54 protein-coding genes (2 of these 54 cut by a window edge) are annotated in these 56423 nt (G+C 70.5%); 41 read left to right on the top strand and 13 right to left on the bottom strand.

Annotated elements, in window-relative coordinates:
* On the top strand, positions 1-872 hold the 3' portion of the coding sequence (locus ACZ6S0_RS27280) for a UDP-N-acetylglucosamine--N-acetylmuramyl-(pentapeptide) pyrophosphoryl-undecaprenol N-acetylglucosamine transferase (RefSeq protein WP_465922160.1). The gene continues 292 nt to the left of window position 1, outside the view; only the last 872 of its 1164 coding nucleotides appear in the window; its start codon lies off the left edge, out of view; the stop codon is at positions 870-872.
* 18 nt (positions 873-890) lie between these two features.
* On the opposite strand, the gene ACZ6S0_RS27275 is transcribed toward ACZ6S0_RS27280, so the two are convergent.
* The 4 genes from ACZ6S0_RS27275 to ACZ6S0_RS27260 are packed head-to-tail and all read right to left on the bottom strand — an operon-like array spanning position 891 to position 4601.
* Positions 891-1883 (bottom strand): amidohydrolase family protein, encoded by a 993-nt coding sequence (locus ACZ6S0_RS27275; RefSeq protein WP_465922159.1) that lies wholly within the window; start codon positions 1881-1883, stop codon positions 891-893.
* A gap of 50 nt (positions 1884-1933) precedes the next feature.
* Entirely contained in the window at positions 1934-2803 is an 870-nt protein-coding gene (locus tag ACZ6S0_RS27270; RefSeq protein WP_465922158.1) for an ABC transporter permease, read from the bottom strand.
* A complete protein-coding gene (locus ACZ6S0_RS27265) occupies positions 2800-3663 on the bottom strand; it encodes an ABC transporter ATP-binding protein (RefSeq protein WP_465922157.1) in 864 nt (287 codons plus the stop codon). Before ACZ6S0_RS27265 ends, ACZ6S0_RS27270 begins: the two co-directional genes overlap by 4 nt.
* Positions 3660-4601 (bottom strand): ABC transporter substrate-binding protein, encoded by a 942-nt coding sequence (locus tag ACZ6S0_RS27260; protein ID WP_465922156.1) that lies wholly within the window; start codon positions 4599-4601, stop codon positions 3660-3662. Before ACZ6S0_RS27260 ends, ACZ6S0_RS27265 begins: the two co-directional genes overlap by 4 nt.
* 769 nt (positions 4602-5370) lie before the next feature.
* On the opposite strand from ACZ6S0_RS27260, the gene ACZ6S0_RS27255 reads away from it, so the two are divergent.
* From ACZ6S0_RS27255 to ACZ6S0_RS27225, 7 genes are all read left to right on the top strand, one after another.
* Positions 5371-6357 (top strand): ABC transporter substrate-binding protein, encoded by a 987-nt coding sequence (locus ACZ6S0_RS27255; protein WP_465922155.1) that lies wholly within the window; start codon positions 5371-5373, stop codon positions 6355-6357.
* A 68-nt stretch (positions 6358-6425) separates the two neighbouring features.
* The gene (locus tag ACZ6S0_RS27250; protein WP_465922154.1) at positions 6426-7667 is read left to right on the top strand and encodes a CaiB/BaiF CoA transferase family protein; all 1242 of its coding nucleotides are present in this window, start codon (positions 6426-6428) and stop codon (positions 7665-7667) included.
* Between the two features lie 34 nt (positions 7668-7701).
* Entirely contained in the window at positions 7702-8676 is a 975-nt protein-coding gene (locus tag ACZ6S0_RS27245) for an HpcH/HpaI aldolase/citrate lyase family protein (protein ID WP_465922153.1), read from the top strand.
* Positions 8660-9496, top strand: coding sequence for an ABC transporter permease (locus tag ACZ6S0_RS27240; protein ID WP_465922152.1), 837 nt, complete (start codon positions 8660-8662; stop codon positions 9494-9496). The genes ACZ6S0_RS27245 and ACZ6S0_RS27240 overlap by 17 nt, the downstream gene beginning before the upstream one ends.
* Positions 9472-10272, top strand: a complete 801-nt coding sequence (locus ACZ6S0_RS27235; protein WP_465922151.1) for an ABC transporter permease — start codon at positions 9472-9474, stop codon at positions 10270-10272. Before ACZ6S0_RS27240 ends, ACZ6S0_RS27235 begins: the two co-directional genes overlap by 25 nt.
* Before the next feature lie 14 nt (positions 10273-10286).
* Entirely contained in the window at positions 10287-11117 is an 831-nt protein-coding gene (locus ACZ6S0_RS27230; RefSeq protein ID WP_465922150.1) for an ABC transporter ATP-binding protein, read from the top strand.
* Positions 11118-11174: 57 nt separating this feature from the next.
* On the top strand, positions 11175-11705 hold the full coding sequence (locus ACZ6S0_RS27225) for a cupin domain-containing protein (protein ID WP_465922149.1): 531 nt from the start codon (positions 11175-11177) through the stop codon (positions 11703-11705).
* Between the two features lie 82 nt (positions 11706-11787).
* Here the strand turns inward: ACZ6S0_RS27225 and ACZ6S0_RS27220 are convergent, their stop codons facing one another.
* Complete coding sequence (locus ACZ6S0_RS27220) at positions 11788-12216, bottom strand: VOC family protein (protein WP_465922148.1); 429 nt, start codon at positions 12214-12216, stop codon at positions 11788-11790.
* Positions 12217-12431: 215 nt separating this feature from the next.
* Here ACZ6S0_RS27220 and ACZ6S0_RS27215 point away from each other — a divergent pair, with 215 nt between their 5' ends.
* The 14 genes from ACZ6S0_RS27215 (at position 12432) to ACZ6S0_RS27150 (ending at position 28985) form a co-directional block, all read left to right on the top strand.
* A complete protein-coding gene (locus ACZ6S0_RS27215; protein ID WP_465922147.1) occupies positions 12432-13094 on the top strand; it encodes a GntR family transcriptional regulator in 663 nt (220 codons plus the stop codon).
* A 58-nt stretch (positions 13095-13152) separates the two neighbouring features.
* Complete coding sequence (locus tag ACZ6S0_RS27210; RefSeq protein ID WP_465922146.1) at positions 13153-13593, top strand: GlcG/HbpS family heme-binding protein; 441 nt, start codon at positions 13153-13155, stop codon at positions 13591-13593.
* 136 nt (positions 13594-13729) lie between these two features.
* Positions 13730-15130, top strand: coding sequence for an LVIVD repeat-containing protein (locus ACZ6S0_RS27205; RefSeq protein WP_465922145.1), 1401 nt, complete (start codon positions 13730-13732; stop codon positions 15128-15130).
* Positions 15131-15188: 58 nt separating this feature from the next.
* On the top strand, positions 15189-15779 hold the full coding sequence (locus tag ACZ6S0_RS27200) for a TetR/AcrR family transcriptional regulator (protein ID WP_465922144.1): 591 nt from the start codon (positions 15189-15191) through the stop codon (positions 15777-15779).
* 120 nt (positions 15780-15899) lie between these two features.
* Positions 15900-16979 carry a hypothetical protein gene (locus ACZ6S0_RS27195; protein WP_465922143.1) on the top strand — a complete coding sequence of 360 codons (1080 nt, stop codon included), beginning with the start codon at positions 15900-15902 and terminating at the stop codon, positions 16977-16979.
* A complete protein-coding gene (locus ACZ6S0_RS27190) occupies positions 16976-18094 on the top strand; it encodes a DUF5624 domain-containing protein (RefSeq protein WP_465922142.1) in 1119 nt (372 codons plus the stop codon). The genes ACZ6S0_RS27195 and ACZ6S0_RS27190 overlap by 4 nt, the downstream gene beginning before the upstream one ends.
* A 9-nt stretch (positions 18095-18103) precedes the next feature.
* The gene (locus ACZ6S0_RS27185; protein WP_465922141.1) at positions 18104-19300 is read left to right on the top strand and encodes an amino acid ABC transporter substrate-binding protein; all 1197 of its coding nucleotides are present in this window, start codon (positions 18104-18106) and stop codon (positions 19298-19300) included.
* On the top strand, positions 19300-20172 hold the full coding sequence (locus tag ACZ6S0_RS27180; protein ID WP_465922140.1) for a branched-chain amino acid ABC transporter permease: 873 nt from the start codon (positions 19300-19302) through the stop codon (positions 20170-20172). The genes ACZ6S0_RS27185 and ACZ6S0_RS27180 overlap by 1 nt, the downstream gene beginning before the upstream one ends.
* Positions 20169-21893 (top strand): branched-chain amino acid ABC transporter ATP-binding protein/permease, encoded by a 1725-nt coding sequence (locus ACZ6S0_RS27175; RefSeq protein WP_465922139.1) that lies wholly within the window; start codon positions 20169-20171, stop codon positions 21891-21893. Before ACZ6S0_RS27180 ends, ACZ6S0_RS27175 begins: the two co-directional genes overlap by 4 nt.
* A complete protein-coding gene (locus ACZ6S0_RS27170; RefSeq protein ID WP_465922138.1) occupies positions 21890-22603 on the top strand; it encodes an ABC transporter ATP-binding protein in 714 nt (237 codons plus the stop codon). The genes ACZ6S0_RS27175 and ACZ6S0_RS27170 overlap by 4 nt, the downstream gene beginning before the upstream one ends.
* On the top strand, positions 22600-23346 hold the full coding sequence (locus ACZ6S0_RS27165) for an HpcH/HpaI aldolase family protein (protein WP_465922137.1): 747 nt from the start codon (positions 22600-22602) through the stop codon (positions 23344-23346). Before ACZ6S0_RS27170 ends, ACZ6S0_RS27165 begins: the two co-directional genes overlap by 4 nt.
* Entirely contained in the window at positions 23343-24188 is an 846-nt protein-coding gene (locus tag ACZ6S0_RS27160) for an amidohydrolase family protein (protein ID WP_465922136.1), read from the top strand. The genes ACZ6S0_RS27165 and ACZ6S0_RS27160 overlap by 4 nt, the downstream gene beginning before the upstream one ends.
* Positions 24189-24313: 125 nt before the next feature.
* Entirely contained in the window at positions 24314-27172 is a 2859-nt protein-coding gene (locus ACZ6S0_RS27155) for an AfsR/SARP family transcriptional regulator (protein ID WP_465922135.1), read from the top strand.
* 178 nt (positions 27173-27350) lie between these two features.
* Positions 27351-28985, top strand: a complete 1635-nt coding sequence (locus ACZ6S0_RS27150) for a hypothetical protein (protein ID WP_465922134.1) — start codon at positions 27351-27353, stop codon at positions 28983-28985.
* A gap of 21 nt (positions 28986-29006) precedes the next feature.
* On the opposite strand, the gene ACZ6S0_RS27145 is transcribed toward ACZ6S0_RS27150, so the two are convergent.
* Both ACZ6S0_RS27145 and ACZ6S0_RS27140 read right to left on the bottom strand, forming a co-directional pair.
* Positions 29007-29768 carry an ABC transporter ATP-binding protein gene (locus ACZ6S0_RS27145; RefSeq protein WP_465922133.1) on the bottom strand — a complete coding sequence of 254 codons (762 nt, stop codon included), beginning with the start codon at positions 29766-29768 and terminating at the stop codon, positions 29007-29009.
* Positions 29765-32266 (bottom strand): FtsX-like permease family protein, encoded by a 2502-nt coding sequence (locus tag ACZ6S0_RS27140; RefSeq protein WP_465922132.1) that lies wholly within the window; start codon positions 32264-32266, stop codon positions 29765-29767. Before ACZ6S0_RS27140 ends, ACZ6S0_RS27145 begins: the two co-directional genes overlap by 4 nt.
* Positions 32267-32599: 333 nt before the next feature.
* Between ACZ6S0_RS27140 and ACZ6S0_RS27135 the strand changes: the two genes are divergently transcribed.
* A complete protein-coding gene (locus ACZ6S0_RS27135) occupies positions 32600-33193 on the top strand; it encodes a TetR/AcrR family transcriptional regulator (protein ID WP_465922131.1) in 594 nt (197 codons plus the stop codon).
* 83 nt (positions 33194-33276) lie between these two features.
* A complete protein-coding gene (locus ACZ6S0_RS27130) occupies positions 33277-34488 on the top strand; it encodes an MFS transporter (protein ID WP_465922130.1) in 1212 nt (403 codons plus the stop codon).
* 21 nt (positions 34489-34509) lie between these two features.
* Here the strand turns inward: ACZ6S0_RS27130 and ACZ6S0_RS27125 are convergent, their stop codons facing one another.
* Entirely contained in the window at positions 34510-35742 is a 1233-nt protein-coding gene (locus ACZ6S0_RS27125) for an FAD-dependent monooxygenase (protein WP_465922129.1), read from the bottom strand.
* 113 nt (positions 35743-35855) lie between these two features.
* On the opposite strand from ACZ6S0_RS27125, the gene ACZ6S0_RS27120 reads away from it, so the two are divergent.
* The 3 genes from ACZ6S0_RS27120 to ACZ6S0_RS27110 all read left to right on the top strand — a co-directional run bounded on the left by ACZ6S0_RS27120 (position 35856) and on the right by ACZ6S0_RS27110 (position 38391).
* Entirely contained in the window at positions 35856-36545 is a 690-nt protein-coding gene (locus ACZ6S0_RS27120; RefSeq protein ID WP_465922128.1) for a TetR/AcrR family transcriptional regulator, read from the top strand.
* 236 nt (positions 36546-36781) lie between these two features.
* Positions 36782-37594 carry an RHS repeat domain-containing protein gene (locus ACZ6S0_RS27115; RefSeq protein ID WP_465922127.1) on the top strand — a complete coding sequence of 271 codons (813 nt, stop codon included), beginning with the start codon at positions 36782-36784 and terminating at the stop codon, positions 37592-37594.
* 215 nt (positions 37595-37809) lie between these two features.
* Positions 37810-38391 carry a hypothetical protein gene (locus ACZ6S0_RS27110; protein WP_465922126.1) on the top strand — a complete coding sequence of 194 codons (582 nt, stop codon included), beginning with the start codon at positions 37810-37812 and terminating at the stop codon, positions 38389-38391.
* Positions 38392-38880: 489 nt separating this feature from the next.
* Here the strand turns inward: ACZ6S0_RS27110 and ACZ6S0_RS27105 are convergent, their stop codons facing one another.
* The gene (locus ACZ6S0_RS27105) at positions 38881-39522 is read right to left on the bottom strand and encodes a response regulator transcription factor (RefSeq protein ID WP_465922125.1); all 642 of its coding nucleotides are present in this window, start codon (positions 39520-39522) and stop codon (positions 38881-38883) included.
* A gap of 255 nt (positions 39523-39777) precedes the next feature.
* Here ACZ6S0_RS27105 and ACZ6S0_RS27100 point away from each other — a divergent pair, with 255 nt between their 5' ends.
* The 3 genes from ACZ6S0_RS27100 (at position 39778) to ACZ6S0_RS27090 (ending at position 42651) form a co-directional block, all read left to right on the top strand.
* Positions 39778-41445, top strand: coding sequence for a sensor histidine kinase (locus ACZ6S0_RS27100; protein WP_465922373.1), 1668 nt, complete (start codon positions 39778-39780; stop codon positions 41443-41445).
* Between the two features lie 128 nt (positions 41446-41573).
* Entirely contained in the window at positions 41574-42098 is a 525-nt protein-coding gene (locus ACZ6S0_RS27095) for a hypothetical protein (RefSeq protein WP_465922124.1), read from the top strand.
* A 223-nt stretch (positions 42099-42321) separates the two neighbouring features.
* Entirely contained in the window at positions 42322-42651 is a 330-nt protein-coding gene (locus ACZ6S0_RS27090; protein WP_465922123.1) for an STAS domain-containing protein, read from the top strand.
* A gap of 302 nt (positions 42652-42953) precedes the next feature.
* Here the strand turns inward: ACZ6S0_RS27090 and ACZ6S0_RS27085 are convergent, their stop codons facing one another.
* Positions 42954-43361, bottom strand: coding sequence for a pyridoxamine 5'-phosphate oxidase family protein (locus ACZ6S0_RS27085; RefSeq protein WP_465922122.1), 408 nt, complete (start codon positions 43359-43361; stop codon positions 42954-42956).
* Positions 43362-43561: 200 nt separating this feature from the next.
* Here ACZ6S0_RS27085 and ACZ6S0_RS27080 point away from each other — a divergent pair, with 200 nt between their 5' ends.
* The gene (locus tag ACZ6S0_RS27080) at positions 43562-44539 is read left to right on the top strand and encodes an Acg family FMN-binding oxidoreductase (protein ID WP_465922121.1); all 978 of its coding nucleotides are present in this window, start codon (positions 43562-43564) and stop codon (positions 44537-44539) included.
* 22 nt (positions 44540-44561) lie between these two features.
* Here the strand turns inward: ACZ6S0_RS27080 and ACZ6S0_RS27075 are convergent, their stop codons facing one another.
* Together ACZ6S0_RS27075 and ACZ6S0_RS27070 are read right to left on the bottom strand one after the other, a co-directional pair.
* Positions 44562-45677: a sensor histidine kinase gene (locus ACZ6S0_RS27075; protein WP_465922120.1), complete on the bottom strand. Its 1116-nt coding sequence runs from the start codon at positions 45675-45677 to the stop codon at positions 44562-44564.
* Positions 45674-46336: a response regulator transcription factor gene (locus ACZ6S0_RS27070; RefSeq protein WP_465922119.1), complete on the bottom strand. Its 663-nt coding sequence runs from the start codon at positions 46334-46336 to the stop codon at positions 45674-45676. Before ACZ6S0_RS27070 ends, ACZ6S0_RS27075 begins: the two co-directional genes overlap by 4 nt.
* Positions 46337-46488: 152 nt before the next feature.
* Here ACZ6S0_RS27070 and ACZ6S0_RS27065 point away from each other — a divergent pair, with 152 nt between their 5' ends.
* From ACZ6S0_RS27065 to ACZ6S0_RS27045, 5 genes are all read left to right on the top strand, one after another.
* Entirely contained in the window at positions 46489-48027 is a 1539-nt protein-coding gene (locus ACZ6S0_RS27065) for a DUF1349 domain-containing protein (RefSeq protein ID WP_465922118.1), read from the top strand.
* A gap of 170 nt (positions 48028-48197) precedes the next feature.
* Complete coding sequence (locus tag ACZ6S0_RS27060) at positions 48198-49244, top strand: hypothetical protein (protein ID WP_465922117.1); 1047 nt, start codon at positions 48198-48200, stop codon at positions 49242-49244.
* Between the two features lie 135 nt (positions 49245-49379).
* A complete protein-coding gene (locus tag ACZ6S0_RS27055) occupies positions 49380-49952 on the top strand; it encodes an RNA polymerase sigma factor (protein WP_465922116.1) in 573 nt (190 codons plus the stop codon).
* Positions 49945-50703, top strand: a complete 759-nt coding sequence (locus tag ACZ6S0_RS27050) for a hypothetical protein (RefSeq protein WP_465922115.1) — start codon at positions 49945-49947, stop codon at positions 50701-50703. The genes ACZ6S0_RS27055 and ACZ6S0_RS27050 overlap by 8 nt, the downstream gene beginning before the upstream one ends.
* 72 nt (positions 50704-50775) lie before the next feature.
* The gene (locus tag ACZ6S0_RS27045; protein ID WP_465922114.1) at positions 50776-52344 is read left to right on the top strand and encodes a heparinase II/III domain-containing protein; all 1569 of its coding nucleotides are present in this window, start codon (positions 50776-50778) and stop codon (positions 52342-52344) included.
* 28 nt (positions 52345-52372) lie between these two features.
* On the opposite strand, the gene ACZ6S0_RS27040 is transcribed toward ACZ6S0_RS27045, so the two are convergent.
* On the bottom strand, positions 52373-52636 hold the full coding sequence (locus tag ACZ6S0_RS27040; RefSeq protein ID WP_465922113.1) for a winged helix-turn-helix domain-containing protein: 264 nt from the start codon (positions 52634-52636) through the stop codon (positions 52373-52375).
* A gap of 226 nt (positions 52637-52862) precedes the next feature.
* On the opposite strand from ACZ6S0_RS27040, the gene ACZ6S0_RS27035 reads away from it, so the two are divergent.
* The 5 genes in view from ACZ6S0_RS27035 to ACZ6S0_RS27015 are tightly spaced (at most 3 nt apart) and all read left to right on the top strand, a layout consistent with a single transcriptional unit that may run on beyond the window.
* Positions 52863-53801 carry a thioesterase domain-containing protein gene (locus ACZ6S0_RS27035; RefSeq protein WP_465922112.1) on the top strand — a complete coding sequence of 313 codons (939 nt, stop codon included), beginning with the start codon at positions 52863-52865 and terminating at the stop codon, positions 53799-53801.
* 3 nt (positions 53802-53804) lie between these two features.
* Complete coding sequence (locus ACZ6S0_RS27030) at positions 53805-54017, top strand: acyl carrier protein (protein ID WP_465922111.1); 213 nt, start codon at positions 53805-53807, stop codon at positions 54015-54017.
* A complete protein-coding gene (locus ACZ6S0_RS27025) occupies positions 54014-55354 on the top strand; it encodes a class I adenylate-forming enzyme family protein (protein ID WP_465922110.1) in 1341 nt (446 codons plus the stop codon). Before ACZ6S0_RS27030 ends, ACZ6S0_RS27025 begins: the two co-directional genes overlap by 4 nt.
* Positions 55330-55818 (top strand): phosphopantetheine-binding protein, encoded by a 489-nt coding sequence (locus tag ACZ6S0_RS27020; protein ID WP_465922109.1) that lies wholly within the window; start codon positions 55330-55332, stop codon positions 55816-55818. The genes ACZ6S0_RS27025 and ACZ6S0_RS27020 overlap by 25 nt, the downstream gene beginning before the upstream one ends.
* Positions 55808-56423, top strand: the 5' portion of a protein-coding gene (locus tag ACZ6S0_RS27015) for a phosphotransferase (protein ID WP_465922108.1). It continues 146 nt past the right edge of the window; only the first 616 of its 762 coding nucleotides appear in the window; its start codon is at positions 55808-55810; its stop codon lies off the right edge, out of view. Before ACZ6S0_RS27020 ends, ACZ6S0_RS27015 begins: the two co-directional genes overlap by 11 nt.

Genomic DNA, 56423 nt, shown 5'->3' with positions numbered 1-56423 from the left:
GCTACCTGCCCGACGTGGTGCTGTCGACAGGAGGCTACGTCGCGGTCCCCATCGGCGTGGCCGCCAAACTCATCCGCCGCCCCCTGGTCATGCACGAACAGACCACCGTCGTCGGCCTGGCCAACCGCATCCTGGCCCGCCTGGCCACCCGCATCGCCCTGTCCCACGAGTCCTCCCTGCAGTACCTGCCCGCCTCCGCCCGCCCCAAAGCCGTCATCACCGGCAACCCCATCCGCCCCGAACTCCTGCAGGGCAACCGCGCAGCCGCCTACGACCTGTTCGGACTGACCTTCGAAGTACCCCTCATCTACGTCACCGGCGGCGCCCAAGGCAGCAAACAGATCAACACCCTCATCGCCGAAACCCTGCCACGACTGCTCCCCCACGCACAGATCGTCCACCAGTGCGGCCCCGCCTGGATCGACGACATGCGCGCCGTCCCCCTGCCCCCCGACCTGGCCGACCGCTACCACCCCGTGCCCTACGTCGGCACCGAACTCGCCGACCTGTTCGCCGCGGCCGACGTGGTCATCTCCCGCAGCGGAGCCGGCACCGTCTCAGAACTCACCGCCATCGGCAAACCCTCCGTCCTGATCCCCCTCATCCCCACCGGCGGCGACGAACAACGCAAGAACGCCGCCTACCTCACCTCGGCAGGCGCCGCACGCGCCCTCCTCGAACCACACCCGACCGGCGACCTCCTCCTGGCCGAACTCATGCCACTCCTCGCCGACCCCGGACTCCGCCAGACCATGGGCCAGGCAGCCGCCCGACTCGGCCGGATCGACGCCGCCGACGCCCTGTGCGACCTCCTCCTCGAGACCGCCGGCCACGAATCCCCGAACCAGGGGCGGCCCACGCTGACGGCGTGAGCCGGCCGGTGGGGGGCGTCATCCTGCGGGCGTGGCGGTGGCGTCGAGGCCCAGCAGGCGTCCGGCGGTCGCGCTGAGCAGGTCCTCCGACAGGCCCGCCCGCGCGATGCGGTCGTAGAGCCCCGGGTCGCCCATCGCGTACGGGTCGTCGCTGCCGATGACCAGATGGTCGGCGCCCAACACGGCGATGGCCAGCTCCAGCGCCCGGTCGTCGTGCACGATGGTGTCGGCGTAGATCTGGTCGAGGTAGGCGTCGGGCGACCGGGTGATCCGGCCGACGCCCAGCGCCTCGGCCCCGTGCACCCAGCGTCCGATCAGGAACGGCAGGGCCCCGCCCCCGTGGACCAGGCAGACGCGCAGCTCCGGCAGGCGCTCGAGCACGCCGCCGAAGATGAGCTGCGCCACGGCGACCGTCGTGTCGACCGGGTTGCCGACCAGGTTCGCCAGCCGGTGACGGGCCAGCCGCTCGTCGCCGAGGCGCTCGTTGGGGTGCAGGACGAGCGGCAGGCCGAGTTCGCTCACCCGGGTGAAGAAGGGGAACAGCTCGTCGGCGTCGAACTGGAACCGGGCCAGGTTCGTCCCGAGCAGCACCGCGCGGGCGCCGAGACGCCGCGCCGCGTACGTGACCTCCTCGACCGCCGCGTCCGGATCCTGCAGCGGCGCGGTGCAACTGGGCAGGAAGCGGCCCGCGGAATGGCGGGCGAGGTCGGAGACCGTCTCGTTGAACAGCCGGGCCGCGGCCCGGCCCGCCGCGGCCGGCAGGGCGTAGTCGGCCAGCGGGGTGGGCGGCAGCAGGAGCTGGCTGTCCACCCCGCCGGCCCGCAGGGCGGCCGCGCGTGACCCGGCGTCGCGCAGGTCGGGCGGGACCGGCCAGCGCGCGACCTCCGACGACTCGACCCAGACGGTGCCGTCGGGGTCGTCCACCACCCGTGGCCACGTTCCCGGCCTGGCCCGGCGATAGGTGTCGAGCCACTCCTCAGGGACGAGGTGCCCGTGGACGTCGATGCGCATGTGCGGTTCCCGGGTGATCGGGGCAGCGTCGGGAGCTGCCGGTCTGTGGGTCATGGCCTGGTCGGACGTTCCCGCTGCCAGAAGAGGACCCGTCGCCGGACGAGCACGACCAGCCCGTGGAAGAGGACGCTGACGATGCACAGTTGGAGGATGATGGCGAACGCCTGGGAGAGGTTCAGCGACTCCTGCGCGACGACGATGAGGTAGCCCAGCCCGTCGCTGCCGCCGGTGAACTCGCCGACGACCACGCCCGTGACCGTCAGGACGATCCCCGTCTCCAGGCCCGCGAAGATGTACGGGAGCGCCATGGACACCCGTACCTTGCGGAACGCCTGGACCCTGGTCGCCCGGTAGGCGCTCATCAGCCGTTCGAGCTGGTGGCCGGTCGCGCCCATCCCGGCCACGGTGCCGATCAGGATGGGGAACGTGCCGCTCGCGATTCCCATGGCCACCTTCGAGCCCATGTCGAAGCCGAACCACACCAGGAAGATCGGCGCGAAGGCGACACCCGGCGCGGCGTTGAACGCCACGACGTACGGCATCGCGTACCGCCTGACCCACCTGAACTCGCTGATGAGAGCCCCGACGCCGACTCCCAGGGCCGTGGACGCGGCGAAGGCGACCACGACCTCCTGGATCGTGGTGACGAAGTGGCCGAGCACGTACCCGCCGGTCGCGATGCTGTGCAGGGCGGCGCCGAACTCGGCGGCGATCTGCACCGGGGTGGGCATGATGCTCTCCGGGAGCAGGCCCACCTCGACCAGGAGCTGCCAGACCACCAGCACTCCGGCCAGGACCGCGAGGTGGCCGAGTCCGCCCGGCAGGCCGGACAGGAGCCGACCCGCCGCCCCGCCCTTCTTGCGGGCCGCGCCCGCCGTGCCGGACGCGGTCCCGGTCCGCGAACTCTCGATGCCGGTCATCGCTGATCCTCCTCCCACACCGTGGTCAGCGCGTCGCGAACCCGACGAACCTCCGCCGCGAACGCCTCGGAACCGATGAGATCCCGTGACCGGGCCCGGGGGAGCCGCATCGTCAGGTCCGCCACCACCTTTCCCGGACGAGGGGTCATGACGAGGATCCGGTCGGCCAGGAAGACGGCCTCGAAGATGTTGTGGGTGACGAACAGCACCGTCAGCGCGCGTTCGTCCTTGATCCGCAGCAGTTCGAGGTGCATCTGCTCGCGGGTGAACTCGTCGAGCGCGCTGAACGGCTCGTCCATCAGCAGCACCGGGCTGTGTGGGAGGAGAGCGCGGGCGATGGCGACGCGCTGCTGCATCCCGCCGGAGAGTTCGTCGGGCAGGCGGTCGGTGAAGTCGCCGAGTCCCACCAGCCGCAGCAGTTCGCGGGCGTCCGCCTCGATCGCCCGGTCGGTCCGCCGGGGAGCCTTGGGGCCGAGTTCGGCGGGGAGGAGGACGTTCTGCAGCGCGGTCCGCCACGGCAACAGCACCGGATTCTGGAACACCAGGCCGGGCGCGGTCGGCGCGTCCGCCACCGGCACCCCGCCCACCAGGACCGAGCCCTGGGTGGGGGAGGTGAGACCGGCGATGACGTCGAGCAGGGTGGTCTTGCCACAGCCGCTCGGCCCGAGCAGGGTGACGAACTCCCCGGAGGCGATCGACGTGGTGACCTCGTCCAGCGCCAGGACCGGCGCGCTGGAGTGGGCGACGTAGGTCTTGGCGACGCGATCGATCAGCACCGTTCCGCCCTGGTCCCCGCCCTGGTCCCGGCTCTGGTTCCGGCTCTGGTTCCGGCCCTGGCCCTGGTCGGTGGTCGCGTTCACGAGCGGTCGTTTCCGCGCGCGGCGGCCGTCACGGCGGCCACGTCGAAGTTCCAGATGTCGTCCAGGAGGTCGTTGGTCACGATCGAGTCGGGGGAGAGCGCCTGGTCGATGACCCCCGCCTCGGTGAGGCCGGTGATCATCGTCTGCCAGACCGCTGGATCGGTGCGCAGCCGGGCGTCGAAGAGCGGCCTGTTGATGGCGTTGGACGCCTTGAGCAGAGCGAGGGTGCCCGCACGGTCCTGTACCTGCTCGGGTACGGCCTCCGCCAGGATGTCGATGGTCGCCTCGGGGTTCTCGTGCTCCCAGATCATCGCCTTGGCGATGGCGCGGCCGTACCGGACGGCCAGGTCCCTGCGCGTCTCGAGGGTTTCCGTGCTGGCGGCGATGCCGCTGTTGTAGAACTCCTTGGTGTCGCCGATCTCGATCTCCCGGACCTGCACACCGGAGCGCACGATCGCGTCCTGGTCGACGTAACTTCCCATGTAGGCGTCGACCCGGTTGCTCTGCAGCGCCACGCCGGCGGTGGCCCGGCCGCCCACGGCGAGCGTCTTGTACTGGTCGCGTTTGATGCCTTCGCTGTTCAGCATGACGGCCAGGTTGTCCTCGTCGCCTCCGGCCTCGTTGATCCCGATGGTCTTGCCGACGAGGTCGCGCGCCGTACGGACGGGCGAGTTCGCCGCCACCATGACGCGGAAGACGAACTTCGACTCCGGGGCGAAGATCTTGATGACGTCCTTGCCCTTGTCCGCGCGGAACGGGATCAGGCGGGACTGGTTCACTCCGCCGAAGTCCAGATCGCCGAGCATGAGCGCGTTCTCGACAGCTCCGCCGGACAGGTTCGACACGATCTCGACATCGAGATTCTCCTCCTTGTAGTACCCGAGCTCCTCGGCGAGCCAGACGTGGGCCCAGAGCGCCGACGGAGAGACCGGAGCCACTCGGATCCTGTCGCCCGACGATTCCTCCGCGCCGCCGGATCCACAGGCGGAGACCAGGGCGAGGACTGCTCCACAGATCAACAGCCTGGCCCCGGCCAGGCGTCGACGGCGGGTTCGCGAGCGGGACCGGGGGTGGGAAAGACGCATCGGTCGGCCTCCTAAGGCATGGTCGGCACCGGACGGTGCCGCGGTGCGACCCGATGACACGGGCGCCGGCGTCGGGGGCGCAGGTCGTGGTTCCGCACGGAACGGAGCGCCCACCTGTTGAGTTCGACCGCCGCGGTTGTCACCGACGATGCCGGCCGGCTTGATGAGTAGTTGGTTAACCGTTGACCGTCACCAAAGTAGTAGGGAGTATGGTCGACGTCACAGAAGCCGTCAAGGGTCTCGATCTCGGACAGGCCCGGATCCGCCTTCGCCCCAGGTCAACTCGCTGAACGCGGCACACCGCTCCTCGCTCGGAGCCGGAGATCGGGCTCGGGTGCGCGCATGCGACGCCAGGCCCTGGGTGGCGAGGTCGGGGGAGCGGCCGACCCTTGACAGCGCCGCGATTCTGCTGTCTGATGACGGTCAACGGTTAACCAAGAGGCTACAAGGGTGAAACCGGGATGCAACGTCCGCAGGGGCGACAGTCGGCCCCCCTCGATCCTCGCCGGAGATTCAGCAGGTTGACGAACTATCGAGACTTCGCTCTCTTCTCGGGACCCGACTGAAGCAGGCGCGCCGATCCGTACTGAAGCACGCGCGAACCGATACGTAGGAGATAGCAATGAGGCGCTCTGCGGTAGTGACCGGCCTCGCCGCGTCCATGGCACTGCTCCTGACGGCGTGCGGGATGGGAACGAGCACGACCTCCACCCCCAACTCCACGTCGAACAACGCGGGCACCACCCAACTGAGCGTGGGAACCTCGCCCGCCATCCTGAACGCCTCGCTGTACCACGGAGAGCAGAGCGGGATCTTCGCCCAGCACAACCTGAAGGTGACCCCGAAGATCGTCGCGTCCGGTGCGGAGGCGATCCCGCTGCTGCTGAACGGCCAGATCCAGTTCGCCGCGTCCGACCCGGTCGCGGTGATCACCTCGCTCTCGAAGAACATCCCCCTGACCTTCGTCGCACCGGCCGGCGGCCCACAGGCCGACACGACGCAGGACTTCTCCGCCGTGCTGGCGAACCCGTCCATCACCAGTGCCGCGGACCTCAACGGCAAGACGGTCGCGGTCAACGCCATCGGCGGCATCCTCCAGGTCGCCGCGAAGGCGTCGATCGACCTCGCGGGCGGCGACTCCGGCTCGGTCAAGTTCGTGACGATGTCGATCTCGCAGATGGCGGCGGCGGTGAAGGGCGGCCAGGTGGACGCCGCCGTGGTGTCGGAACCGTTCCTTGCGCTGGGCGTGGGCGACGGCCTCAAGAACCTGCTGCCGGTGGTGTCGAAGGCCGCTCCCAATGTGCCGACGGTCGTCTACGTGACGAGCAAGTCGTACGCCGACGGCAACCCCGAGGTCGTCAAGGACTTCGCCGCGGCGCTGCTCGCCTCGAACGCCGACCTGGACAAGGATCCGGCCAAGATCCGTTCCGTCGCGGTGGGGTCCACGCAGAGCACCCCCGAGGTCATGGCGAAGGTCAACCTGCCCGAGTTCATGACCGAGCCGTTGTCGCTGGACGCGCTCAACGAGCTGCAGGATCTGATGATCAAGTACCAGGTCGTGTCCCAGGAGGTCGACCTGTCCACGCACCTCTACACACCTGGAAGCTGACGGCCCGCGGAGCCCTGACAGCGGTTCATCCCGTCAGCGGCGAGCAGTACGAAGGGAAATAGGTCAACATGTCTTCCGGATTGCCACTGGTCGGCATTCGGGTCCTGGAGTTCGGCACTTTCATCACCGGGCCGTACGCGGCCGGGATGCTCGGCGACATGGGCGCGGAGGTCATCAAGGTGGAACGGCCGCCCGGCGGGGACCCGATGCGGTCCTGGGACGGCGCCGACTACAGCCCGTACTTTCAGGCGTACAACAAGAGCAAGCGGTCGTTGACCCTCGACCTCCGCAGCGCCCAGGGCCTGGAAGCCTGCCACCGGCTGGTGGAGAACGCCGACGTCCTCCTGCACAACTTCCGGCCAGGAGTCGCGGACCGCGTCGGCATCGGCGCGGACGACATGCGCAGGCTGAACCCCGCCCTCGTCTACTGCCAGATCTCCGGGTTCGGCGCGGAGGGGCCCTATTCGGGACGGCCCAGCTACAACCAGGTGGTCCAGTCCATCAGCGGCCTGGACAGCCTCCTCATCGACAAGGCCGACCCCAGCCCGGTCGGGCCGAACTTCGCCGACACGCTGACCGCGCTCTTCGCCTGTTACGGGATCCTGAGCGCCTTGGTACGACGCGAACGCACCGGTGAGGGCTCGCTGGTCGACGCCACGATGCTCGGCTCCACGCTGGCGTTCCTGTCGGCCGATGTCCAGGACCACCTCGTGAACGGCACGGTTCCCGGGCCGAAGTCGCGGCCGCGGTTCTCGCAGTCCTACACCGTCGCCACCCGCGACGACCGTTTCCTGACCATCCACCTGTCCTCACCCGCCAAGTTCTGGAAGGGCCTGCTCCGCGTCGTCCAGCGGGAGGACCTCGCCGAGGACCTCAGGTTCGCCGAGTGGTCCGACAGGGTCGAAAACTACGACCTCCTCCGGGCCGAACTGGCCGCCGCGTTCGCGTCGAGGACCCGTGAGGAGTGGCTCGAACTGCTGGAGGCCGAGGACGTGCCGGCCGCCCCGGTGCTGGACATGGCGGAAGCGTTGAACGACCCGCAGACGAAGGTCATGGGGCTGGTGGCGGAGGTGGCGGCCGGTCGGCTGGGAGTCGCCTGCCCGATCTCCATCGATCGGGAGCGGATCGTGGGGTCGGCGGCGCCGCGGATCGGCGAGCACACCGCCGAGATCCTGGCAGGACTGGGCTACAGCTCCGCGGACATCGAGCAGATGTCCGCTTCGACCCGGCCCGCATCGACCCGATCGACGACCCAACCGACCCCGGCCGAGCCGACTCCGGAAGCGACCTCGAAGCGGGCGGCCGAGTGAGCCGTGCGGCCAATGTGCGAAGGAGCACCGTGAGATGAGATCGGGGCACTGGCGTAGCCTCCTGTTCTGCCCGGGGGACCGGCCCGATCGCATCGCGAAGGCCATCGCGGCGAAGCCCGGGGCCGTGATCGTGGACCTGGAGGACTCGGTCCATCCGTCCCACCGCGCAGCAGCGCGGCGGCAGGCGGTGGCGGCCCTGACGGCCGCGGACGATCCGGAGGTCACCAGGATCGTCCGCGTGAACGCGGCAGCCAGCGGCGAGATCTTCGACGATCTCGCCACGGTGGTGGGGCCCTGGCTCGACGCCGTCATGTTGCCCAAGGCCCGTGGCCCGGAAGAGGTCGGCGACCTGGACGGCCCGATGCGGGAGCTGGAACGGGCCGGCGGGATCGCCCCCGGATCGATCGGCATCGTGCCGGTGATCGAGGACTGCGCGGCCCTGCGCACGGCGTACGAGACGGCGGCCGCCTCCAGCCGGGTGATCGCGATGGCCTTCGCCGGCGCCGAGGAGGGCGACTTCATGGCGGACCTCGGCGGACGGTGGACGCCCGAGGGAACGGCACTCCACTACGCCAAGAGCCGGTTCCTCTGCGAGGTGCGCGCGGCGGGCGACCTCCCCGCTCTCGACGGACCGAGCATGCATCTCGACGATCCGGCCATCTGGGAGAGCGAGTGCGCGCTGTCCAGGACGTTGGGCTTCGACGGGAAGGTGGCGATCCACCCGCGGCAGCTCGACCCGATTCACCGGGCGTTCACGCCGTCCCCTGAGGAGGTCGACGAGGCCCGTCAACTGGTGGCGGCGCTCGACGCCGCCGCGGCGGACGGCGCCGGCGTGGCCAGGCACCGCGGGAAGATGATCGATTCGGCCAACGGGCGAGCGGCCCGACGGATCCTCAGCCGGGCGGGTCTGACGAGCGGCCCCGCGCGGACGTGGCGGGCCGAGGGCGCGGACACAGGGAAAGCGCATGGCACACGAAGCGGTGACGGACCGCGTGAGCTCGGCAACTGACCTGGCGAAGGCGCCCGCGCGGCGTGATCGGCGACGGGCGGCCCGCCCACCGGCCCGGCGACGCTCCGCCGTGCTGGCGCTCAGGGCCGCCTTCGTGCTGGCCGCCCTCGGTGCGTGGCAGCTCGTCGTCGTGACCGGGACGATCTCGGACGACGCCGTGGCCGCGCCGACGTCGGTGGCCCGGGAGCTTCCCGCCATCCTCTCGGACCTGGCCTTCTGGTCGGCGGCCTGGGACACGGTGCGCACCTGGGGCATCGGCCTGCTCGTGTCGATGGCACTCGCGATCCCGGTCGGGCTCGTGCTCGGCAGCAGCGACCTGGCCTACCGGATGAGCCGCTTCACGATCGACTTCCTGCGGACCATCCCTCCCGTGGCGCTCATCCCGCTGGCGTTGCTGCTCTACGGGGCGACGTTGCAGATGGCCCTGCTGCTCGTCGTCTTCGGGTCGACCGGGCCACTGCTGCTCCAGAGCATGTACGGCGCACAGCAGGTCGATCCGCAGCTCCGTGACGTCGTACGCGGGTATCTGCTGCGCCGCCGGGACGTGGCGCTGCGACTGGTGCTGCCCACCGCGGCGCCGTTCATCGCGACCGGCGTGCGGATCTCCGCGACGATCAGCCTGCTGCTCGCCGTCGGAGCCGAGTACATCGGCAGCGCCCCCGGCCTCGGAGCGACCATCAGGGTGTACGAGCAGACGAGCAACATCCCCCAGATGTACGCCTACATCGTGGTGTGCGCGGGACTCGGCGCCCTGCTGAACCTGACCATGATGAGACTGGAAAGAAGGATCATGGCATGGGCACCCAGCCACCGCTCATGAGGACCCGGCTGACCAGGCACGCTCGAAACCTCGCCCTGGAGCTGGTGCTTCCGCTGGTCCTGCTCGTGCTGTGGTGGTTCCTCAGCGCCCGCAGCACCTCGCCGTACTTTCCGCCCCTGGCCACGATCCTGTCGCAGTTCCAGCAGACCTGGCTGTTCTCCCATTTCCTGTCGGACGCGGTCCCCACCCTCCAGCATCTGGCGGTCGGATTCGGCGTGGCGGTCGTCGTCGGGGTGGCCGCCGGCATCGTCCTGGGTTCGGTGCCGCTGCTCGCCGAGGCCGCCGCGCCCGTGCTGGAGTTCGTGCGTTCCGTGCCCATCGCCGCCCTGCTGCCCGCCGGGCTGCTTCTGCTCGGCATCGGCCCGGCGTTCCAGATCGCGGTCATCGCCTTCGGCGCGACCTGGCCCATTTTGCTGAACACGCTGGACGGGGTGCGCGGGATCGACTCGACCGTGCTGGATTTCGCCCGGAGTTACCGCGTCCCGATGCTCGTGCGGTTGTTCCGGATCACGATACCGGCGGCCGGCCCGAATATCGTCGCGGGAATGCGGGTCGCCGTTTCGCTCGCCGTCAGCGTGGTCATCTTCAGCGAGCTGATCGGCGCCACCGACGGCATCGGCTATCAGATTTTGCAGGCCCAGTTCTCCTTCGCGGTGGCCGATGTGTGGGCCGGAATAATCCTGCTCGGCATTCTCGGATATCTGATCAACATTGTCTTTCGTGGTTTCGAACTTCTCGCGCTACGACAGCACCGCAGTATGCGGAAGCCGTCGTGATAGGTGGTCACCAGATGCCGTCAACCCCCGCTGCGCCCGGCGTCCCGCCGGAGCAGCCCCCGCTCATCTCCGTGCGCGGCCTCGTCAAGCGGTACGGGACGAAGGACACCGACAGGCTGGTCCTGGACGGCGTCGACCTGGACGTGCACAAGGGGCAGCTCGTCTGCATCGTCGGCCCCTCGGGCGCGGGAAAGACGACGCTGCTGCGCTGCATGTCAGGGCTGCTGCCGCCGACCGCCGGCGAGACCGTGCTGGAGGGCGTCACCGTCACCGCGCCGCCACCGGCGCTGGCACTCGTCTTCCAGGACTACAGCCGTTCCCTCATGCCGTGGATGTCGGTCAGGAAGAACGTCGAACTGCCGCTGCTCGGCAAGCAGATCTCGAAGAACGAGCGGCGTCGGCGCGCGGACGAGGCGCTGGCCGCGGTCGGGCTCACGGCGAGCCGCGGCCAGTACCCGTGGCAGCTCTCGGGCGGCATGCAGCAGCGGGTCGCCATCGCGCGCGCACTGGCCTACCGCCCGCACGCGCTGATCATGGACGAGCCGTTCGCGTCGGTCGACGCGCAGACCCGGGCGGACCTGGAGGACCTGACGCTCCAGGTGCGCGAGATGTACGAGATGACGGTGATCCTCGTCACCCACGACATCGACGAGGCCGTGTACCTCGGGGACGAGGTGGTGGTGCTGTCGGGCTCGCCCACGCGGGTGCGGGAACGGATCACCATCGACCTGGGCCGGTCGCGTGACCAGCTCACCACGAAGTCCACGCCCGAGTTCGTCGCCCTGCGCGGTCAGGTGCTCCAACTGATCCGGCGTGACCGGTACGCCACGCGAACCGCGGACTAGCCACGAGCCGCGACTCCGTGTCACCGATCGAAATCGAGATGGAAAGGATGATGCCGCATGCCCGGGATCAATAGATACGTCATCGGCCTGAACAGCGAGGGCCGATCGGCGGTGCTCGGCTCCGAGATCACGAACTCCCAGTCCAAGGAGGGCTACTACTGGCGGTCCACGTTGTGGGCGACCACCGCGTTCCCCCCGGACAACCTGACCGACGACGACGTCTCGGCCGAGGTGATCACGCGGGAGCCCGGTCCTGGCGGGGTCATCTTCAGAGCCCTGGAGATCGCTCCCGACGACCGGGATCCGGACCGGCACCGGCAGGTCATGGCCGAGCTGCACCAGGCCGTGGAGCAGCAGGTGACGCCGTCGGAGGCGGACCTCGCCAGGCATCCCAACATGCACCGCACCGGCACGCTGGACTTCGCCACCTGTGTCAGGGGCGAGATCCACCTCATGACGGACGTCGACGAGGTCCTGCTGACCCCCGGCGACACCGTCGTCATCCGCGGCGCCAACCACGCCTGGAGCAACCGCTCCGACGAGCCGTGCCTGGTGGTCCTGACCATGGTGGACGCCCAGCCGAAGTAGTCCCTGCCTCCACCGGCCCCGCTTGGCCGGGTCCCGGACCAGGCCCCGCTCGGCCCCGGCCCGGGACGCCCCGGCATTTGCTCTACTCGACGAACTCGGCGTCGTCGTAGCCGCTCACCGGCAAGGTGTAGAGACGCAGCCTCGTCCCGTCGGGCGAGGTGAAGTCGACGGCTTCGCCGATGCGGGCCTTCTTTATCCCTGAATGCCGGACCCCGCACTCGTCCAGGTGCGTTGCCCACCGTTCGAGCGCGGCACGGTCGGTCACGCCGAATGTGACGGGCTCGTACCCCGCGATCACCGGGGCCATTGTGGTTGATTCGCGGAGTTGTACCGGAAAACCGAGACCGGGCATTCGCATGATGACCGCGTATCGCCGGTTGTCCGCGTCGTGGTGGTCGAATTCCGGCTGATACCTGGCGCCGAACACCGCGCTGAACCACGCCAGGCTCTCCGCCAGATCGGTGACCAGAAACTGGATGTGGTGTATTCCCGAGACTTCTGGTCCGTTCACGTGTCCCCTAGCCCTTCCGAGTCCCAGAGAATCAAGTCGACGGCGACGGTGACGGTGACATTCGCGTCACGCGGAGGTGTGGTGCGGGCGGCCGTGAGCGGCGCCGCGGTCTCTGAGTATACTGTTAACCGATACCGGTCATCAGATAACAGTGCTCGGCTCACTGTCAAGTGCTACTGTCACGACGGCGTACATCGAAACCGGAGGTGCGGCGCATGGAAGAACTTGGTCGTTCGGCATCCGACGAACTGGCCGATCGGCTCGCCGCCTCCATCATCAACGGCGAGTTGAAGCCAGGAGAGCGGCTGGTCGAGGCCGACCTCGCGGCACAGTTCGACGTCAGTCGCGGGCCCGTTCGCTCGGCACTGTCCACCCTGAGGCGGCTCGGCCTCGTCGAGCTTCCCTCGAAGCGGGGCATGGTCGTCGTCACCCTCACCCCGTCGGCCGTGCGTGATCTCTACGAGGTACGCATCGCGCTCGAACGGGCCGCGGTCGAGCGGCTGACCCGTACCCCGCACGTCGAGTGGTCCTCGTTGCGCGAGCGCCTCAAGGAGCTGGAGGACGCCGACCGCAGCGGCAGCAGCGTCAACGCCGCCCACTCGAGCCTCGGCTTCCACCGCAACCTGTGCGCGCTGGCCGGCAACGACCGGCTCCTGCGCGCGTGGGAGGCGCACTCCGCGCTGATCAAGCTGGCGATCCGGATGCGGCAGGCCGCGGAGGAGACGACCGCGGTCGACCCGCGGCTGCACGATCACCGGGCCCTGCTGGACACGTTGATGTCCAAGGACCCGACGCCGGCGGTCGCGATGATGGTGTCGCATCTGGAGGAGATCAGAGACGATCTCGTGCGGATCCTCGAAGCCAGTGCCGAACGGTGAGGCCGGACACCAGGTCGTCCCGGCCGTCGGAGGTACGGAAGATTCGGAGGTGCGGGAGATGAGTCGCGACATGCTCCGGTTGGCGGAGGCGAGGACCATCGTCGACCACGCTCTTCGGCACGCGCGCGATCACGGCTCCCCGCCGATGACGGTCGCGGTGCTGGACGGAGGGGGCCAACTGATCGCCTTCGCCCGCGAAGACGAGTCGAGCCTGCTCCGCGAGAAGATCGCCCGCGCGAAGGCCATGAGCGCACTGAACATGGGCACCGGCACGCGCACCCTGGCGCAGCGCGCCGAGCACCATCCGCACTTCATCAACGCCATCACGACGCTCGCCGAGGGCGAGATCATCCCGGTTCCCGGCGGCGTCCTGGTCCGAGACCCGGAGTCCGGCAAGGTGATCGGCGCGGTCGGCGTGAGCGGTCACCGGCCGGACGAGGACGAAGCCTGCGCGGTGCACGGGATCCGCGCCGCCGAGCTGGCCGCCGACACCGGCTGACGGACCCGTCCCGGCATCGCCGGGCGCCCTCACGGCGGCACGGAAAGTTCCGCGACAAATGATCTTTCGCTCGCCTTCACAGGCCAGTTGGTTTGGTGATCGCGAACGCGTACGTGATCGTTGAGTGAGGAGCGAAGTGGCAGCCGAGCGAATGAACCCCGAGGTGTCGCGGCGACATGTGATGCGGGCCTCGCTGACCGCGGCCTCGGTCCTGGCGATGAGCCAGGCGGGCGCGACACCGGCCCGAGCGGGCACGGACCCCGAGGCCGGTGCGGTGGTCGCCGGTCCAGGGGGCCAGTTCGCCCGCAACGTGGAGCTGGTCGGCTACACCGACATGGACCACCGGCCCGCCTTCAAGATGGCCGTCCGCAACGTCAGGGATCGCTGGTACCTGTACACGGGCCACTTCTGGGACTCCGGCTGGAGCGTCGTGGACGTCACCGATCCACGGCGGCCGGAGGTGGTGGCGTTCGTGCCGGGCCCGAAGGACACCTGGACGCTGCAGGTCGATCTGCACGGCGACATCATGGTGACCGCGCTGGAGCAGATCTTCCCCAACTTCGGCGGGGATCCGCAGGCCCCCTTCGAGGAAGGGATCTACCTCTGGGACATCAAGAATCCGGTGAAGCCCCGTCGCATCGGTCACTACACGACCGGCGGCACCGGCACGCACCGCAACCTCTATCCGGGCGGGCGGTACGTGCACGTGGCGGCCGGCGCGAAGGGGTTCAGGGGCAACATCTACACGATCGTGGACATCGCCGACCCGGCCCGGCCCGCGGAGGTGGGGCGCTGGTGGGTGCCGGGGCAGCGCGACGGCGAGGACGGCGCGCCGGAGCCCGAACCGCTCCACACGCATGGCTTCTGCTGCGCGAACGGCGCCGACGTGTCGTTGCACGGGCCGCCGTACGTGGTGGGCGACCTGGCGTACCTGCCCTACGGCGCGGCCGGGCTGATCGTGCTGGACATCTCCGACGTCACCGCGCCCACGCCGGTCGGCGGCCTGAACTTCAGCCCGCCCTTCCACTCCCGCTTCGGCGTGCACGGCGTGCTGCCGATCCCGGACAGGAAGATCGCCTTCGCCAACTCCGAGGACGTCTCCTACGGCAAGGGCGCCGCACCCCACGCCTCGATCGTGGACATCTCCGACCCGGCCGATCCCTGGCTGCTGTCGCTGCTGCCGACGCCGGAGCCGCCGCCGGGCGCGCCGTACGCGGACTTCTCCAGCAGGGGCGGCTGGAGCGGCCCGCACAACATCAACCACCATCAGCACCACCCGGACGTGCAGAAACAGGGCGACCTGCTGTACGTCGCGCACTTCAACGCCGGCCTGCGCATCTACGACGTCTCGAACGTCCGCCTGCCGCGTGAGGTCGGCTACTTCGTGCCGTCCGATCCCTCCCGCAGGTACGGCCCGATGCCGGAGGACCGGCTCGTGGCCCAGACGGAGGACGTGGTCGTGGACCGGCGCGGCTACATCTACATCTCCGACAAGAACCAGGGTGTGCACATCCTGCGGTACACCGGCCGGGTTTGACGGGATCATCGGCTGGAATGAAGATGGATTCATCTTCATTTCTTGTGGCTGCGGGGGCATGGTGGCAGAGACGGCGAGGGCGCGGCACACGGCGGCGGAGCTGAAGGCGGCCGCCCGCCGGCTCCTGGTGCGCAAAGGGTACGCCGACACCAAGGTCACCGACATCACCGCCGAGGCCGGCAAGGCGGTGGGCGTGTTCTACCGCTACTTCTCCGACAAGGACGCGCTGCTTCGCTCGCTGGCCGAGGACTTCGAGGAGGCGCTGCACGCGGAGGTGGTCGAGCACCTGGGTGACGACCACGGCCTGGAGACGGCGCAGGACGTGCGGCGGCACGTCGAGGCGTTCTGGGCGACCTACGAGCGGCACCTGCCCGAGCGGGTCGGCGTGATGCAGGCGTCGATGCTCAGCTCCGAGTTCCGGCGGATCCACCACGATCTGCGGGAGCGCCAGGTCGAGATCTGGGCCGGGCACATCCTCACGCTCGACGGCGGCTCCGACGAGCAGGCCAGGGTGACCGCGCTCGCGGTCGTGTGCATGCTGGAGTATTTCTGCTACTGCCAGTTCACGGATGGCGCCCCGGTCGACCCGGATCTCGCGATCGGAGCCCTGACCTCGTTGATCGCGTCAGGGCTCCACGGGGTCGGCTAGGCGGGCGCGGGGCCTCCCTCCGCGAAGATGAATTCAGATTCATGTGCCCTCACGGGTTGTCATTGCGCCCTGTGACCCTCAAGATGAATCTGAATTCAGATTCGCTGTGAGGGAGGTCACATGCACCTCGTGGAGTGGTGTCGCATTCCCACCTCGGGTGCCCGGGCGGTGGAGCCCTTCGAGCAGGACGGGCTGTCCTTGCTGGCGATCCCGCAACTGGCCGTCGACGTGCCGGGACAACCGGCCCAGATGAACGGCGGCGACAGTGACACCGAGCTGGTGGTGCTCCGCCGTACCGCCGAGGGGTTCGAGCCCTTCCAGAGCCTGCCGGTGCCGGGCGGCGAGGACGCGGAGTTCTTCCGGATCGGCGAGCGGGCGTTCCTGGCGACCGCGAGCATCCGCCAAGGTCGCGGGCCCTACGACTTCGGCGTGGACTCGCAGGTGTACGAGTGGGACGGCGCCCGCTTCGTACCCTTCCAGAGCGTGCCCGGGTTCGCGGCCAAGCAGTGGCGGCACTTCGCGCTGGGCGATCAGCACTTCCTGGCCCTGGCGCAGGGCGTCCCGCAGCCCGGCAACCAGCCGTCGCGGATCTACCGGTGGGACGGCCGCGCCTTCGAGCCGTTCCAGGAGATCCACTCCGAGCAGGGCTACAACTGGCACGCCTTCCGCGTGGCGGGACACGACTTCCTCGCCCATGCCGACCACCTCGCGCCGTCGGTCCTGTACCGCTGGGACGGGACCCGCTTCGCGATCCACCAGAAGCTGGCAGACCTGCACGGGCGGGCCTTCGCCCCCTTCAGCGCGGACGGCGAGCACTACCTGCTGGTCGGCTGCATCCTCAGCCCGTCGCGACTGCTGCGCTGGGACGGCGAGACCTTCGTCGAGCACGCCACGCTCGACGGGCTCGGCACCCGCGAGTTCGCGGTCCTGCCCGCCGAGAGCGGCCTGTACGTGCTGCGCGTCAACTTCATCCACGGCACTCCCGCCGCGCCGACGACCGCGCTGACCTCCCAGCTCTACCGCTGGCAGGACGGCGGGCTGCGCGTCGTCGAGGAGTTCCCCACCACCGGGGGCACGGACGTCGCCGTCTTCGCCGACGAGCGGGGGCCGCTGGTGGCGGTCTCCAACGGGCTCGCCGCCGACGTGCGGTTCGCCGCCGAGAGCGTCGTCTACCGGTTCGTCGAGGGGGAGGATCGGTGACCGAGGAGTTCGCCGGGCTGTTCACCGCCTACACCGCCGATCGGGACAGCATCGGCAGGAAGCTGGGCCGCGCCGTCGCCGAGCGCTCCCGCCACGACCCGCTGATCGCCGCCACGGCCACCGACATCGCGCTCTACCCGGGAGACGGCAGGCCGCCCACCGTCGAGGGGTTCCGGATCTCGACCAGGGGATTCAAGGAGCTGACGGCGATCTCCCACCTGGGCCCCGCCGTGGCCTCGCTGGTCAGGCTCCGCGCCCTGGGCGACGAGTCCTGGCGGGAGTCCGCCGAGCGCCTGCTCGTCGAGACCAAGGCCGCCCGCGCCGCCAACAGCCCCGAGCTGTGGCGCGTACGGATCGCGGTCGAGGCCCACCGGGGCCGGGAACACGAGATCGCCGACCTGGTCGACCGGGCGTGCGCGGCGACCGCCCGCTACCTCACCGCCGCGCTCGACGACGAGGAACGCCTCACCCCCGAGACGCTTCGCCGCGAGTACCTCGACGACGGCATCAACTCGATGATGGTGGCCACGTTCTTCCTGGTCAGCCTCGACATCAGCTACCGCGTCACGCGCTGGTTCACCGAGCAGGACCTGGACTGGGAGCGGGCCATGGTGGTGATCGCGGGCAGGCAGGGCCGCCCCACCGCGGGCGTCACCTGGAACACCAGCAGCGTGGCCACGATGATCCTCGCCGCCTCCGGCGGCCGCCTCCCGCTGGATCGCGTGTACGTGGCCCCGCACGCGCCCACCTTCCCCTCCCCGGCCGACGGCGACCTCACCGAGGTGATCGCGCTGGAAGAGGAGCTGCGCACCCTCTGGTGCGGCACCAGGGCCACGGTCGAGCTGGGCGAGGTGATGTTCGACGGCTACCCGAGATACGTGCCCGGCGGCCTCACGCTCCCCGACGTCGGCGACCCCCGCGTCACCGAGGTCAGCGAGATGCCCGCCATCCGCTCGGCCGACGACATGCGGGCGCTGGTGACCAGGCTCCGCATCGTGCTGGAGGACCCGAGGCAGCTCCTGTCGAGCTGCGTCACCGACTTCGCCGCCGCCTCCCTGGCGGCGGCGGGCAACGATCCCACCCAGGTCGTGGTGCCTGGGCTGACCGACCTCTGAGAGCGAACCATGACCATCGACCGGCGCTCGTTCCTCATCGGCGCATCACTGCTGTCGCTGACCACCGCATGCGGTTCGTCAGGCTCCTCCTCGAGCTCACTCAAGATCGGCGCATCGCTGCCGCTCACCGGCCCGGCCGCGGACGTCGCCGACCCCGGCTACAAGGGCTACCAGGTCTGGCAGAGCCAGATCAACGCGCGCGGCGGGCTCCTGGGCCGCAAGGTGGAGTTCGTCATCCACGACGACGGCTTCGACCAGAACACCGTGGTCTCCAACTACAACCGGCTGATCACCCAGGATCGGGTGGACCTGCTGATCGGGACGTTCTCCTCGTTCCTCAACCTGGCGGCCTCGACCGTCGCCGACCGCAACCGCATGCTCTACATCGAGCCGTCGGGCGGCGCGGCGGAGATCTTCTCGCGCGGCCACACCAGGCTGTTCTTCAGCCAGCCGGGCACGACCGACAGCGCGCACCGCCCGTTCGCCGGCTACGTCGAGGGGCTGGCGGACAAGCCCGCCTCCGCGGCCTACCTCTACCAGGACGACCCCAGCACCGACATGCCCATACAGAACCTCCAGAAGGTCCTGGAAGGGCTCGGCGTCAAGACCGTCTACCAGCAGAAGTATCCGCCGGACACCAAGAACTTCGACGCGATCGCCAACGCGATCCGGCAGGCGGGACCCGTCCTCCTGGCCCACGGCGCCCTGGAGGTCGACGGCGTGGCGGTGGTCCAGGCCCTGCAACGGGTCGGCTTCACCCCGCGGTACCTCTACCAGACCAGGGCGCCCTCCAGCGTCAACACCTACCCGAAGGCCATCGGCGAGACCAATACCGAGGCCGTCTTCACCGTCGGTAGCTGGCACCCGGCCGCGAAGTACCCGGGCAACGCCGAGTTCGTCGCGGACTACCGCAAGCAGTTCAACCAGGAACCGAGCGAGGACGCCGCCAACTCCTACACCGCGGTGCAGGTGCTCCAGGCCGGGGTCCAGGCCGTCGGCAAGCTCGACCAGGACGCGATCGCCGCCTGGCTGCACGCCAACACGGTGAACACCATCGTCGGCCCGCTCAAGTGGGACGCGCGCGGGGTGCCCGACGGCAGCCTGCTGCTGATGCAGTGGCAGCGCGGCAAGCTGGAGGTCGTCGCCCCGGCCTCGGCCGCGACCGTCACCTCCGCGATCGCCGCCAAGCCGAGCTGGGCCGCCTGATGCAGGCGGTGCTCTTCGGCCTGCTCGTCGGCGGTGTGTACGCCCTGGCCAGCAGCGGCCTGACGCTGATCTTCGGTGTGATGCGCATCGTCAACCTGACCCACGGCGCGGTCCTCGTCGCCGGGGCCTTCCTCACCTACACCATCTGCACGGCGACCGGCCTCGACCCCTTCGTGACGATCCCCGTCGTCGGGGCGGTGCTGTTCTGCCTGGGCTGGCTCATCCACCGGCTCGTCGTCCAACGGGCCGAGCACGGAGGCGAGGGCACGGTCATCCTCTCCACGCTCGCGCTCGCCATGGTCCTGGAGGGAGTCACCATCCTCATCTGGGGCCAGGAGCCGCACACGGTCGCCACCTCCTACTCCCGCACCTCCTTCCGGCTCGGCGACCTGGTCTTCCCCACGACCCAGGTGTACGGCTCCGCGTGCGCGCTGGTCCTGCTGGCCGTGCTGTACGTGCTGCTCAACCGCACGTGGCTGGGCAGAGCCGTACGCGCGGCCACGGCCAACCCGCAGGGCGCCGAACTCGTCGGCATCCGGGTGGAGCGGGTCAACGTCGCCGCCTTCTCCCTCGGCGTCGCGCTGACCGGCGCGGCGGGCGCCATCCTCGCGGTCCTGTCGCCCTTCACCCCGGACTCCGGGGAGCAGTGGATCGGCCTGGGGCTGGCCATCGTGGTGCTCGGCGGCATGGGCAGCCTCGGCGGCGCGCTGATCGGCGCCCTGGTCCTCGGCGTGGCCGAGACCCTGACGGCCACCTACGGATCGCCCGGCTGGGCCACCGCCATGCCCTTCGCCGTCATCGTGCTGACCCTCCTGCTGCGCCCGCAGGGGATCTTCGGCATTCGAGTCCGAGAGGACGTGGTCAGCGCATGAAGATCCTGATCGCCGTGGCCGGAGCGGCCCTCGTCGCGCTTCCCGCGCTGTGGGGCGACGCCTACTACCTCAACATGCTCATCCTGATCTTCCTGCTGGCGATCATGGCCGGCTCCTGGAACATCATGGGCGGGTACACCGGCTACATCTCACTCGGGCAGAGCGCCTTCCTCGGCGTCGGCGCGTACGCGACCGCCATCGCGGCGGACGCCTGGTCGATCTCCCCGTTCCTGGCCGCTCCCCTGGGCGGCCTCGCCGCGGCGGCGCTGGCCGCCGTCCTCGGCCTGGTGACCTTCCGGGCGCGGGGCAACGCGTTCATCATGATCACGTTCGCGATGCTCTACCTGCTCGGGGTCGTGGCGCTGAACTGGACATCGGTCACGAACGGCAATGACGGCATGATCCTGCCCGCGCCCACGTGGAGCAGGGACTACGCCCTCTGGCCCTTCTACTACGCCCTGCTCGGGCTGCTGGTCCTGACGCTGCTGATGTCGAAGGCGATCGCCTCCTCCCGCTTCGGCCTCGGGCTGATGGCCATCCGCGAGGACGAGGGGAAGGCCGCGGGCATCGGCGTCAACACCTCGGCGGCCAAGCTCGCCGCCTTCGTGGCCAGTAGCGTGCCGATCGGCGTGGCGGGCGGTGTCTACGGCTACTACCTGGGGTTCCTCGACTCCAGGGCCATGTTCAGCATCGTCACCAGCATCATGATCGTGCTCGCCGCCCTGCTCGGCGGATCGGGCACGCTGTGGGGCCCGGTGCTGGGGGCCTTCCTGCTGGAGCCGTTCTCCCAGCTCACCAACCAGCTCTTCACCGGCCCGACCGCGGGCGCCTGGCGGTTGATCGTCTTCGGCGGGTTGCTCCTGGCCGTCCTGCTCTTCCTGCCGAAGGGCATCATTCCCGGCGTACGGCAGGCGCTGGACAGACGGCGACCGGCCGCCGTGGGCAGACGCCTGGCCCTCGCCGACGTGCCCGCCTGGCTCGCGGTCGGCGACGGCGCGCGGCTGGAAGTGCGCGACGTGCGCAAACGCTTCGGCGGGCACACCGTGCTCGACGGCCTGGACCTCACCGTCGAGCCCGGCTCGATCACCGGGCTGATCGGGCCCAACGGCTCCGGCAAGACCACCCTGTTCAACCTGATCGACGGGGCGATGCGGCCGGACCAGGGCACGATCCTCCTCGACGGCCGGCCGATCGAGACCGCCGGCCGGTGGGCGCGCAGTCGCGCGGGGATCGGGCGTACCCACCAGATCACCAGGTTGTTCCCCCGCCTGTCGGTGCTGCGGAACGTGGTCGCCGGCTCCGACGGGTCGTGGACGGCTCCGGCGATCACCGGGGCGCAGGCGGCCAGGGGCGCCGAGCTGCTCCAGCTCGTCGGGCTCGCCGACTACCGCGACCTGCCCGCCGCCGAACTGTCCTACGGCCAGCAGAAGCTCATCGAACTGGTCCAGATCCTCATGCTCCAGCCACGCCTGGTGCTCCTCGACGAGCCCGCCGGCGGCATCAACCCGACGCAGATCGAGCAGATGGGCGCCCTGATCCGGGAGCTGAACAGGACCGGGACCACCTTCCTGGTCGTGGAGCACAACATGCCCTTCGTGCTCGGGCTCTGCGACACCGTTCACGTCCTGGCGGGGGGCCGCCGCCTCGCCTCCGGCACACCCCAGGAAGTACGCGAGGACCCGCTGGTGCTGGACGCCTACCTGACGGGAGCGAGCCGATGATCTCGATGACCGGCGTCCACGCCGGATACGGCGGCGGCGACGTGCTGCGGGGGCTCGACCTGAAGGTCGCCCCCGGCGCGGTGACCTGCATCGTCGGCCCCAACGGCGCGGGCAAGTCCACCGTGCTGCGGACCATCAGCGGCCAGCTCGCGCCGCGGCTGGGCGAGATCCGCTTCGGCGATCGCGACGTCGCCGGGCGGCACCCCGCCGAGCTGATCAAGGTGGGGATCGTCCAGGTGCCGCAGTCGCACGGCCTGTTCCCAGCGATGACCGTCGCCGAGAACGTGCTGCTCGGCGGCTACCTGCGCCGCCGCGAGAAGGACTACCTGCGGCGGCGGTTCGCCCAGCTCGCCGAGCGGTTCCCGATCATCGGCGAGCGGGGCGGCGAGCCGGCGGGGAACCTGTCCGGCGGGCAGCGGCGCACCGTCGAGTTCGCCAGGGCGCTCATGCTGGAACCGCGGATGGTGCTGCTCGACGAGCCGTCCCTGGGGCTCGACCCGCGCTCGCTCGGCCTGGTCGAGCAGGCCGTGGACGGCATGCGGGAGAGCGGCGTCACCGTGCTGCTCGTCGAGCAGAACGTCCGCTTCGGACTCGGGATCGCCGACCACGGCGTCGTCATGGAGAGCGGCGGCGTGCTCAAGGCCGACTCCGCCCAGGCGATACTCGACGACCCGGAGATGGGCGCGCTCTTCCTGGGCGGCGCCCCATGAGCGCCTTCCTGGACCGGCTGCGGCAGGGGGTGCCGACGCTCATGCTCGGCATCCGCAGCAGCCGTACGATCGAGGTCGTCAGGATGGCCCACGCGACCGGCCACCACGCGATCCTGGTCGACCTGGAGCATTCGACCATGTCCACCGACGTGGCCGCGCAGCTCTGCTCGGCCGCCGACGGCCTCGGCCTGACGCCGCTGGTCCGGGTGCCGGAACGCGAGTACGGCATGATCGGCCGGTTGCTGGACGGCGGCGCGCACGGCATCGTCGCGCCGAGGGTCGAGACGGCGGAGGAGGCGCGGCAGGTCGCCCGCGCCTGCCGCTTCCCGCCGCGCGGACAGCGCTCGCAGATCGCCCAGGTGCCGCAGTACGGCATGCGGCCGCTGCCCGCCAGGGAGCTGAACCCGGCGCTCGACGCGGCGGCGGTCGTGCAGATCCTCGTCGAGACTCCGGCCGGCGTGGCCAACGCCCACGACATCGCCCAGGTGGACGGCGTGGACATGCTCGCGATCGGGGTCAACGACCTCACCGCGGAACTCGGCGTGCCCGGCTCCTACGACGATCCGCGCGTGCTCGACGCCATCGCCACCGCCGCCGCGGCCTGTCGTACGCACGGGAAGCTGCTGGCGGTGGGCGGCATGCCGCCCACCGGCCTCTCCGGGGTCTGCCCGCTCCGCATCACCGGGATGGACTCCGCCCTGCTCTACCAAGCCATCGGTTCCGCCGCGAAGGACGCGTCATGACACCCCTTCCGACCACGCCCATGCGGGCCACGACGAGCAACACCCGGCCGCGCTTCACCATGCCGCCGTTGAGCTGCGACAGCCATTTCCACGTGTTCGAGCCCGGTTACCCCCATGTCCCCGATCCGCTCTACACCTTTCCCGACGGGACGCTCGAACAGTACCTGCGGCTGGCCGACTGGCTCGGGATCGAGCGGATGGTGCTGGTGCAGCCGACCTTCTACGGCACCGACAACAGCCTGCTGCTCGACGTGCTGCGCAAGGCGGGACCGCGCTGCCGCGGCGTGGCCAGGATCGACGACTCCGCGAGCGAGGCGGAGCTGGATCGCCTCCACGACGCGGGAGTGCGGGCGATCCGGCTCGACCTGTTCGCCCGTGCCCGGTGGCCCGTGGCGGAGCTGGTCGCCTATATCCGCGCGATGGCCGGCCGCGCCCGGCCGCGCGGCTGGCACCTGCAGTTCTACACGCCGGGCGCGGTGGTGCGGACCCTCCTGCCCTTCCTCGCCGAATTCGACCACCCCTTCGTCATCGATCACATGGGGTACGGGATGGACCTCGACGGCCTGCTGCTCCTGCTCGCGGGCGGGCACTGCCACCTCAAGCTGTCGGGGCCGTACCGGCTGGTCAAGGACGGGCCGGTGGCGGGCGTCGAGCCCCTGGTCCGCGCCCTGGTCGAGGCCCGCCCCGACCGGCTGCTGTGGGGCTCGGACTGGCCGCACCTGCCCGACGGGCAGCGCGACACCGGTGCGTTGCTGAACCTGCTGGCCGACTGGGTGCCGGCAGCGGAAGATCGCCGCCGGATCCTCGTCGAGGCACCGGGTAGGCTGTTCTACGGGCACTGACCTCGGTGGCGGGCGACCCCCAGGCGCACCGGCTTGTCCTGTCCTCGACGGCCCCACCAAGCAGCCGGAGAACGTCTCGGTGACTTGCTCTGGAGGGCGTTATCCACGGGCAGACAGTGGATGAGGTGACGTTTCGGCTTCTCGGGCCCGTCGGCGTCCGGCAAGGCGGCAGGTCGGCAGGGCCCACCACCGCACAGCAGCGTTCCATCCTGGCCATGCTGCTGATCGAGGCCAACAGGGTCGTCTCGGTGGAGCGGCTGGAGCTGGCGGTGTGGGGGCAGGGGCCGCCGCCGGTCACGTCGCGCAACACCGTCCAGGGGGGAGTGTCCCAGCTCCGGCGGATACTCTCCGGCGTCTCCGGGATCGGGCTGGTCACGACGCCGCCCGGCTATCGCCTGGACGTCGATCCGATGAGGGTGGATCTGTTCCGGTTTCGCGATCTCGTCCGGCAGGCGGGGGAGGTTGCGCCCGCGCGGGCCGTCGACCTGCTCGGCCGGGCGCTGGAGCTGTGGTCGGGGCCCGCGCTGGCCGGTGTGGCGGGGCCGTGGTTGTCCGACGCGATCGGTGGGGCGCTGGAGGAGGAGCGGCTGGCGGCGGTCGAGGAACGCCTCGCGGCGGGCCTGCGGGCCGGTCGCCACCGCGAGGTGCTCGCCGAGGTCGTGGCGCTGATGCGTGAGCATCCGCTCCGGGAGCGACCGGCGTACCTCATGATGGCCGCGCTCCACCAGGACGGCAGGCGGGCCGAGGCGTTGGAGGTGTTCAGGGACGTGCGCCGGCTCCTCGTGGCGGAGCTGGGGATCGAGCCTGGCGACGCCCTCCAGGCGCTGCACCAGCGGATCCTCCGGGCCGAGGTCACGGTGACGGCGCCCGCGGCGCTCGCTGCGCCGACCGGCGCGGCCCCGCCCCCGCGCAGACCGGTGCCCGTGCCTGCGGAGCTGCCGGCTCGGCTGGGGACGTTCGCCGGGCGGGCCCACGAGATCGGCCTCATCCGCGGCCTGCTCGGCGGCGACGAGACCGGCGGGCCGAGGACATGCCAGATCAGCGGCATCGGCGGGATCGGCAAGTCCTCGCTGGCGATCCACGTCGCGCACACCGTCGCCGGACACTTCCCCGACGGTCAGCTCTACGTCGACCTGCACGGTTCCACCTCCCAGATGGCCCCGGTCGAGCCGGTCGAGGCGCTCGGCCGGTTCCTGCGCTCGCTCGGGGTCGCCGGCTCGGCCGTGCCCGCGGACGCCGAGGAGGCCGCGGGCCGGTTCCGGTCGATGGTGCACGGCAGGCGCATCCTCATCGTGCTCGACAACGTCCGGGACACCGCGCAGGCGAGGCTGCTGCTGCCAGGGAGCCCGACCTGCGCGGTGCTGATCACCAGCCGCAGGCGGCTCACCTCCTTGGAGGGCGCCCTGCTCGTCCCGCTGGACGTGCTGGCCGTCGACGAGGGCCGCGCCCTGCTGAGCGATCTCCTCGGCGCCGACCGGGTCGCCGCCGATCCGGCCGCCGCGGCCGAGGTGGTACGGCTCTGCGGCGGCCTGCCGCTGGCGCTGTGCCTCGCGGCGGCTCGGCTGACCACCGGGCCCAACCGGTCGGTGGCCGGGCTGGCCGCGCGGCTGGCGGCGGACCGGGGCAGGCTCGACGTCCTCGAGGCGGGAGACCGCGCGGTACGCGCCAGCATCGAGGGCAGCTACCGGGACCTGCTGGACGACGGGCACGGCTCCGCGGCGAGGCGGATGTTCCGCCTGCTCGGGCTGATCGACGTCGCCGACGTCAGCCTGCCGGTGGCGTCCGTGCTGGCCGATCTGCCCGTCGAACAGGCGCGCGAGCTGCTCGAGCAGTTGGTGGACGCGCAGTTGGTGCAGAACCACGCCCGAGACCGCTACCGCCTGCACGATCTGCTGCGCCTGTACGCCAGGGAGCGCGCGGTGGCGGAGGAACGCGAGCAGTCCAGGCATCTGGCACTCCAGCGGGTCATGCACTGCTATCTGGAGACCGCACGCGGCGCGGCCCGATTACGGAAGGGCGAGGGCCGCGGTCTGCGCGGTTCGTGGCGCCTCGGTCTCGGCCCGCAGTCGTTGCCCCGTCCCGCGGCGGTGCCCGAGACGGCGGGGGAGATGCGCGAGTGGGTCGCCACCGAGGAGGACAACGTCCTGGCCCTGATCGCGCAGGCCGCGCGGACGCCCTCCGCCGGGCCGGCGGTCGCCCTGGCCGCCACCTTCGCGCCGCTGCTGATCGATCAGGGCCGCTGGCTGAGGTTGCTCTCACTCGGCGAGTCGGCGTCGCGGGCGGCCGAACACACCGCGGACCCCCTCCACCGGGCGGTCGTCCGCAGTGACCTCGGCTGGGCGCGGTTCCTGCTCGGTGACCCGTGTGGCGCGGTCGCCCACCTGCGTCAGGCGCTGGACGACTACCGGCGGATCGGAGGGCACCATCGGGAGGCGGCGGTGCTCGACCACATCGGCAGCGCCTACCGGAGCGTCGGCCGTTTCGACGAGGCCGTCGAGCACCATCTGAGCGCGCTGCGGCTGGCCCACAGAACCGCCGATCGCTGGCAGGAAGGCGTGAACCTCAGCAATCTCGGGCTGACCTACCAGCGCGTCGGCCGTTTCGAGGAGGCCGTCGACGCGCACACCCGTTCGATCGCGCTGCTGGAGGAGACGGGAGCCGTCGCGGACGGCGTGAGCGCGCGGGGCAACCTGGCCGAGGCGTACCGGCTGGCGGGCAAGCTCGATCAGGCGATCGCCTCTCACCGGCAGGCGATGCGCACCCTCCGCGACACCGGCCTGCTCGACGACTACCGCACCGCGGAGATCTGCTGGGGCCTCGGCCTGGCCTGGCACGAGATCGGCGACCTCGGCGAAGCGCGCCGCCACTGGCGCGAATCGGCCGCGATCCTGCACGCTCTCGGCCTCATCACCGCCGAGGAACGCCGTACCATCGACACCAGCCCGATCCCGATCACCCCTGACGTGCTCCGGCGACGCATCTGAGGCCACCCGCACGCCTCCCGGGCCGGGCCCACCGCGCCACAGCGGCATCCTGCCATTTCAACGCCATTTAAGCGGCCTTTCAAACGACCGGACTACGCTGCCGCTGCGGTAATGCGGAATGTCGTTGTCATTGAAACGAGCAGGCTGAACTTTCACGACTTTCGAAGGAGAACGTTTCATGCCCGCAGTTCCCGTGTCACGCAGAAGAATGCTCGGTTACGCAGGGGCAGGAGCGACCGGCGCCCTCCTGCCCACAGCCACCGCCACCCGCGCCGCCGCGGCCGACGGCGCCGTCCTGCAGGTCCCCTCGGCCGCCCAGGTGGCCGGGCAGGACATCGCCGCCCAGTACGTCGCGCTGCGCACGGACGGGTACGCGACGCCCGGCGACGGCGGCGGCGCGACCTACCGCCGCCTGTCCGCCGCCCCGGCGACGCCGGACCGCTGGCACTTACGCTCCAACGACGGCGCCTGGTGGGAGATCGCCGACGACGTCGTCTCGGTCAGGGCCCTGGGCGCCAAGGGCGACTACGACGAGAGCACGAGCACCGGCGCCGACGACACCCAGGCGCTGCACGCCGCCGCCCGCCTCGATCGGGTCATCTACGTGCCCGGCACGTCCCACACCTACCGCTGCACCTCGCAGATCTCCCTCACCAGGGACGGCACCACCTGGTACGGCGACGGCTACCGATCGAAGATCACGCTCTTCTCGGGAGAGGGCGGAGCAGGAGCCCTGATCGGCATCCACGGAGAGCCTCCCACCGATCCCGGCCAGGACAGCGGCCCCGAAGCGGCGCCCTCCCGCGTGGTCCGCGGCGTTCACGTGTCGGGCCTGCACCTGGACACCCGAGAGAAGGCGAACGACAACGGCCTCGGCGGCTCCTTCGTCAGGGACGTGTGGGTGGAGAACATGTACTTCTCCCGCATCGGACGCAAGGCGCTGACCTTCCAGTACCACTGCCACAACGTGCACTGCCGCGACGTCACCATCTACGCGAGTGCGACCGAGCCGGAGTCGACGCACGCCGCCATCAGCGTCGAAGGCCAGACGGAGGGCCTGCGCTACCGCAACGGGGCGCCGCCCGCGGTGGACCTCAAAGGCGCCGACATGTCCAACCTGACCTTCACGAACATCGACTGTGTCATGAGCGGATACAACTACATCGTCGTCTCCAACGCCCACCGCGTCCGCTTCGACAACGTCAACTGCGGTGACGCCAAGGGCGCGGGGGCGTTCGTCAACTTCGTCCGCCGGGTGCGCGACAGCCACGTCCGCGGCATCCGCGGCGGCACCACCGAGCGCCGCCTGATCTTCTTCGACGCCGACGTGAGCGACTGCGCCGTGGAGGACTTCCACTTCGGTCACACGACCGACGAAGGCTCGACCCTCGACGGCCGCGCCATCCAGTGCGCCGGGTGGCGCAACCGCCTGTCCGGCGGCTCCTTCGGCCACCGCAACACCGACGTGCCGGAGGCGATCCTCATCACCGGGACCGACATCACGCTGACCGGCGTCGCCGTCCGCGAATGCGCCGCCGCCCTGGTGCTCAACGCCACGCAGGACGCCGCGCGCCTGTCACTGACCGGCTGCCGCTTCATCGCGGCCACCGCCCCCGCCTTCCGCATCAAGGGCCCGGGGGCGATCGTGCAGGGCAACCACTTCGACATGCCGAACGCCCCCTACGTCGGCCGCTTCGAAGGCTCCAGCGGCCAGTGCGTCGGCAACCACCTCACCGGCGGCACCGGTCAGCGCCTGGTCGTCGCCGACGGAGCCACCGCACTCATCTCGCTCAACACCACCGGCGCCGGATGACCGGCCGGCACCCGGAGGGCCTCAGCGGACTCCGAGGCGGGCGGCGATCGCCTCGGCCGTCGGGCCCTCCATCACCTCGCCCACCTGCCCGTCGCTGAGAAAGAGCACCCGGTCGGCGTGGGAGGCGACGGCCGGGTCGTGGGTGACCATGATGACCGTCTGCCCCAGCTCGACGACCACCAGCCGCAGCAGGCCGAGAATCTCCCGCCCGGACCTGGCGTCCAGGTTGCCTGTGGGCTCGTCGGCGAACACCACCTCCGGCCCTGCCACCAGCGCCCGGCAGATGGCCACCCGCTGCTGCTGCCCGCCGGACAACTCGTGCGGGCGGCGGTGCACGTGCTCGGCGATCCCGGCCCGGCCGGCCAGTTCCTCCACCCGGCCGGGCGCCGGACGACGACGCGCGAGCCGCAGCGGCAGCTCGATGTTCTCCTTCCCGGTCAGCGCGGGGAGCAGGTTGAACGCCTGGAACACGAACCCGATCCGCCGGCTGCGCAGGCCGGACAGTTCGGCCTCGCCCAGCCGCGTGATGTCGGTGCCGCCCACGCTGACGGTGCCCGACGTGGGCCGGGTCAGTCCGGCCGCGCACTGCAACATCGTGGTCTTCCCCGAGCCTGACGGCCCCATCACCGCGGTGAACGAGCCCCGCGCGAAGGTGTGGCTGACGTCGCGCAGGGCGGTGACCGCCGAGCCGCCCGTGCCGTAGACCTTGCCGACGCCGTCGAGGCGCACCGCGGGCGCCACGCAGCCGTTCGTGCCGTCGTTCATGTCCATCTCGAGTTTCATGCCGTGCCGTGCCTTTCGTTGCGCAGTGCCGCGCGTACGACCAGCAGCGATCCCGCCATCGCGGCGGCGAGCGCGCCCGCGCAGAGCGGGACCAGCCAGTCGAAGGGGATGAGGGACCAGGTGGCCGCCGCCCCGCCGGGCTCGCTCGCGGCGTGCACGAACGTCACCCAGGCGGTCACGGCCAGGGCCAGCACCACGACGGGCGCCACGGTGAACAGGCCCTCCCAGCAGGCCATGCTCATCACCTGGCGGCGGCGCGCGCCGAGGTGCCGCAGGCCGGTGAACTCCCGCCGCCGGTCGACCAGCCCCATGCACAGGCTGTTGACGGCGGCCACCAGGCAGAGCAGCGCGACCAGCAGGGAGACGTACGGCAACGTGCGGTTCCGCTGGGCGCTCTCCTCGCGCTTCTGCCAGAAGTACTCCTGTTTGGTGAGGGACTCCACGGGCGTGCGCGAATCCGCGAGCGGGCCGGGGTCCGCGCCGCGCACGTAGATCAGTTCGTGCTGCCGCGACGGCAGGTGGGTGCCGGCGACCGCGTGGGCGGGCAGCGCTACCGACCCCAGCTCGGCGGTGTCGGCGTAGACCGCGGCCACCGTGTAGCGGGCGTCCTGGGCCTCGCCGGGGAAGCGGACCCGCAACCGCGACCCGAGCCCGGCTCCGAGCGATTCGCTGACGGCGACCTCGCCTTCGCCCAGGTCATCGGGGGACCGGCCACGCAGGGCGAGGTCGAGGACCCGCGTGATGTCCCCGGTGACCAGGGTCGCGGTGGCGGACGGCGGGTTCCGGCCGGGCGGCCGTCCTTCCACGGACACGGCGACCGGCATCGAAGCGATCCCGACCGCGGCGGACGTGCCGTCGCGATCCAGGACGCGGCGCCGCAACTCCTCCGAGAGCGCGCCCTGTCCCGCCGACGGCCGCAGCACGTGGTCGGCGCGGACGTCCTCGACGGCGTGCGCGGCCGTCCGCCAGTCGTAGAAGAGCTGCGTGCCCACGACCGTGCCGACCAGCGTCACACCGAGTGCCAGCGACCCCACCGCTCCGGCGAACCTGCGATGGTTGAAGACCACGTCGGCGACGGCGAGGAACCCCGCCACCGGCGACAACCGGGCGACCACGCCCCGCACCAGCTTGCCCGACACCAGCACGACCCACGGGGCCACCAGCCCGACCGCGGCCACGGCCAGGCACAGCGTGCCGAACTGCAGGCTCATCAGGGCGACGCCGTCGACCGCGACCAGCCCCCACACCTGTACGGCGGACAGGACGCCGGCCCCCGCCAGCAGCGTCGAACCGGCCGCCAGCCGTCCTCCGCCGAGCTGCCTGCCCTCCGCCGGGGCCTCGCCGAGCGCGTCCCCCGGCCGGATCCGCAGCGCGCGGCGTACCGAGGCCAGGCTCGCCACCAGGGCGATGGCCAGGGTCAGCGCGAACGTCCACCACATCGCGAGCGGGTGGTAGCCGACCTCGAACGCCACGCTCACCGTGCCGAAGTCGCGGAAGCGCGCCACGACGACGGGCGCGAGCAGCAGGCCGAGCGGGACCGCCACCAGCGTGGCGACCACGGCGAGCAGCACCGCCTCCACCACCAGCATGCGCCGGATCTGCCCGGGGCGGGCTCCCACGGCCCGCAGGACGGCGATCTCCATCCCACGGCGGCGGACCGACAGCCCCATGGCCGCCGCCACCATCCCCGCCGAGACCAGCGCGGTGACCCACACCAGGAACCAGAGGGTGTTGAAGCCCTCGGCGACGACGATGTTGTTCTCCTGTCCGCCGCGATCCGCGCCGACGGCGACGCGCGCGATCCGCAGTCCGGGTGCGTTGTACGGCTCCACCGCCCGGGTCACGGCCGCCCGCAGCGTCTCCACGTCGACTCCCGGCCGGGGGTGGACGCCGAGCGCGTCGGCCCGCAGGCCACGTCCCGACAGGTCGGCGGCGTGGTCGTCGGAGAAGAACAGCGCCGACTGGTGCCGCCAGGTCGCCCGCGCCGCCGCCACGCCGACCACCTCGTGCGCCCGCACGGTGCCCGCCACGGCGACCTCGACCCGGTCCCCGACCCCGGTCCCGGCCACGGCGGCCAGCCGCGCGTCGACGACCACCTCGCCCGGGGCCCGCGGCGGTCGGCCCTCCGTCAGCTCGAACGGCGTCAACCGCGCACTCGACCAGCCGTGCCCCCACGGCCAGGGGCGCTGGTCCCCGGGCACCCGCGGCCGGGTCCCGCGGACGTACAGCACGGCGGGGAAGCTGAGATCACGAACCGCCGCCGCCACCCCGGGGAGCGCGTCCACGGCCGCCGCCAGTCCTGGTGAGATGCCGCCCCCGCCGGTGCCGACGACCAGCGGAGTCCCGGCGTACCGCTCCACCGGGACCTCCTGCCGATCCGTGGAGTCCACGACGAACCACAGGGCGCCGATCGCGGTCGCCGCGACGACCAGGGTGACGAGCGTGCCCATCAGGCTGCCCGGATGCCACCGCAGTGTCCGCCACGCCAGCCATACCACCCCACCACCTCCGATCCGGGCCAGGAAGGTCCTGGCCCGCGTTCCGAGTTCCAGCGTGTCGGCCGTCGCGGTCCGGTTCCTCGGCCGCCGGACGGATCCCGCCGCAGTACCGCGGTCCTCCCGGGCGGCGCGGGGCGGGACTCAGGTAACGGGACGCCCGTGCGCGAATCCCCGCGGTAACGCTGGGCCGGTGGTCCTGTTTCGCCGGGTACTGGGGTTCGCCGACGGTGACCTGCGTTCCCGCGCTGGTGGGCGCGTACACGGCCACGGTGCGGACCGCCGCCCGTCTCCGACGTATTGCACCGACCGATGCAAAACAGCTAGTCTGCCCCTATGGCTCGACCACGGACATTCGACGAGGACCAGGTGCTGGCCACCGCGATGGACCTCTTCTGGGCGTACGGCTACGAGGCCACCTCGACCCGAGATCTGTGTCACGCCGTCGGGCTGGACCGCAGCAGCCTGTACAACGCGTTCACCAGCAAGCACGAGCTGTTCAGGCGGGCGTTGACCCGCTACGTCGACGTCACCGCCGCCAACCAGGCGCGCATCCTGGAGGACCCGCGGCGGCCGCCCGCCGAGCGCGTCCGTGAGTTGCTCGCCGCGATCGTCGAGATGGAGTCCGACTCCTACCGCGACGGCCACGGCCGCGGCTGCCTGACCGTCAACACCACGGTGGAGCTCGCCGGCCGTGACCCGGAGATCGCCCTGCTGCTCGATCGCGACCTGGCCCGGCGGCTCGACTCGCTGCGGGCCGTCATCGCGGCCGGGCTGGCGTCCGGTGACATCACCTCGTCCCGTACGCCGGAGGCGCTCGCCCGGTTCGTCAACGCCGTGATCGCGGGCATCCGGGTCGCTGCCCAGGGCGGCGCCGACCGTCCCACGCTGGAGTCCATCGCCGCGACGGCCATGGACGCGCTCACCTGACACCTTCCCCGGAGCCAGGGCGGGCTTCGCGTGCCCGGATTCTACACCGTTCGATGCAAAATCCTCGCTAAGGAGCGACCACCTTGCCCCGTGCCGTCTATCTGCTGGCCCTCGGCATCTTCGCCATGGTGACCAGCGAATTCGCCGTCGCAGGACTGATGCCGCAGATGGCCGCCGGACTCGGCGCCACCATTCCGCAGATCGGCTACCTGATCACCGCCTTCGCCGTCGCCATGACCGTGGGCGGCCCCTTCCTCACTGTCGCCGTGGCGCGACTGCGGCCCAAACCGGCGCTCACCGCGCTCTTCGTGATCTTCCTGGTGGGCAACGTGCTGGCGGCGGTCTCGGTGTCGTACCCGGCCATGATGGTCGCCCGAGTGATCACCGGGGTCGCCTCGCAGGCGTTCTTCGGGGTGGCCATCTCCCTGGCCGCCCAGCTCACGGAGGAGCGCGTCCGCGGCCGGGCCATCGCGATGGTCCTGAACGGGCTGATGGTCGGCACGCTGCTCGGGCTCCCCCTGTCGACCCTGATCGGCGAACACCTGGGCTGGCGGGCCGCCTTCTGGGCCATCAGCGCACTCACCGTGCTGACCGCCGTCGCCACGCTCGTCGGCGTACCGCGCCTGGAGCGCGCCGGGGCCGACGGGCCCGAACTCCGCGAGGAGCTGAAGGTCTTCAGGAACGCCAAGCTGTGGCTCGTACTGACGACCAGCACCCTCATCATCGGCGCGACCTTCTCCGCCTTCAGCTACCTCAGCCCCATCCTCACCCAGGTCACCGGAGTCGGCCAGGAAGCGGTGCCGCTGCTGCTCATCGCGTACGGCGCCGCCACCGTGATCGGCAACACCATCGTCGGCCGCCTGGCCGACCGGCACACCATCAGCGTCCAAGTCTGGGGACTGGCGCTGAACCTGCTCTTCCTGATCGGTTTCGCCCTGCTGGCCCACCTCACCCTCCCCGCGGTGGCCTTCATGCTCGGCGTCGGCCTGGTGGGCGTCACCATGAACCCCGCCATGGCCACCCGCGTCCAGCGCACCGCCAACGCCCGGCCACTGGTGAACACGGTCCACTCGTCCTTCATCACGCTCGGGGTCATCATCGGCTCGTCGGTCGGCGGCCTGGCGATCGACGCCTTCGACCTGCGGGCCCCCCTCTGGCTCGGCGCGGCACTGGCCGCCCTGGGCCTGCTGAGCCTCCTGCCGGAGGCCCGCGTACGCAGCGGAAAGCCGCAGCCCCCGGCAGCACCGGCCGTCGCGCCCACCGCCGGACTGGACGCGTTCGAACGGCGAAGCTGAGGGCTCGGCGGTGGGGGACCCTCACCCGGTCGGCCTGCCGCCGCTCGTCGGAGGGCCGGGTGGCGTCGGACGGCTGGGTGGCGTTGGAGGGCCGGGTGGCGTCCATGCGAACGCGCTTCCGGCCAATCGGAGGAAGACGCCGGTCGGCAGGAGCCGGGTGAGGCCGTTGCGGAGGGTTGACGCGACGGGGTTACCGGTCTGGAGGACGTGGCCGAGCCGCCCGGACAGTTTCGCCATCGGCTGCGTCCGCGGTCGTCGCTGAGCGTCGTACGCGATCAGCGCCTCGGGCACGGCGCTGCGGTCGAGTGCGCCGGCGAGGACGACGGCGTCCTCGATGGCCAGACAAGCGCCCTGCCCGATGTCCGGGGTGACGGCGTGGGCGGCGTCTCCGAGAAGGGCGACGCGGCCGTTGACGAAACGCGGAAGCGGGTGCTTGAGGTAGTAGACGTCGTGCCGGAGCAGGGTGCGCTCGGGGGTGGCGGCCAGCAGGTGCGGGATGGGGTCGTGCCAATGGCGGAAGCGCGCCGCCAGTTCGGTGAGGCTGTGGTCGGGCGTGGCCCGTTCCGGCATGCTCTCGCAGGCGAACCAGTACACCTGGCCGTCGTCGATGACCGCGATGCCGAACCTCCCCGCTCGGCCCCACGTCTCCGACAGGACCGGCTCGACGCCGAGCGTGCGTACGTCGTTTGCGGCGGCGATCCCGCGCCAGACCGTGTAGCCGGCGTAGGTGGGGCCGGGATGGGCGGGGAACAGGTCGGCTCGAAGCCGGCTGCGTACCCCGTCCGCGGCCACGACCAGGTCGGCGGTCGCGGTGACCGGGCCCGCCGGGGTGTCGAAGAGCACCGACGCCGTGTCGGCGTCCGTGGTGATGCGGGTGGCCTGGTGGTCGGTGTGCAGGATCTCGGGGTCCAGCGACTCCAGGAGGATGTCGTGCAGCGTGGCCCGGTGCAGCGCCACGAACGGGTCGCCGTAGCGGCTCTCGATCGCATCGCCGGACAGGGCGACCACCCGCCGTCCTGACATCAGCCGGACCCGCAGGCCGTCCTGCCGGGTCCCGCGGGCGCGAAGCTGGGAGCTGAGGCCCAGCCAGTCCATCGCCTTCACGGCATTGGGCGCGATGCCCACGCCGGCTCCGACCGGCTTGAAGGCCGGCGCCTGGTCGTACACCGCCACCTGCCAGCCGATCTGTGTCAGCGCCCGGGCGGCGCTGAGCCCGCCGATGCCCCCTCCGACCACCACTGCCGACCGCTTCATGGCACCTCCCAGTCATCTCGCTGCAAACGGTGTTTGAAACAGCATTTGAAGTACCATATATGATGACTCAGGGCTGACAGGCAGGCGGGCAAGGGAAACAGGATGGTGAGCTGGTGAGCGTGGACCGATCCGACTCTGGTCTCTCCACCGGGGAGCGGCTGATCGACGCGGCCGAGCACCTGTTCGGCGAGCGGGGCTTCGAGGGCACCTCGCTGCGTGCGGTCACCGACCTGGCCGGGGCCAACATCGCCGCGGTCAACTATCACTACCGGTCCAAGGAAGGGCTGCTGCACGCCGTCGTCGCGCGCGCCATGGCCCCCGTCAACGCCGAGCGGGACCGGCGGCTCACCGCGTTGCGCGCCGAGGGCGGCGAGCCGACGGTGGAGCAGATCGTCCGGGCCTTCGTCGAGCCGGCGGACCTCACCCTGCACCACCCGGCCCGCCATCCTGGCTTCGCCCGGTTCATCGCAGCCGTGCTGCTGGACCCCAGTCCGAAGATCCGCCAGATCTTCGCCGATCAGGTCGACCCCGTCGAAGGACGTTACCTGGACGCACTCCGGCGGGCCCTGCCGCACCAGGCGCCCCGAACCGTACTCGTCGGCTACACCAACATGCTGGGCCTGCTGGCCCTCCACCAGGCCGGGACCTTTGCCGGCCTCCGGCTGCGCGCCGACCCACCCTCCCCGCGCACCACCGACGACGTACCCACCGCATTCGACCGGGAGCACCTGATCGCGTTCCTGGTCGCCGGCCTGACCGCCGACGCGAAGCCCTCGGCCCTCGGCCCGCAGCAGCACCACTGACCATCGCCACGCCGCCGCCGCGCGACTGCCCGTCACCCGACTCACTCAGCAAGACCACCCCGCACCACGCCCACCGCCCGGCAACCGTGCCCCGGGCCGCCGGCCCCGGCCACCGGTTCCGCCCGGCACCAACGTGTGTGCGGTGGCCGGAGTCTTTCCGTTCGACCTCGTGCGCCAGGTGAAAGCCGTGGCTTCGATCAGGATCGAGCAGCAGGCAGCGAGCGCCAGGCGCCGCGGTGCCGACGTCAGCGTCGCACAACGCGGGCCAGCTCACCAGCCGGACGGTCGACGGCGAGCATGCCACCTTTACCTGGAACCAACTCGGCCAGATGGAGAAGGCCGTTGTCGGTGGCGCGGAGACTTCCATGGTCTATGACGCCGACGGCGAACGAATCATCCGTCGCGATCCGGGCGGAACAACCCTCTATCTCGAAGGGATGGAGGTGCGGTCGTCCGAGGGAACCCTCATGGCGCAACTGGCCATCGACGACGCGACGGGTGAAGTCGCTCGCGAGCGATATCTGCCTTACGGGAAGCGCCGCGGCGAGGACGACCTGCCCTTCACCTATCGGGGCTTCCTCGGCAAGACGGAGGACGGCTCCACAGAGCTGGTCTATCTTTCCGCCCGCTATTACGATCCGACGACGGCCAAGTTCGCCAGCCCGGACCCCATGCTGGATCCGGATACACCGGAGTGGACGAATCCGTACGGCTACGCGGCCGACAACCCGATCGGCCTGTCCGATCCCGACGGTCTCATTCCCGACCACGGTGGCGGCAGCGGTGACAGCAACCGTCTCTTCAGTGTCATCGAATCGATTCTCGGCGCCCTGCCGAGTGAGGGGGTCCGTAACAAGTTCCTGGAACGGTGGCGGTCTCGGATCGGCGAGCATCTCCGGACTCATCTCGACGCCGAAGCCCTGCAGGACGACAGGCTGCGGACCCAGCAGGAATTCTTCCTCGCACTGTCCATCTGTGAGGAAATAGGTTTCCGATCGTGCGGCGCGGACGCGATCGAATTCTTTTTCGCTGGTGTGTGCTCGCCATGACCTAAATATCCGGAGATCATAGATGTGTACAAATCCAAAGCTGCGATGTCCGGCGGCGAGCAATTCTACATAGAGGCGTACCGGGAGATGGGGTTCACCCTCAGAAATGTGGACGAGGCTCTTAGCTGGCGGCCGGAGAGACGAAAGAAGTCACTCTCGAAACTGGACGCATTCTTCCTGGAGAAGACGTTCAAGGGACAGTTATAGTAGGCCGGGTGGAACTGTTCATCTACTGGTTCGGTGACGCCCGGGTGTCCGGAGGCGACCTCGAGGACACCATCGACGACGTTCTCAACGGCGAGGGCGAGGTGACCGGCGGGGGAAGCGGTGACACCGGCGGGAACATCGACGTTGAGATCTTCGACGATGTCAACGTCGAGAGGCTGATGGCCGAGATCGCCTCGGCGGTCTCGGCCCACCTCCCAGCGAACGCCTATTACCACTTCGCCAACGACGAAGAGCAGCATCTGCTGCGCGAGCTGTTGCCCGATCATCCTGAGGTCCCCGAGCACCTGCGCGCGGCGGCCAAGGGCATCTGCAACGGGTTGAACAGCGCGCTCAGGGCGGCGTCGGATGGTGATATGCCGTTCAAGTGTGCTTCCTCCATGGTGGACGGCACCACGGTGATCTCCAATCTCGTCGGCCGGCTCGGTGTGGACGACGCACGCGAGCGGTTCGAGAGATGGACCGCCGGCAGCGCCGCCCTCATGCTCGTGCAGTCACTCAAGCTGGCCGGCGCCACGGCCTGGGAGGCGCACTACAACGGCGTGCCCATCGTAAGGGTGCCTGTGAACTGAGAACGCGTGACCGGCGTACGACGTATGCCAGTCACGCGTTCTCAGGTGGCGAGGGTCACGGGTCGACAGGTGACGACGCGTTCCCGTTGACGGCGCGTGCGCGGGACGCTTCACGTCATCCCCCTCCCGCTCGAACTCCGCCCGAGCTTCCTCCAGTCACCGCAGCCGGAACAGCAGGTCACTTCGTATGCCTGACAGCAGGCGGCAATCCTCGATCCATCACACGGGTACTGTCAGAGCCGAGCCGGCGCCTCGTACAGCGAGGCGATCCGGACCTAGCCGGTGTTCTGCGTGGTAGCGGCGATGACGTCTTCGCGCAGCGGTGTGCGCCAAATCTGTGGAACGGCCTCGAGCGGGTCCTCGGAGACGGCGATCTGACTGTTTTCACAACGTCAATAGAGATCACTTCGTGGGCCTACGTCCGCGACCAGGTGGCGAAGGGCTTGCCGGCTCGGCTCGGTCAGTTGGGCAGTCGTGGTCCGGGGCGGGTCATCTGCGGCGGTTGTCGCGCAGGCGGGCGGCCAGGGCGGCGGCCTGGGTGCGGCGCTGCATGTTGAGCTTGGCGAGCAGGTTGGACACGTAGTTCTTGACGGTCTTCTCCGCCAGGAACATCCGTTCGCCGATCTGCCGGTTGGTCAGCCCCTCGCCGATCAGGTCGAGGATGTGCCGTTCCTGCTCGGACAGTGCCGCGAGAGGGTCCTTCCTGGCCGCCTGCTCGCGCAGGCGCTGCAGCATGGCGGCGGTGGTCTGCGGGTCGAGGAGAGACTGCCCCGAGGCCACCGTACGGACCGCGCCCACGAGGTCGGAGCCGTGAATCTGCTTGAGCACGTAGCCCGCCGCCCCGGCCATCACCGCGTCGAACAGCGCGTCGTCGTCGGCGTACGAGGTCAGCATCAGGCACGCCAGCCCCGGTAGCTGGGAGCGCACCTCACGGCACACGTTCACGCCGCTGCCGTCCGGGAGTCGCACGTCCAGCACCGCCACGTCGGGCTTGAGCGCGGGGATGCGGGCGACGGCGGACTCGGCCGTGCCGGCTTCCCCGATGACCTGGATGTCGTCCTCGGACTCCAGCAGTGCCGCGACACCCCTCCGCACGACCTCGTGGTCGTCGACGAGGAACACACGAATCATGTATATGACGCTATCCGACCACCCGGCAGGGCCCAAGGTGACGGAGGCGGCGGCCCGGGACGGAACAGTGGGGTTCGGGTGGGGAGCCGGGGGCGATCGTGACCAGGAGTTGGCCGGATCATCACGTAAGCGCGGTCTGCGACTGATGTTCGCCCCTGTCGTGGACCTGATGCTCGGGCCGTGAGGGCCGGGGATAGGCCCAGCCGCGGGTCCGGTGTCACACTGGTGAGTGTGGAGGGCGAGCGTCATCCGGTGATGCCGCAGATGCGGCTCGATGAGCTGCTGGCCGAGCTGCAGGTGCGGCTGAACGCCGTGCTGGCCACTCGGGACCGCGTACACGCGCTGGTCGAGGCCGTGGTGTCGGTGGGCAGCGATCTCGAGCTGGAGACCGTGCTGCGCCGGATCGTGGAGACGGCGACCAGACTGGTCGACGCCAGCTACGGCGCGCTGGGCGTGGTCGGCCATGAGAGCACGCTGATTCAGTTCATCCCGGTCGGGCTGACCGAGGAGGAGATCGCCAGGATCGAGCACTGGCCGCACGGCCTGGGGCTGCTCGGTCTGTTGATCAAGGACGCGCGTCCCCTCCGGCTGGGCCGCATCTCCGACCACCCCGAGTCGTACGGCTTCCCGCCCGGCCACCCGCCGATGGGCACCTTCCTGGGGGTCCCCGTACGGGTGCGCGACGAGGTTTTCGGAAACCTTTACCTGACGGAGAAGCGCGGCGGCGGCGAGTTCGACGAGGAGGACGAGGCCATCGTGATAGCCCTCGCCACCGCCGCCGGCGTCGCCGTGGAGAACGCCCGCCTGTACGCGGAGACGCGACGGCGTGAGACCTGGCTCCAGGCGTCCTCGGAGGTGAGCACGAGCCTGCTGTCCGGGGCCGATCCTCGGCGGGTGCTGAGCCTGGTGGCGACCCGGGCCCGCGAGATGAGCGACGCGGACCTGGTCCAGGTGCTGCTGCCGGACCAGTCCGGGCAGGCGCTGATCGTCGAGGTCGCGGAGGGCGAGGGCGCGCGGGAGCTGCTGGGCACCGCGTTCGAGAGGTCGGCCACGATGGTGGGCGACGTGTTCACCCAGGGGGAGCCGGTCTCCGACACGGACATGCAGCAGGCTTCCCACTCGGAGTCTCCGCTGCGCCGCTGCGGTTACGGACCGGGGCTGATGGTGCCGCTGGGAGCGGTGCCCCGGGTGCGCGGGGTGCTGGTCCTGGCCAAGCGGAGCGGGCGGCTGCCGTTCAGCGGGGCGGACGAGCAGGTGCTGCAGGCGTTCGCCGGGCAGGCGGCGATCGCGCTCGAACTGGCCGAGGCCCGCCGCGACGCCGAGCGGCTGGGCCTGCTGGAGGATCGTGATCGGATCGCCAAGGATCTGCACGACGTGGTGATCCAGCGGCTGTTCGCGACCGCGATGACGTTGATGAGCACGATCCGGCTGGTGGAACGGCCGGAGGCGGCCAAGCGGATCCAGCACACGATCGACGAGCTGGACGAGACCATCCGGCAGATCCGCTCGTCCATCTTCGCGTTGCAGGGCTCCGGGGATGCCGAGCCCAGCCTGCGCAGGCAGATCGTGGAGCTGGTGGAGGGCGCCGCCGGGCACTTGGGGTTCATGCCTGGCCTGCGGATGGAGGGGCAGATCGACACGGTGGTGCCCGCGCCGGTCGCCGAGCACCTGCTGGCGGTGCTGCGCGAGGCTCTGTCGAACGTGGTCCGCCACTCCCGGGCGACCCGCGCCGACGTCCTCGTCGAGGCGGCGGGCGCCGAACTCTCCCTCGTGGTGACGGACGACGGCGTCGGCGTGGGGGAGACGGAGCGCCGGAGCGGGCTGCGCAACATCGAGGAACGCGCCACCCGGCTGGGCGGCACCGCCCAGGTGGAGACGCCAGAAGCAGGCGGGACGCGGCTGCGCTGGCTGGTCCCGCTGTAGGAGCCAAGGTGGCTTGGACGGGACGAAGGTCCTGACATCGCGGGACGTACGCCACTGTTTCGGAGAAGAGCGAAACGGTGTGCTTGGCATGCGCAAAGAAATGCCCATCCCCGCCGAAAGGAACCGTCATGGCCACCGCCGTCAACCCGTCTTTCGTGGAGACCCGCACCACCGCCCAGCGCCGCCCGGTCGACTACGCCTGGGCCGTCGCCCGCATCGCGCTCGGCTGGATCTTCCTGTGGGCGTTCCTGGACAAGACCTTCGGCTGGGGGTTAGCCACCCCGGCCGACCGTTCCTGGCTCTCCGGCGGCAGCCCGACGACCGGGTTCCTCAAGGGCACCGGTGAGAACGCGCTCGGCGGCTTCTTCGCCGGCCTGGCGGGGCAGGCGTGGGTCGACTGGCTGTTCATGGCCGGCCTGCTGGGCGTGGGGGTGGCGCTGGTGCTGGGCGTCGGCACCCGGATCGCCGCGGTCGCCGGCGGTCTGATGCTGGCCCTCATGTGGGCGGCGGGGCTGCCCCTGGACACCAATCCGTTCATGGACGAGCACCTCGTCTACGCCGTCGTCCTGGCCGGCCTGGCCCTGGCCGACGCCGGCGCCACCCTTGGGCTCGGCGGCTTGCCGATCGTCCGGCGCAACCGCTACCTCAGATAGCGTCTGCTCGATTGCCCACCTCCACGGGGTGGGCGTCGTGCTGTTCCCACATAGTGGGCCATTCGGCACCGTCAGTGGGACCTTCGCCCCTTTGGCTCGCTTGTCCTGATTGTCAGGATTATCGCTGAGAACGGGGGCAATCATGGGAATACAGCAAGACGAACCGGCCCACGAGCAGGCCGCGGGGATCCGCTCTCTGTGCCACGCGTGCAGTCCACTTCGTGTGACCACGCAGGCGTCTGACGGCAATACCGTGCTGGGCATCGCGGGTGAACTGGACCTCGCGACCGCTGAGCCGCTCAACGTGCTGGTGGACAATGTGATCGCGAACACCAAACGGAGAGTCGAACTCGACCTGTCCGGTTTGACCTTTTGTGATCTGTCGGGCCTGAGGGCGCTGCGGTTGTGCGGCCGGACCGCCCGCGCGTCGGGGGTGACGTTCGAGCTGACCGGCCTGTCCGAACGGGTGCTGTGGCTCCTTGAGATCAGCGGACTCATGCCGGCGTTCGTGGGCGTCATGCCGACGAAGAAGCGACCGGGCGGCCGCGGATGATCGGCCCGGGCACGGCCGCAGGGCCAGGTCGCCCCGCGCGGCTGTTTACGTATTTGGTGAATCCCGGGAACCGGCGCGAGATTCCGGTACGGCCGCAGCGGTGATACTACAATTCGTAATGAATGATCACAGTATGTAATTGAGGTAGGGGCCATGCGGAAGGCGATCATCGTGGTTGCGGTTGTCACCGCCGGTACGGCGCTCGCGGCTCTGACGGCTCTTCGAGGCGGCGCGCGTCCGCCCAAGGCCCGGTCCTGACCGTCTACGAGTCGTTTCGCAGGCAGACGGCGTCCGGAGAGGGTTCAGCCGGTGATGCGACGGCCGGACACCTGCTCGGCCTCGACCACGATGTAGTGACCCAGGCCGTTGGGCGCCCAGGCCGTCAGCGGCAAGCTCGCCAGCCGGTCTATCTCGGCAGGATCGGTCGCGGCCCGTGAGCGCCCCACCGCGGTCACCGACCAGCCGGTACACCGCTCGGGATCGAACTCGTCGGCCTCGAAGGCCACGACGGAACGCCGGGTGGCCGCCGCCAGCCGTGACCCGATCGACGTACGGATCACGATGGACTGGCCGTCGAGGCGGAAGGTGACCGGCTGGACGGCCGGCAGGGCCCGATCGGTGAACACGATCCGCCCGATCGGGGTCGAGCACAGCAGCCGCAGGCACTCCTCGCGCGAGAGCACCTGGAGTCCGGACGAATCAAGCCGCATACCCTCAACATTCTCGCTCGGACCCGCCCCGCGTTAGGGGCGAAAGTCCCTCCTTTGTGCTCCTGGCCGACTTTCCGTGCCGTCGTATTCCGGCGGATCACGACAGAGGGCCGACGACCCTGGCGGCGCAGGACGTTCGGCCCTGACGGGGGGCCGCCCGAGCGTGATGCGCTGAAGACAGGCTCCTGGGAGGGGGGATCATGGCCGTTCTCTCGGCGAAGCACGCCCTCGACACCGCGGTGGAGGCCGCGCGCTGGGCGCCGTCCATCCACAACACGCAGCCCTGGGCCTTCTCGATCTCCAGAGAAGAGATCAGCCTGCGCGCCGACACGGACAGAAAGCTCCGCGTCGGCGACGCCTCCGGCCGCGAACTGCTGATCGGTTGCGGCGCCGCCCTGTTCACCATGCGTACGGCGATGCGCTGCGAGGGCTTCGACCCGGAGGTGCGCATCCTGCCCGACCCGGACCGTCCGTCGTTGCTCGCCACGCTCCGGCCGGGGGTCGAAGTGCCGCCCGACGAGTCCATCAGGGTGCTGGGCCGTCAGATCGAACGCCGCCGCACCCACCGGGCCGGCTTCGCCGACGTTCCGGTACCGGACGCACTGATCGAACGCCTGGCCCGCGCGGCCATGGAGGAGGGGGCCAGGCTGACTCCTGTCCGTTCCGCGCGGGCGGTCAAGGTCATCGCCGCGCTCACCCAGGCGGCGCAGGGTGTGCAGGCCCAGGACCAGCGCTTCAGCCTGGAGCTGATCCGCTGGGCCCAGCCGCCCGGCAGCAGCCGTACGGACGGAGTGCCCGCCGAGGGCTACCCGCGCCAGGCGATGCGCACCGACCCCGAGTTCCCACAGCGGGACTATTCCTGGCAACACGACTGGGGCAGCCAGGCCGACCAGCGAGCCGCGACGTCCGTCGGGGTCGTGGCGCTGCTCACCACGCCAGGAGACGGCCGCCAGGAGTGGATCGACGCCGGGCAGGCGCTGCAGCACGTCCTGCTGTACGCCGCCGCGTACGGGGTGAGCGCCGCCTTCCACACGCAGGCGCTGGAGATGGGCCTGCTGCGCGAGTTTCTGCGGTGCGAACTCTGCTCGGGCCAGTATCCCCAGATGATCATGCGGCTGGGTCTCACCTTCGACGACAAGGACTCGGTCCGCCGTCCCCTGTCCGAGGTCATGACCTGAGGATTCGGGCCGACATCTGACGTCAGGGGCGGCTCGGACGAGATCCGTTCGCGAACCGCACGGTGATGGACAGACCGCCTTCGGGGCGTGCGGTGGTGGTGAGGGTGGCGTGGTGAGCTTGGGCGACGGCGTTGACGATGGCGAGGCCGAGGCCGTGGCCGTCACGGCGGCCGTGACGATCGGGCGCCAGTTTCTGGAAGGGCTGGAACAGGCGGTGGATCTGGTCGTCGGGGATGACCGGCCCGCTGTTGGTGACCGTCAGGGCCACCTGCGAGCCGGAGGTCCGCGTGGTGACCTCTACCTGCCCGTCCGCGTGGTTGTGGCGGATGGCGTTGTCGATGAGGTTCGCGACGAGGCTTTCGATCAGTTTCTGGTCCCCGGCTGTCACCGCGGGCGTGAGGTGTTCGGCGAGGCCGAGGTCTTTCCGCCGCGCCTGTTCGCGGCGGGAGCCGAGCACTTCTTCGACGACGTGGGCGAGGTCGAGGGTGTCCCGGCGGGTGACGCCGCGCTCGCTGGTGGCCAGGGTGAGCAGTGCCTGGACGATCCGCTCCTGGTGTTCGCCCAGAGCGAGGGCGTCCTGGCAGGCCGCCCGCAGCGTGTCGGCGTCGGCGTCGGGGTCGGCGAGGGCGACTTCGAGGAGGGTACGCAGGCCGGCGAGGGGGGTGCGCAGCTCGTGGGAGGCGTTGGCGACGAAGTGGCGTTGGGCGTCGAAGGAAGCCTGCAGGCGGGCGAACAGGTCGTCGAGGGTGTGGCCGAGTTCGGTCAGCTCGTCCGTGGGCTCGCCGAGGTCGAGACGCCGGTGCAGGTTCCCGGCGGAGATGACCTGGGCGGTGGCGGTGATGGCGCGCAGCGGCTGCAGGAACCGGCCGGCGACGTACCAGCCGAGCGCCAGGGCAACGGGGATCAGGATGACCAGGGCGACGGCGGATCCCGCGAGGAGTTGCGGCAGGCTGATCCCGGGCCCGGCCTCGGTGATCGCGCTCGACGAGGGCTCGCCCTTGGGGATGGCCGCGTGGATGCTGACGAGCGGGACGTCGACCATGACGAGCACGAAGACCCCTGCCGCGTAGATGCCCGCCGCGTAGGCGAGCGCGAGCCGCTTCTGCAGGGGCCTTCCGGCGAGCTGCGCAGAGGTCATGACGGTCCGATGCGGTAGCCGCCTTCGCGGATGGTCTCGATCACGGGCGGGTCGCCGAGCTTGGCCCGCAACCGGTGCATGGTGTGCTTGACGGCGCTGCTGAAGGGGTCGGCGGCCTCGTCCCAGACGCGTTCGAGCAGTTCTTCCGCGGAGATGACCAGGCCGGGCACGGCGAGCAGGCATTCGAGCAGGGCGAACTCCCTGGGGCTCAGCTCCAGACGCCGGCCGGCCCGGAACGCGATGCGGCGGGCCGGGTCGAGGGTGATGTCGCCGCAGGCCAGGGTGGGCGGCAGCGGCGGTGTGGCGCGGCGGGCCAGGGCACGGACGCGGGCGACCAACTCGGCGAACGCGAACGGCTTCGACAGGTAGTCGTCAGCGCCGAGGCTGAGCCCGTCGACGCGGTCCTCGATCGTGCCGGACGCGGTGAGCATCAGCACGCGGGTCTCACAGCGGCCGTGGGCCAGCCGCCGGCAGATCTCGTCGCCGTGGACGCCGGGCAGATCGCGGTCGAGGATCACCACGTCGTAGCGGGTGGCGGCCAGACGGTCGAGGGCGGCGGTTCCGTCGAGGACGACGTCGACGGCCAGGCCCTCGCGGCGCAGCCCGGTTCCGATGGAGCGGGCGAGGACCTCGAAGTCCTCGACGACGAGGACCCTCACCGCCACCCACCGCCGGTCGTCGTGCGGTCGGGGCGATCGAACCGGTCGCCAGGTCGAGGTGCCATGCCGTCAACGATGCCAGATCCCGGGTTCCAGCCCGGTCGCAGCCGCTGCGACCGGGCTGGAACCGGGTGCGGCCTACAACCGTCGGCATGAGTTCATCAACGCCCTACCGATCCGGCCGACGGGCCGGGCAGAACGAGTTCCCCCGGCTGCTGCGCGCGGAGTGGGCCAGGTTCCGCGCCGTGCGCGGCTGGGGGCTCGCCATGGCGGTCTCCGTGCTGGTCACCGTGTCGCTCGGACTGCTGGTCGCCGGGGGAGCCCGCAGCACCTGCGTGACCGGGAAAGGCGAGGGCCCCTGCCCCGCCCCCCTGGTGGGACCCGATGGCACGGCGGTCAGGGACAAGTACTTCTTCGTGCACCAGCCGCTCACCGGGAACGGCGGCCTCACCGCCCGCGTGTCGGACATGACCGGGCAGATGCGGTTGCCGGACGCCGTACCCGGGGTGCGCAACGTCAAGGAGGGGGTGGTGCCGTGGGCCAAGGCCGGGCTCCTCGTCAGGCAGAGCCTCAAGCAGGGCACACCGTACGCCGCCGTCATGCTCACCGGAGAACACGGCGTGCGCATGCAGCACAACTTCACCCACGACGTGCCCGGCGGTCCGCACAACGGCCCGCAGTGGCTGCGGCTGACCAGGTCGGGCGACACCATCACCGGCTACGAGTCGGACGACGGCAAGACGTGGACCGAGGTCAGCACGGTCGAGCTGACCGGGCTGCCGGAGACGGTGGAGATCGGGCTGTTCGCCACCTCGCCAGGCTCCTTGTGGGCCACGGCGTCAGCCTTCGCCCAGGTCACCGCCACCTTCGACCAGATCGCGCTGAAGGGCGCGAACGGTTCGTGGCGCCACGACGACGTCGGCGTCACCCTGGAGTCCGACGGCAGGACCCCGCATCACCCGGGACAGGTCGTCGAGTCCGGCGACCGGCTCATCGTGACCGGGGGCGGCGACATCGGGCCCGCCACGGCGGAGGGCGGCCTGCGTGCCGACCTCACCCTCATCGGCGGGGCCCTGGGGCTGATCCCGGTGCTCGCGGTGGCGGTCACGTTCCTCACGGCGGAACGTCGGCGCGGGCGGATCGGGGCCGGCCCGCAGGTCGCGCCGCATCCGGCGCGGCTGCTGGCGGCCAGGGCCGCGGTGATCGGGGCGGTCGCGTTCGTCACGGGGCTGGTGGCCTCAGGCGTCGTGGTCCCGGTCGGCATGGCGGTCTTGCGTGCCAATCAGAACCCGGTTCAGCCGATCACCCTGGCCACCGAACTCCGGGTGATCGTCGGCTACGCGGCGCTGACCGCGGCCGCCGCCGTGCTGGCCGTGGGCCTCGCCGCGCTGGTCAAGCGGGGCATGCTCGCCATCGGCGTGGCCGTCGCGCTGGTGGTCGTACCCTCCCTGCTTGCGACCGCGGGCCTGGTGCCGTGGCTGCTGATGATCACTCCTGCGGCCGGGTTCGCGATCACGCAGAGCGTCCCCACGTTCGCGCATGTGGACGTCAACCAGTCACTGCTCGGCGGCTACTACCCGCTCCCGCCATCGGCGGGCTTGGCCGTGACCTGCGGATACGCCACCCTTGCCCTCGGGGCGGCGATCGCCGTACGCGGCAGGGGAGTCTCACGTCAGGTGCCGCTCGCGTGAAGGCGCAGAGACCGGGCCCGGCACGATCGGCGGTGGCGACCCAGGGCCCAGTCTCGTGACGTTGAACCTTGAGCCGATACCGCTTCCGTAAGTGATCAAGCTGCAAGTGTGGTTGCTCCAGGGCCGAATGTGACTCAGCATGATCCAGTCGTCGTGGTGCGGGAGGGCGAATGGTCGTGTTCGTGTGTGCGGGGTGCGGTGCCGTGCTGACGGCGCAGGTGTCACAGGTCGCGCTCCCCGACCACGCCCATCAGCAGTTGGGCCATGAACTGCAACCAGTGCTCCTGGAGGCTGGGACGTACGCGGTGGACACGGAAGCTTCCGGACCCCCGTGGCGGTCATGGGAGGAGGTGGGCGCGGACGAAGCAGCGGCCCGCGGAGTGTACGTACCGGTGCGCTCCCTGCCGTACGGACCGTCCGGAAGGATCGGAGTCGCGCCGGGCGATATGCGAGGAACCGTACTGATTCCGGAGCTGTGCGAAGGCGGCTGTTTCGGGCCGGACGGTCGGGACGGTCCGAATCTGGCGTGTGAGCGGTGCGGGCAGGCCGTGGCGACCCACGTCGACGACTGCGGGCTCTGGCATGTGGTGTGGCTGGACCCACCCGCCGTCCGCCCGGTCGACGTCGAGGGCTCCATCCGTCCAGTGGTCGGCTGGGAGTCGCTACGGGAGGTGCATCCGGGCATCCCACCGGTTGAGCAGCCCGGCTGGTGGAGCCCGATGTGGCAGGCGGCGGTCGCGGTGGCGCTGGCCCACCTGGTGGCGGCGTCGGGCGGCAAGCGGGTGACCGTCCCCGACGGGCCGGTCGCCGAGGCGTTTCGCAGGGCGATCGACGTATTGCTCCCGGCGGGACCGCCGACGCTGGACCTCGCCCTTGCCGGTCCAGGACTGCCCGCCCCGGTCACGGACCTCGCTCTGGTGCCGCGGCATCCGCAGACTGATGAGGTGTGGCCGGCCGGTGGACGGGCGGTGGTGCCGCTGGCTGCCGACGTGTGGATGCACATGGCCTTCCACGACGATCGGCGGCTCATCTTGGCGGCGAGTCGAATGCCGGACGGTGTCCGCCGCGATGATCCTCCGCCGCCGTTGCCGTGGGATCAGTTCCGGCCTGATTGGAAGGTGTTCCTCAGTACGCTGCGGCGCCTGCCGGAGGTTCGTCAGCCATGGTTACGTGCCATCTATGACCAGGTCGAGGCCGGCCGATACCGGTTGTGGTAGGCGCTTTGCGCGGGGACAGGTGCGGCTGGTGGCCGCGGTGGACGGACGTTCGCCGTCTCCTGGAATGAGCGGGCATGAAAGTGATCCGGCGTATCGGGTGATAAGAGATGACCACTGAAACGTCGGAGGCTGCGCATGACGGGGGAGACGATCGCGATGCCGGTGCCCTGGGTGGCCCGCGCGCCGGGCGCCCTGGACGAGGAGGTGTTCGCCGAGGTGTTCGACGCCCACTTCGGCGAGATCCACGCCTATGTGGCCCAGCGGCTCGGCCCGGACAACGCCGAGGACGTCGTGGCCGAGACGTTCCTGACGGCGTTCCGCAAACGCGACCGCTACGACCCGTCGCGTGCGAGCGTGCGGGCCTGGCTGTACGGCATCGCCACGAACCTCATCGGCAAGCATCGCCGCCTCGAGGCCCGCACCCTGCGCGCGCTCGGACGTTGCGGCCCCGAGCCCGAATCCCCCGGTCACGAGGACTCGGTCGCGGTCCGCGTCAGCGCCCAGAGCCTACGCCCTGAGCTGGCCGCCGCACTGGCGGAGCTGGACCGCCGCGACCGCGACGTCCTGCTGCTCGTCGCCCTCGCCGGGCTGAGCCACGACGAGATCGCCACCGCGCTCGGCATCCCGTACGGCACCGTCGGGTCCCGCCTGAGCCGGGCGAGGAAGAAGCTGCGCGCCCTGCTCGGGGAGGTGCCGGTCCATGGATGACCTGGAACGCATCAGAGAGCTGTACGGCACTCGGCGGCCGGATCCGCAGGCCCAGGGCAGGGTGTGGCGGCGCGTGACGGCCGGGCGCAGGCGCGGCCGGCTGTCGTGGCTGATGATCCCGGCGGTGGCGGCGGCCGTCGCGCTGGCGTTCGTGGTGCTGCCCGAGCCTCCCGTCTCCGGGCGTTCCGTGCTGCTGGCGGCGGCCACCAGCGCGGCCGCCGTCCCCGGTGCCGAGGGCACGTACTGGCACATCAAGAAGGTGCGGAACGGGTCCGAGGTGACCGAGTTGTGGGTGGCCAGGGACGGCCGGGCGTGGACGTCGGACGGGGAGCGCGTCTCGCCGGTCACCGGCCGGTCGCCGTTCAGCATGGCTGGGCGTGATCTGACGTTCGAGCAGATCCAGGGCCTTCCCGCGGATCCGGCGGCGCTCAAGGAGCGGGTGATCTCGATGCTGCCCTCGAACGCCCCTGGCCTGCTCGCCGACGCGCTCAGCGGCCTGCTGTGGACCAAACCGTCCCCTCCCGCGGTCCGCGCCGCCGCCTACCGCGTGCTGGCCGAGCTGCCCGAGGTGCGCTATCTGGGTGAGAGCCCGCCCGGCGAGGCGTTCTCGTACGTGCTGGCGAACGGTACCCGGCGCACGCTCGTCATCGATTCGGAGACCTCGCAGGTGCTCTCGTCCACCGACAGCGGCCCGTCGCCGCGCGCCGAGCGCGTGATCGAGGCGGGCTGGACCGACCGGGGTCCCCGCTAGCACCCGCCTTCCCACAGCGACGACAACGACGGCGGCGGCTGGGTTTCGCGCGCCCAAAACAGGAGCCACGACGTGTTCTGGCGTGCCCGCACGACCTCAGGCAGGGCCATCTGCCTGAGCGACCAGTTTCCCGCGATCAAGGTGGAGGAGGTGATGCGCGGGCGGGTGACGTTCGTCGGGAGGCCGCCGGTCGAGCTGGGCGCGGACGTCGACTGGACCGCGAACCCGCACGGCAACCGCTCCTGGGCCCTGAACCTGCACGCCCTGCGTTGGATGGGCCGCCTGGTCGCCGAGTTCGAACGCTCGGGCGAGCACCCGTACCTCCACCGCGCCTCCGACCTGGCCGAGCAGTGGATCCGCGAGAACCCGCGCGGCGGCGCCGGCGTCAGCCCGTGGGCGTGGGCCGAGCACGCGGTCGCGTTGCGCGCCCCGGCGCTCGTGTGCCTGAGCGAGCACGTCCGGACCCGTCTGCTGTGGGACAGCCTGGCCGAACACGGCGAGATTCTGGCCGATCGCGCCCTCTACCGCGCCGGCCACAACCACGGCCTGGACCAGGACATCGCGCTGCTGGTGGTCGGCTGCCGACTCGGCCGGGCACGCTGGCGCGACCTGGCCATCCGCAGGATGACCGCCTCCGCCGAGCTGGCCATCGACGAGCAGGGGGTGCTGCGGGAACAGGCCCCCCGCTACGGCCTGTACGTGCACCGCCGCCTCGGCGTGGCACTGCGGGCGATCGACGAGAGCGGTACGGAGCCGCCTCAGGCGCTGATCGCCCGGCGGGCGGCGCTGGAGGCGTACGTGGCGCACGCCACCCAGCCCGACGGCTTCCTCGCCCCCATCGGCGACAGCCCAGCCGGCACCCGCGCGGACGGCTTCCCGCACGAAGGGCCGGTGGTGCGGGTGTTCGACGGCGGGTACGTCTTCGGCAGGACTGCCTGGGACGACCCGCGCTCGGCCTACTACTCGATCAGGTTCGGCCCCGGCCGGCGGATGCACGGGCACGAGGACCACCTGGGCGTCACCTACAGTGCCCAGGGCCGCCGCGTCCTGGTCGAGGCCGGGTTCCACTCCTACGAGCGGACGGGGTACGTGGAGTGGACCCGTTCGCCAGAGGCGCACAACGTGCCCGTTGCGGAGGGCACTTTCCGCCCCGGCACCCCCACGCGGCTCGTCGGCTCGTCCGCGGGGCCGTCCCGTCAGAGCTTCGAGTTGGCCGACGACGCCTACGGGCCGACCAGAACCCGGCACGTCCTGGTCAACCACGGGCCCGATCTGATGGCCGTGCGGGACTCCGTCGACCGTGGAACCCTGCGCAGCCTCTGGCACTTCGCCCCCTCGCTGAAGCCGGTCTCCCAGAGCGAGGGCGCGGTGGTGCTCGGGGACGGGGACTGGCGGGTGACGCTGCTGCAGTTCCCCGGGGCGGGGATGGCGGTGCGCCCTGGGCTGATCGCGACCGGCTACCTGCGTACCGCCGAGGTGGTGACCGTGGTGTCCCCGCCCGCGGCGGGCGTCCTCACCCTGATCGTGCCCGGCGCCGCCGAACCCCGGGTGTCGGTCTCGGGCGACGCCCTGACCGTCCACACCCCGGACGGCCCCGTCACGCTGCCCGCCCCATACAGCCGGACGACGCGGAACGCGTGACTTTTCGTCGAACAGGAACTGGCACAGCTCAGCAGCGGTCGTCGGCCCAGACCTCGAAAGGAGGCTCCTCTCCCAGAGCGTCGAGTCGTGCTGCGACCTGTAAAGGGGTGACGCCGAGCCGTTCCGAGATTTCCGCGATCGGCGCACCGGCGCGATATACGATAACGAGCAGAATGTCCAGGCCGTCATCCCATTTGGCAGGCCGGCCGGAGGAACAGTCGAAGCCGAAGAATGCGCCCGGCTCGAACACTCGATTGTCCGCCACATGACCACGGGCATCTTTCCACGTCATGGGCCAACCTCTCAGCATCGACGGGAGTGGCCTGCGCCGAACCCATTCTGTGGAGATGACTATTTGCTGTCAATGGCGGGGGCCTCTTCGGTCTCCCCGGTGCGACTGCCCATCCCGGATTTATGGACAGGCCCGGGGAAGGAAATTATGGTGGAGATCGCTTGCCGACGATGGCCGACCCGAGGCCGGTGATATGCAGAGCTACCGCGAACGGACTCTACGGCAGATGTGGTCGGCCATTCTTGGCCATGACGACTTCGGGACGACTGACACGTTCAGTTCGGCAGGCGCGGGCGAGCGGCATCTCACTGAGCTTCGGCACCGAATACTCCGGCAGTTCGGCTACGACCTTCCCCTGCAGCCCGATGTCACCATCAACGGCCTGGTCATGATGCTCAGAGGCACCGCGAGCGCCGAGACCCGATCGCTGGTCACACTCCGCCCTGGAGCCGGCGACCGAGTCCCCCTCTACTGCTTCCACCCCCTGAGCGGCAGCGTCTCGCTCTACGCGGAACTCCTGAACCACTTCGACCTCGGCCAGCCGATCCACGCGCTTCAGTCCATCGGCCTCTGCCCGGGTGCCGAGCCGGACTCCTCCGTCAACGGGATGGCCGACCGGTACGCCGCCACGCTGGCGTCGCTCCCCACGGGGGTGTTCGCAGGCTATTCGATGGGCGGCATCCTGGCCCTGGAGACGGCGCGTCGGCTGGATCCGGGGATACCCGTCGTCATGCTGCAGTCGGAGCTGCCCGATCCGGTCGAGCCGGTGAACCCCGTCCTGCTGGCGTACACCACCCTGGCCAACAACGCCCTCAAGCTGGACCTGAACGCGCTGCGCCTGGTCGCCCTGCCTCGGCCGGAGGCGCTGCGCCGGATCCTGGCCGCCGCGGTGGCGCAGAGAGTGCTGCCTGAGGGTTTCAGCCTGGAGCGGCTCGACCGGTTCCTCGACGTCTGCGCGGCGAACTGCGTTGCCGCCCACCATTACCGGCCCCGGCCGACGAAGACGCCCGTCATCGCGATCGGCGTACGCAGTGACTGGTCTCGCCACTGCGACGAGGTGGTGACGAGGGCGCTGCCCGAGTCGGCCAGGTCCCATCCGTCGGGGCTCGCGATGGCGATCCTGGCCCGCGAGGCCAGGAGGCTCATCGAGCAGAGGAAGGAGTAGGCGGTGAACAGGGAAATCGTGCAGTTGTGGGCGGAGGCGCTCGACCGGCCGGTCGAGCCGGAGACGAACTTCTTCCTCGCCGGAGGTACCTCCGTGACGGCCGTCCTCATGCTGAGCAGGGCCAACGAGCGGTTCGGCACAAGGATCACGCTCCAGGAGCTCTTCGATCATCCCGTGCTCGCCGACTTCCATGATCACCTGAAGGCGGCCCTGTGACGGTGTTGGGCGAACGCCTGGCCGGCCTGGCCGCGACGCGCGGCGGCGAGCCCGCCCTCATCGGCTGGGATGAGGGTGCGCAGCGCACCCTCACCTGGACGGAGGTGGAGCGGCTCACCCGCCGTCGCCCCGAGGCCGGCGACCTCGTGGTCGTGCGGGCGGCCAACGACCTCGAGACAGCCGTCACGATCGTGGCCTGCCTGAGGGCGAACATGCCTGTCCTCCCGCTCGACCCCAGGACGACCGCCGGCGAACAGGCCGTCGTCACCGAGTACCTGACCGCCCACGGCGGCTGGACGGGCGCGGCCTGTGTGCTCCTCACCGGAGGCTCCACCGGTGCGCCCAAGGCCGTCGCCTGGCCGGACCCGCTGACCTACGGCGCTGCCGCCGCGCCCAATCCGGTCTTCGCGCAGACAGGCTGGCGGGCCGGCATGCGCCAACTCGTCGCGCTGCCCATCCACCACGCCGCCGGGTTCAGCGGCTTCCTCGAAGGCGTGCTCGGCGGCAACACCGTGGTCCTCTACCCCGGTCTGGTCTCCGCCGACTTCTGGCAGGTCGTCGACCAGGCCCGGATCGACTGGTGCCTGCTCACGCCGACCCACATGCGCCTCGTCCTGGCCGCCTCCGCTGCGGGGAAGGGCCCCAGCCGCGCGTTCACCCTCCTCCACACCGGGGCGCCGTGTCCCCCCGGCGTGAAGCGTCAGTGGATCGACCTGCTCGGCCCGCCCAACGTCTTCGAGATGTACACCAGCACCGAACGGGTCGGCTGCACGCTCATCCGGGGCGACGAATGGCTCGCCCGCCCAGGGTCCGTGGGCCGCGGCGTGCTCACCAAGATCAGAATCCTCGACGAGCGCCAGCGGCCGCTTCCCTCAGGCGCCGTCGGCGAGGTCTACCTCCGGGTGCCCGGCCGGCGGGACACCGGCGCCCTCAAGGCGACACCCACCGGTTTCGTCAGCGTCGGCGACCTCGGCTGGACGGACGATGAGGGCTACCTCTATCTGACCGGCCGTACGGACGACTTGATGATCATCGGCGGCGAGAATGTGCATCCGGCCGAGATCGAGGCGGTCATCCGGCAACATCCGCAGGTGACCGACGTGACCGTGGTCGGCGAGCCGGACCCCATGCTGGGCGAACGGCCCATCGCCTACGTCGTCGCCCCGGGCGGGCTGACGGACACCGCGCTGCTCGAGCACTGCGCGGACCGGCTCGCCCTGGCCAAGCTGCCGAAGAGCGTGCGCTTCCTCCGGGAGATACCCCGATCGCCGACGGGCAAGATCACTAGACGCCATCACGAAAGCTGGGAGTCATGGATCCAGTCATCGGGACGCTGAAGCAGCACCCGGCTGTCCGGGACGCCGCCCGGGTGAGCGCGGGGGAGGAGACGGTCGTCGCCGTCGTCCCGACGTCGTTCCTCACGGGGGTGGAAGCCTGGCGCATCGCCCGGGACGCGCTCAGCGCGCCGGTGGCCTTCGCTGTCGTCCCCGAACTCTGGACGGACGAGAGCCGGTTCCGGGAGCACTTCAAGGATCCCGGCGTCCTCTACCGCTACGTCGAGCCGGCCGGTGGGACGGAGACGAGTCTGGCAGCGACCTGGCGCGAGATCCTCGGGGTCGACGAGGTGGGCGCGCTGGACGACTTCATCGAGGCCGGCGGTGATTCGGTCGCCGCCCTCCGGCTGATCGACGCGGTGGCCGAGGGCTTCGGCGTGGAGTTGATGCTGGTCGATCTGCTGGACCACGCCACCGTCCGGGCACTCGCGATCGAGATCGCGCGGCGGGGCGGCAATGGGCGCTGACCAGCTCATGGGCGGCAACGACCAGGCCGTGGTGAGGGTCGGCGCCACGGTGAGAAGGCCCTTGCGGGCGTGGTCGGCGTCGGTCCACGAGCTCCTACGACACCTGGAGCGCCGAGGGTTCGGTGGCGCGCCCCGCGTCCTGGGCACGGACGAGCAGGGGCGGGAGATTCTCACCTACCTGGAGGGCGAGAGCGCCGGCGAGCCGCCGTGGCCCGCGTGGGCATGGAGCGAGCACGCACTGCTCCAGGCGGCCCGCTGGCTGCGCGACTACCACGAGGTCGTGGCCGACTACGTGCCCTCTCCCGCGGCGTGCTGGCGGCTCGGCGGCACCTGGACCCCAGGAACGATCATTGCCCACAACGATGTCGGGCCGTTCAACGCCGCATGGCACGATGGCAGGCTGACCGGATTCTTTGACTGGGACTTCGCCGGGCCGGTCACGCCGGACTCGGACCTGGCGTGGGTGGCCATCGCCTGGGTCCCCCTGTACGCCCGACGGGTGGCGGTCACGGACGGCTTCGCCGATCATGGCTCCCGGCCGGAGCGGCTGCGCCTGTTCCTGGAGACGTACGGCTGGCACGGCCGGCCCGCGGAGGTCGTCCAGG

The sequence above is a fragment of the Nonomuraea sp. NPDC051298 genome (genome assembly GCF_055586305.1).
Note: the sequence above shows the minus strand (reverse complement) of the source record. Positions and strands in the feature narration are given on the sequence as shown.

Coding starts and splice junctions, on each gene's coding strand:
- ACZ6S0_RS27105 (WP_465922125.1), bottom strand. CDS start 39,522: ATGATTCGTGTGTTCCTCGTCGACGACCACGAGGTCGTGCGGAGGGGT.
- ACZ6S0_RS27275 (WP_465922159.1), bottom strand. CDS start 1,883: ATGCGCATCGACGTCCACGGGCACCTCGTCCCTGAGGAGTGGCTCGAC.
- ACZ6S0_RS27195 (WP_465922143.1), top strand. CDS start 15,900: ATGCACCTCGTGGAGTGGTGTCGCATTCCCACCTCGGGTGCCCGGGCG.
- ACZ6S0_RS27125 (WP_465922129.1), bottom strand. CDS start 35,742: ATGAAGCGGTCGGCAGTGGTGGTCGGAGGGGGCATCGGCGGGCTCAGC.
- ACZ6S0_RS27145 (WP_465922133.1), bottom strand. CDS start 29,768: ATGAAACTCGAGATGGACATGAACGACGGCACGAACGGCTGCGTGGCG.
- ACZ6S0_RS27255 (WP_465922155.1), top strand. CDS start 5,371: ATGAGGCGCTCTGCGGTAGTGACCGGCCTCGCCGCGTCCATGGCACTG.
- ACZ6S0_RS27075 (WP_465922120.1), bottom strand. CDS start 45,677: ATGACCTCTGCGCAGCTCGCCGGAAGGCCCCTGCAGAAGCGGCTCGCG.
- ACZ6S0_RS27180 (WP_465922140.1), top strand. CDS start 19,300: ATGCAGGCGGTGCTCTTCGGCCTGCTCGTCGGCGGTGTGTACGCCCTG.
- ACZ6S0_RS27080 (WP_465922121.1), top strand. CDS start 43,562: ATGGCCGTTCTCTCGGCGAAGCACGCCCTCGACACCGCGGTGGAGGCC.
- ACZ6S0_RS27060 (WP_465922117.1), top strand. CDS start 48,198: ATGGTCGTGTTCGTGTGTGCGGGGTGCGGTGCCGTGCTGACGGCGCAG.
- ACZ6S0_RS27175 (WP_465922139.1), top strand. CDS start 20,169: ATGAAGATCCTGATCGCCGTGGCCGGAGCGGCCCTCGTCGCGCTTCCC.
- ACZ6S0_RS27095 (WP_465922124.1), top strand. CDS start 41,574: ATGGCCACCGCCGTCAACCCGTCTTTCGTGGAGACCCGCACCACCGCC.
- ACZ6S0_RS27270 (WP_465922158.1), bottom strand. CDS start 2,803: ATGACCGGCATCGAGAGTTCGCGGACCGGGACCGCGTCCGGCACGGCG.
- ACZ6S0_RS27230 (WP_465922150.1), top strand. CDS start 10,287: ATGCCGTCAACCCCCGCTGCGCCCGGCGTCCCGCCGGAGCAGCCCCCG.
- ACZ6S0_RS27150 (WP_465922134.1), top strand. CDS start 27,351: ATGCCCGCAGTTCCCGTGTCACGCAGAAGAATGCTCGGTTACGCAGGG.
- ACZ6S0_RS27085 (WP_465922122.1), bottom strand. CDS start 43,361: ATGCGGCTTGATTCGTCCGGACTCCAGGTGCTCTCGCGCGAGGAGTGC.
- ACZ6S0_RS27250 (WP_465922154.1), top strand. CDS start 6,426: ATGTCTTCCGGATTGCCACTGGTCGGCATTCGGGTCCTGGAGTTCGGC.
- ACZ6S0_RS27040 (WP_465922113.1), bottom strand. CDS start 52,636: ATGACGTGGAAAGATGCCCGTGGTCATGTGGCGGACAATCGAGTGTTC.
- ACZ6S0_RS27135 (WP_465922131.1), top strand. CDS start 32,600: ATGGCTCGACCACGGACATTCGACGAGGACCAGGTGCTGGCCACCGCG.
- ACZ6S0_RS27100 (WP_465922373.1), top strand. CDS start 39,778: ATGCCGCAGATGCGGCTCGATGAGCTGCTGGCCGAGCTGCAGGTGCGG.
- ACZ6S0_RS27065 (WP_465922118.1), top strand. CDS start 46,489: ATGAGTTCATCAACGCCCTACCGATCCGGCCGACGGGCCGGGCAGAAC.
- ACZ6S0_RS27050 (WP_465922115.1), top strand. CDS start 49,945: ATGGATGACCTGGAACGCATCAGAGAGCTGTACGGCACTCGGCGGCCG.
- ACZ6S0_RS27035 (WP_465922112.1), top strand. CDS start 52,863: ATGTGGTCGGCCATTCTTGGCCATGACGACTTCGGGACGACTGACACG.
- ACZ6S0_RS27245 (WP_465922153.1), top strand. CDS start 7,702: ATGAGATCGGGGCACTGGCGTAGCCTCCTGTTCTGCCCGGGGGACCGG.
- ACZ6S0_RS27235 (WP_465922151.1), top strand. CDS start 9,472: ATGGGCACCCAGCCACCGCTCATGAGGACCCGGCTGACCAGGCACGCT.
- ACZ6S0_RS27165 (WP_465922137.1), top strand. CDS start 22,600: ATGAGCGCCTTCCTGGACCGGCTGCGGCAGGGGGTGCCGACGCTCATG.
- ACZ6S0_RS27020 (WP_465922109.1), top strand. CDS start 55,330: ATGGATCCAGTCATCGGGACGCTGAAGCAGCACCCGGCTGTCCGGGAC.
- ACZ6S0_RS27200 (WP_465922144.1), top strand. CDS start 15,189: ATGGTGGCAGAGACGGCGAGGGCGCGGCACACGGCGGCGGAGCTGAAG.
- ACZ6S0_RS27055 (WP_465922116.1), top strand. CDS start 49,380: ATGACGGGGGAGACGATCGCGATGCCGGTGCCCTGGGTGGCCCGCGCG.
- ACZ6S0_RS27210 (WP_465922146.1), top strand. CDS start 13,153: ATGAGTCGCGACATGCTCCGGTTGGCGGAGGCGAGGACCATCGTCGAC.
- ACZ6S0_RS27215 (WP_465922147.1), top strand. CDS start 12,432: ATGGAAGAACTTGGTCGTTCGGCATCCGACGAACTGGCCGATCGGCTC.
- ACZ6S0_RS27225 (WP_465922149.1), top strand. CDS start 11,175: ATGCCCGGGATCAATAGATACGTCATCGGCCTGAACAGCGAGGGCCGA.
- ACZ6S0_RS27170 (WP_465922138.1), top strand. CDS start 21,890: ATGATCTCGATGACCGGCGTCCACGCCGGATACGGCGGCGGCGACGTG.
- ACZ6S0_RS27185 (WP_465922141.1), top strand. CDS start 18,104: ATGACCATCGACCGGCGCTCGTTCCTCATCGGCGCATCACTGCTGTCG.
- ACZ6S0_RS27160 (WP_465922136.1), top strand. CDS start 23,343: ATGACACCCCTTCCGACCACGCCCATGCGGGCCACGACGAGCAACACC.